The sequence below is a fragment of the Rhodospirillaceae bacterium genome (assembly GCA_018660465.1).
Classification (GTDB): Bacteria; Pseudomonadota; Alphaproteobacteria; order Rhodospirillales; family JABJKH01; genus JABJKH01.
In genome coordinates, this window is record JABJKH010000103.1 from 1 (window position 1) to 57,671 (window position 57,671).

Here is a 57,671-nt window from a genome sequence, read left to right on the forward strand (position 1 = left end):
AGGCAAATAAACCCCTCATAACCGCAATATCCGACTCACCAGTCCCCGTCAGAAAAAATCCCGCCAAAACTACTTCGAAAACAATCAACACCACAAACGCATCGTACAGAAAAAATCAGCGAGCGTTTTTACACAGCCTGGTTCTGAAGCTGAATTGCTCGAAGCCAAGCTAGAAGCTGAAACTCTGAGTCGAGTTAAAACAGATTTCTTGGCCAATATTAGTCACGAACTTCGAACGCCCTTGAACGCGATCATAGGATTTTCTGGATCGCTTAAAGAAAAAATATTCGGCGCTATGGCGAATGAGAAACAGCTTGAATATATCGGGGATATTCATCGCTCTGGTGAACATCTTCTGGATTTGATTAACGATATTATTGATGTCTCTGTCATAGAATCGGGCAAGCTAGAATTACGGATTGAGGAAGTTGAGGTTGTTCCTCTTATTGAGTCGAGCCTGCGCTTGATCCGGCCACGCGCAGACAATGGCGGCGTGAAGTTATCGGTCAACGTGGGTAACGTGCATGCTGTTCGCGCTGACGAACGTCGACTTAAGCAAATACTCGTAAACTTGTTGGCGAATGCGGTGAAATTCACTCTCCATGACGGCCAAGTTTCGGTGACTTGTCAGCTTGAAAACGATGGTGGGATCGTCTTCGAGATTGCTGATACTGGAATTGGTATGAGCAAAGACGAAATTCGAAAAGCGATGGAGCCGTTCGGCCAAGTGGAGTCGTCTCTTGCCCGAAAGTACGAGGGCACAGGCCTCGGCCTGCCGTTAACCGATAGCCTGATTAGTGCCCATGGTGGAACCCTGAATATTGAAAGCACGCCGGGCAAAGGAACCACTGTGAAGTTTCGAATGGGACCTGACCGGGTTGTCTCTCTCCGAGAAGCCTCGTGACTCAATATCAAAATTTTGACTCCTTCAATTTTGCCTTTTAAGGTCACATCCTCATTTGTCGCTAAGACGATTTAAGGAAGTAAAAGCATGACTAAATACCATCTAATCAGTTCCGTAACTTGACCTTGGGTACAGCGCGCCGTGATTGTTTTGCGTGCGAAAAATGTCGAATTTGATGTGACCTATATCAATCTTCGGGAAAAACCCGACTGGTTCTTAAAGATTTCGCCCCACGGCAAGGTGCCGGTCTTAGTAGTGGACGAGAAGCCTTTGTTCGAATCCAATGCGATTGCTGAATTCCTCGATGAAAATGCGGAACCACGATTGCATCCAGAAGACTCCATCAAACGCGCACGCAACCGGGCTTGGGTGGAGAATATCCGAGACTTTTCTGAGGAAGTACGTGGGCTATATTACGCGAACACCAAAGAGGAGTTTGATGCGGTCCTGGAGAAGACACCGGGACAGTTTCAGAAGATGGAAACAGCGATCAAGGAAGATCGTGACAATGACGGCCCGTATTTTAACGGACCAGACTTGTGCATGGTTGATGCGTCCTATGCGCCTTTTCTGAGGCGCTTCAAGCTTGTTGACCGGTCAATAGAATCGGGCTTATTAGAAAAATTTCCACTTCTAAGTGCTTGGGCGGATGCCTTGGAGAAAAACGACGCGATAAGCGGCTCCCTCCCAGCCAATTTTGAGGAAGAGTTTCTAGCGATGTTGCAGCGTAACAATCGTTATGTCTGCTCGATCTGGAAAGACGCGGCGGCTTAAGCGGAGTGGGGGGCTAGGTTTCAGCCCCCACCTCCCGCTCAATTTTGGGGTAACCCCAACCCATCGTTATAGATCGGACAATCATCAGGATCATAAACGAGGCCCAAAGCCCGTGATTACCCCAAAGCGGTATCAAGACCAGTAATCCGATTAGGTAGAACAATAGCGCAGTCGCCATGGAATTCCGCATTTCCCGGGCGCGGGTGGCACCAATGTAGATGCCATCCAATTGGAAACTCCAAAACGAGAGGAGGGGCGACACCGCCACCCAAGGGAGGTAAATCCGCGCGACCTCCTGCACTGTCTCAACATTGGTCATAAGATCGATCAATTGCCCGCCAAAGGCAAAGTAGATTACTGAATAAAGCAGCGCGAACGCCAGCGCCCAAATACTTGACGCCTTAACCGCTGCGCGAAAGCGCGCGCGGTCTCTGGCTCCAATGGCATCACCGACCAAGGCCTCAGCGGCTTGGGCGAAACCATCCAGGAAGAACGACAGCAAGAGTTGAAAATTTAATAAAATCGCGTTGGCCGCCAGCACCGTATCGCCCATCCGCGCGCCGATGGATGTAAACAGCACGAACGCCGTTTGCAGGCAGAGAGACCGTAATAGAATATTACGATTGACCGACATCATACGGCGCATTTGGATCGGATTGCGGACCTGTTCCAAATGAAGCCGCCCGGCCATGGGGGCCAAGTTCCGACGCACCAGCCAAAAACCCAACACAGCAGCACCATATTCAGCGATCAAAGTCGCATAGGCAACACCCTCCACCCCCATGTCCAACCCCATGACGAACACCAAGTCGAGGATAATATTGATCCCGTTCATAAATATTTGATGGATCAGGGTCGCTCGGGTGTTGTGGATGCCAATGAACCAGCCAACCAGGGCGTAGTTGATAAATGTCGCCGGTGCGCCCCAAATTCGAATGTCGAAATAGCTCTGGGCCAGAGGGGCGACGGTCTCGCTGGGCCCTGCGATTGTCAGCCCAAGCCACAAAATGGGGACTTGCAGGGCAACGAAGGCGATCCCGATTCCTATTCCTAAAAATACAGCGCGGGCCAGGGTTGCCCTGACTTCATCAAAGTCACCGGCCCCTTGGGCCTGGGCGGTAAGTCCGGTGGTTCCCATTCGTAAAAAATTAAAACTAAAGAAAATGATACTGAAGATGATCGTGCCGACGGCGACACCACCAATGTACTGCGGGCCCGGTAGGTGCCCAACAACAGCCGTATCCACCAGTCCAAGAAGCGGAATTGAGACATTGGCCAGCACAATCGGTCCGGCCAAATGCCAAACCTTGCGGTTCCAATTTTCGTCGATCATCTATTGAAGGCCTTATCGTTCTGGAAAAAATTGATTCTGTCCCGTATTCTCGCGGACAGTACAAATTCCATTGGGAAAAGAACAGCATGTCGTTTTGGCGAGACAAGACCCTTCACCCCTATATTCCGGAAATTGCGGACGAAATGCTGCGCGGTCGCGTTGACCGGCGCGAATTCCTGCGAACGGCAACATTGCTCGGCATGTCGGCCACGGCGGCATATGGTGTCGCTGGAAAGCTCACTGGGGGTGAGATAATCCCTTCCGCCAATGCGCAATTTTTAACTGGCGTACCAAAAGGCAATTTCGGCGGCACCTTGCGCGTTTCCATGCGGGTCCAACCGATGACCGATCCGGCGACTTTCGATTGGACCGAAATGTCCAATGTGGCGCGGCAGTTTCTGGAATACCTGGTCATCACGGGTGCTGATAATATCACCCGGCCCTTCCTCTGTCGCCGTTGGGCGGTGTCACGGGACCTGAAGACTTGGACGCTGTTCCTGCACCAGGGCTTGAAGTGGAGCAACGGCGATGAATTCAATGCCGACGACGTAATCTTCAATTTCAAGCGCTGGCTTGATCCCAGAACGGGGTCTTCCAACCAAAGCCTGTTCACGGCCATGACTACAAGTGCACCAACCGGGAAGCAGGGTCGGGACGGGAAGCCGTTGATGTCCACGACCATGGCCCCGGGCGCTGTTGAGAAAATTGATGACTACACAGTTCGTCTGCATCTCAACCGTGGCGAATTGGCGTTGCCTGAAAGCCTGTACAACTATCCGACTGCGATCGTGCATCGCCGGTTCGCTGATGAAGGCGGTGATATTTCCAAGAACCCTGTTGGCACGGGGCCTTACAAATTGACGCAGTTTAAAGTCGGTGAGAAGGCCGTACTGCAAAAACGCAAAGATTACTGGGGTGGCGAGCCTTATCTGGATCGTATTGTCTATGTTGATCATGGCGATAATCCAGGTGCCAGCTTGGCGGCACTCGCATCGAACCAAGTTGACCTGGTTTACGAAACCCCAGTTGAACAAATCGATGTGGTCGATAAAATCCCCACGGCAAAAATATTTGAGACGGTGACGGCGCAAACGGCTGTCGCCCGCATGCAGGTCGATCAAAAACCATTTACAGATAAGCGGGTTCGGACGGCGGTTCGTCTTTGCCAAGACCATGATAAACTGTTGTTGCTGGCGCATCGTGCGCGCGGTGTTGCGGCGGAGGACCATCATGTCGCCCCCGTTCATCCAGATTATGCGCCCCTGCCAGGACCGGCTCAGGACTACCGGTTGGCGAAGAAGCTGCTGGCGGATGCCGGTTTTGCTGGCGGGCTGGACCTTAGGATCGATTGCCGCAAAGACCCGCCTTGGGAAGTTTCCCTGGCGCAGGCGCTGGCGGAAATGTGCAAGCCTGTTGGCATTCGCATCAAAATCAATGTCATGCCGAACGCGCAGTTCTCAGAAATTTGGGACAAGACTCCTTTTGGTTTGACGGCGTGGACCCATCGACCCTTGGGCTTCATGGTGCCAAATCTGGCGTACCGTTCGGGCGCCCAGTGGAATGAAACCCACTACAGCAATCCTGAATACGACCGAATTCTGGATCAAGCTAGCTCCACATTGGATGTGAAAAGTCGCAAGCAGCACATGGCGAAGCTGCAATCAATTCTGCAAGAAGATGCAGTCATCGCGCAGCCCTTCTGGCGGTCGATATTCGCGGCAGGCAATAAACGGGTTCAGGGATACGAGTTGCATCCGTCGGTTTATCACCGACTCAACAAGGTCTGGCTGGCCTAGTATCAAGATATAATGGGCGTATTTATCCTCAAACGGCTTGGCTACATGGTGGTGACCATGTTCGCCGTGTCGGGGTTGGTTTTCCTGTTGCTGGAAGTTTCTCCTGGTACAGTGGCGACGAAGGTACTAGGGGCATTTTCAACTGAGGAACAGCGCCGGTTGTGGCTTGAGGCCAATGGCTATTTCGAACCTCTTTTGACTCGGTACTTTACTTGGTTGGGGAATGTTCTTACCGGCGACTTCGGCCAGTCCATTCGATTTAAAGTGCCAGTCGGGGATATCTTGTGGCCGCGGCTGTTGAATACGGCAATCTTAGGTGCGTCAGCCTTTGCCGTTATTATTCCCCTGTCTTTAGGACTCGGTGTGATTGCCGGCATGCGCGAAGGGTCCAAGAGCGACCGGGCGATTTCTATTACCAGCATCGTCACCACATCAATCCCGGAATTTGCCAGTGCCGTGTTTTTCTCAGCCGTCTTCGTGTTTTGGCTGAAGTGGCTGCCGGGAACTTCCGGGATGGCGGAAGGATTTAATTTCAAGGAATTGGTGCTGCCTGTCATGGTGCTGGTGATTTATGATTTCGGCTACGTTGCGCGCATGACTCGGTCCTCCATGGCAGAGGTCATGACCACGCCGTATATCCGCACCGCAATTTTGAAGGGCCTGCCGCGCCATCAGGTGATTATTCGTCATGCGCTCAGAAATGCCTTAATTGGCCCTTTCACGATCATCATGTTGCAGATCAATTGGCTGCTCTCCGGTGTTATCGTCGTCGAATTCTTTTTTGCCTATAAAGGTTTCGGCGCGCTGTTGCTGGAGGCGTCGCTGAACCAGGATATATTCCTGATCGAAGCCTGTGCCATGGTTGCTGTCGTCGTGGCCGTGGTGACCCAGACCATCGCAGATATCGCCTATACCCGACTTAATCCTAGAATTAGGTTTGCCTGAGGGGGGGTGCAAATGAATGAACCCAGCCTCAAAATTTTGCCCCGTCGGTCGTTGTTGGCGCGCACCTTCGGCTTGTCGATGGGGCTGCGCCATAGCACGGTTGCTATGATTGGTGTGAGCCTTGTTGGATTTTGGATTTTTGTTGCTGTGTTCGCACCGCTGTTGGCACCATTCGAGCCGAACGCGACCCATTTGCCATTTGCTAAACCAGGAACTTCATTCACCGGTGGAGCCGTGTTTTGGCTTGGCACCGACCATCTGGGGCGGGATGTACTTTCAAGGATTATCTGGGGATCACGGACTGTTCTATTTTATGCGCCATTGGCAACTTTTCTCGCGTACGTGGTCGGTATCATGGCGGGGCTGGTCGCTGGCTATAAACAACGATGGTGGGATGAAATACTGTCGCGGATCAGTGACATCGTGTTGTCGTTTCCGGTGCTGGTTCTTTACATCATCATCATCGCGACCATCGGTGCCTCCGGTGTAAACATCGTCATCGCGATTATTTTTGCCAGTGCCCCAGGGATCATGCGGATTGTGCGGGGCCTGACATTAGACCTTCGCAATCGTGATTATGTCGCGGCGGCACGGACGCGGGGTGAATCGTCGCTCTACATCATGTGGGTGGAGATTCTGCCCAATGCGCGGGGGCCGTTAATTGTCGATGCCTGCCTTCGGGTCGGTTATGTGATCATCACCATTGGCGTGTTGGGATTCCTTGGATTAGGACTGCCACCCCCAGACCCTGACTGGGGTGGCATGATCAATGAGACCCGAGCCATGGCTCTGGTGTTCCCCCACATGACGATCTTCCCATGTATTGCGATTTCATCTCTGGTGCTGGGTTTTAACTTGCTGGCCGATGGCCTGCGCGAACTGTCGATGCGGAGGTGATGGAATGACAACGCCTTTGCTCGAACTCAACGACGTTCACCTGTCCTATCTGGGTCGTGCTGGATTGCTTGAGGCTGTCTCAGGTGTTTCGTTCACCATCGCGCCAGGGGAACGGATTGGCTTAGTTGGCGAAACTGGGTGTGGCAAGACCACTGTCGCGCTGGGCATTCTCGGTTACTTAGGCGCGAACGGCTACCTGACGGGTGGCGAACTTCGCTTTAAGGGCCAAGACATGTCGGCCCTTAGCCCAGAAGACCTGAGACGCTTGCGCGGCAGCGACATCGCCATGGTCTATCAAGACCCGACGGCGGTGCTTAATCCTTCCATGCGGATTTGGAAGCAATTGGCCGAAGTGCCAATGACCCACGAAGGTCTTTCGCTGAGCGAGGCCAAGCAACGTGCGGCTACCATTCTAGAGGAAATGCACATTCTTGATCCCGAACGTGTTCTGGAGGCGTATCCTCACCAGCTCTCCGGCGGGCAATGCCAGCGTGTGGTGCTCGCCATGGCATTGTTGAGCAATCCGTCGCTGCTGATTTTGGATGAACCGACGACGGCGTTGGACTCAACAACCCAGGCCAACATCGTTCAGCTGATGACGGAAATCGGCCTGCGCTATAACACGGCGATGCTGTTTATCTCTCATGATCTGGGACTCATCGCCAACACCTGTGACCGGGTGATGGTGATGTATGCAGGTGAAGTGGTGGAAGACGGAGAAGTCGCCGACGTCTTTGCTAATGCCCGTCATCCCTATACTCAAGGCTTACTAAGGTGCATTCCCTTGCCGACGGCGGATAAGGATGTTCGGCCCGTTCTGCCCATCCCAGGGCGCATCCCCCAACCAGGCGAACGGCCCATTGGTTGTGGCTTTGGGCCGCGCTGTTTTGGATTTAGCGAAGGTGTGTGTGATCAACCAGGGCTTCCCCTGGCAGGTGTGGATGAAAGCTCGTCCCAACGGGTGCGCTGTGCGCGTTGGTCAGATGTTGCCAAAACCAGTCCTGATGTTCCGGCAGCTCAGCCGCCTTCAGAAGTTGGCGAAGAATCTTTCCGAGTTGAAGGCCTGCAAAAGTACTATCCCATAGCTGATGGCTCCCTTGGTGCACTTCTGGGTCGGACTGAACCGCGGCAGGTCCGCGCGAATGAGGCGATATATTTCTCTGCCCGTCGGCGCGAAACGGTTGCCATTGTCGGTGAATCTGGCTGCGGTAAATCCACCTTTGCCAAAGTCCTGGCCGGTTTGGAAACTGCGACTGGAGGCGAAGTCAGGATCGCTGGAACCGATGTCGGACAGACACCGGTGGAAGATCGAACACCTGAACAAGTCGCTTCCGTCCAGATGGTGTTTCAAAATCCTGATGAAACCTTGAACCCGAGCCTCAGCATCGGGCGTCAAATTGGTCGGGTGCTGACAAAGTTCGGCAAGGAAACCGACAAGGATCGTATTCGCCAGCGGGTGGCCGAATTGATGGATCGGGTGAAACTGTCCCGTGATCTTATTGATGAACGCCCGCACAGACTCTCAGGCGGACAGAAACAACGGGTCGCTATTGCCCGTGCCTTCGCGGGTGAGCCTGCACTTGTGGTCGCCGATGAACCTTTGTCGGCATTGGACGTGTCGGTCCAAGCTGCCGTCGGGCGCATGTTGATGGACATTCAGCGCCAACACGATACCACCTTGTTGTTGATCAGCCATGACCTAGGGCAGGTCCGTTATCTGGCCGAACGGGTGGTGGTGATGTACTTGGGGCAAGTTATGGAATCAGGCCGTACCGAAGACGTGTTTGCACCGCCGTATCATCCCTATACGGAAGCCCTAATCGCGGCGGTACCCGTCGCCCATCATGGTGTAACCAAACGCCACATCTTTCTGGAAGGCGCACATCCTGATCCGAGCGAGCCACCCGTCGGCTGCCCCTTCCATTCCCGATGTCCGCGAATGGTTGGCACAATTTGCGAAACCGAGCCACCGCCCCTGCAACGCGATGGAGAGACTCATTTCATCAGCTGTCATATCTCCGTCGAAGACCTGCGTAAGGTCGATCCGGTGCTGAGTGTAAAACCTTAGCCATGCGTCCCTGACAAGTCAGAGGTGATGGCTGAGGGGTTGATTCTGACCCCCTTATCATTATATAAACTATTATATGCAAAATTGCATATTTTAGAGTGATCGGGTGGGACCCTGAAGTTATGAGACGATCTTTCATTATATCGGGCATTCTTGCGGTGGCGGTGATTGTTTGGATTGGCTCCGGGCAGGTCGGCGGAAAGCCGTCTCCGTCGGGCGACACTCCACAGCAAAATAAAGTTTCCGAAGAAATTATCCCAGAAGTCAGAGTTAAGACGTTTCGTTCTGCTGAGCGGGTGCGTGAACTCTCATTGTTCGGTCGGACGGAAGCGGTTCGAATGGTGCAATTGCGCGCCGAGACAAAGGGCCGAATTATTGAGCGCGCGGTTAAAAAGGGCAGCACGGTCAAGAAAGGCGACGTGATCGTCAGGCTGGCGATGGATGACCGCAGCGCCCGATTGGATGGGGCGCAAGCGCTCGTCGAACAATACCGCGTTGCTTATGTGGCCGCGCAACAGCTCTCCAAGAAACAATTCAGATCTAAGGTGCGGTTGGCCGAAGCCAAGGCGCAACTGGAAACGGCGAAGACTCAATTGGCGGCGGTGAAGCTTGATATCCGCCGCACCGTCATTCATGCGCCGTTCGGCGGCGTGATCAATAAGCTTCCGGTCAATGTGGGTGATTACGTGGAGGCCAAAGGGGAACTCGCAGAGCTAATCGACCTGGACCCAATCTTGGTCGTCGGACAAGTCACAGAGCGCGATATGGGGGCATTAAAGCTTGGTGCGAGGGCAAATATTCGAGTGGCTGATGGGCGCGAACGGAGTGGCATTATTGGTTTCATTTCCAAGGTTGGTTCCGCAACAACGAGAACTTTTAGGGTAGAGGTTCGGGTCGCTAATCCGAAGGGCGATATTTCGGAAGGTTTAACAACAGAACTGCGCCTGCCGGTTCAGACCGTGCGCGCGCACCTGATGTCGCCCTCTGTGCTGACGCTTTCCAAAACCGGAGCCATTGGCGTGAAGTCCCTTAACTCGGACAATAAAGTTGTCTTTAACGCGGTCGGCATGGTTGCGGATACGCCGGAAGGTATTTGGCTTTCCGGGTTGCCCGATGAGGTGATCGTGATCACGGTGGGGCAGGAATTCGTCCAAATTGGGCAGAAGGTCCGACCGCTTACAGAGATTCCAAAATGACCAACATCATCGATGCGGCGCTTTCCCATGCCCGGACTGTCATTTCGGCGTTGGTGCTGATTCTAATCGCGGGCACCATCGCCTACGTGGAGATTCCCAAGGAAGCAGACCCCGACATTAATATCCCGATTATTTATGTGAAAATGTCCCATGAAGGCATTTCGCCGGAGGATGCCGAGCGCCTGCTGATCCGGCCCATGGAGTTGGAACTTCGCGGCATAGAAGGTGTGAAGGAAATGCGCGCCAAAGGATACGAAGGTGGTGCCAGTGTTACTTTGGAATTCGAGGCTGGATTTGATGCGGACGTTGCCATAGATGATGTCCGCGCCAAGGTGGATTTGGCTAAATCAGAACTGCCTGACGAAACCGATGAGCCGACTGTTCACGAAGTTAATTTTAGTTTGTTCCCGGTGGTCATCGTTACATTGTCCGGCAACCTGCCGGAGCGCGCGCTTTTAAAAGTCGCACGGGACTTACAAGATTCAATCGAGGGAATTTCCTCTGTCTTACAAGCGGAAATCGCTGGCGACCGTGAAGAAATGCTCGAGGTTCTCATCGATCCTGTGAAAGTCGAAAGCTATGGCTTGACCATCGAACAAGCGATTGAGTCGGTGCGACGCAGCAATCTGCTGGTGGCGGCCGGGGCGCAGGACACGGGCAAAGGGCGCTTCTCGCTGAAGGTGCCGGGATTATTGGAAACTCGCAAAGACATCATGGACCTGCCGGTGAGCACGGACGCGGATGCGGTGGTCAGGCTTGGGCACATTGGTGAAATTCGGCGCACGTTTAAGGACCCAGAAGGCTTCGCACGGGTGAATGGCCGTTCTGCGTTGGCGCTGGAAGTCTCAAAACGAACCGGCGAAAATATTATTGAGACCATCGCACAGGTTCGCGCTGTGGTCGAAGCCGAGCGCAAGAGTTGGCCCAAAACCCTGCGACAAGTTCTTCACGTGGCCTATTCCCAGGATAAGTCCGATCAGGTTCGCACCATGCTGACGGATCTACAGAACAACGTGATCAGTGCGGTTCTTTTGGTGATGATCGTCGTTGTTGCGGCCCTAGGGCTTCGCACCGCGGGCTTAGTTGGTGTTGCCATACCGGGGTCGTTCCTGACCGGCATCTTGGTTCTGGCCGCCTTGGGGCTGACCATTAACATTGTGGTCTTGTTCTCCCTCATCCTCGCGGTTGGCATGTTGGTCGACGGTGCCATTGTGGTGACCGAGTATGCAGATCGGAAAATGACAGAGGGGGAGCCAAAGGAGCGGGCTTACGGTCTGGCCGCCAAGCGAATGTCCTGGCCAATAATTGCGTCCACCATGACGACGCTAGCAGCCTTTCTGCCATTGATGTTTTGGCCAGGAATTGTCGGCGAATTTATGAAGTTCCTGCCCTTGACCTTGATCGCGACATTATCGGCATCGCTGATGATGGCGCTGATATTCGTGCCCACACTCGGTGCCCTCTTCGGCAAGCCAGGGGGGGGTGGCGGAGACGCGGAACATATGCAGATGATTGCCGGGGGAATTGGCGGCGGTAAGGGGGGGAATCTTACGGACATACCTGGATTTACCGGTTCTTACTTGAAGGTCTTGGGCATTGCGCTCAATCACCCTGCGAAAGTTTTGATGGCAGCGGTCATGCTGCTGGTCGGGGTGCAGGTGGTTTACGCCAATTTTGGCCGAGGGGTAGAATTCTTCCCCGATGTAGAACCTGATTTCGCCAAGCTTGAAGTTCGTGCCCGGGGAAATTTATCGATCAACGAAAAAGACGCCCTGATGAAGGAAGTCGAAAGTAGAATTCTGGGGATGAAGGAACTCGAAACCATTTACGCCCGAACCGGCCAAGAAAAGAATTCTGAGGAAGCAGAAGACATCATCGGCAATGTCTCGTTGGAATTTGTTGATTGGAAGCAGCGCCGAAAAGCCAAGCAAATACTTGGTGAAATTACCAAGCGAACCAAAGATTTAGCTGGAATTTTTGTTGATCCGCGAGAGCAAGAATCAGGGCCCCCTGTGGGCAAGGCCATCCAACTGCATCTCACGTCCAGGTATTATGAACTGCTGGCACCTGCTGTGGAAAAAATCTTAGCAGGCCTGCCTCAAATTGGCGGCATGATTAATGTCGTCGACAGCCGCCCGTTGCCAGGCATTGATTGGCAGATCAAGGTCGATCGAGCGCAGGCGGCGAAGTTCAACGCCGATGTCAGTCTCATTGGAAAATCAGTTCAGCTGGTGAGTACGGGACTTAAGCTTGGCGAGTACCGTCCAGATGATACCGACGAAGAAGTTGATATCCGCATTCGATATCCACGCCAATACAGGACCCTGGCTGAACTGGATAACATCCGTATCACCACCGAACAGGGCCGGGTGCCGATCAGCAACTTTATTGAGCGTAAGGCCGAGCCCCGGGTCGGGACAGTCAGCCGAACCGACAGCCGCCGTGAAATGACGATCAAGGCCGATGTGGAAGAGGGTGTCCTGGTTGATGCAAAAGTTCAGGAAGTTCAGGCATGGCTGGAAGGGGCCGGCATTGATCCCAGAGTAAAGATCGCCTTCAAGGGCGAGAACGAGGAACAGAACAAAGCCCAGGCGTTCCTGGTCAGGGCCTTTGCCGTCGCGTTGTTCATTATGGCGATTATTCTCGTGACCCAGTTCAACAGCTTTTATTCGGCCTTCCTGATCCTGACCGCCGTCATCATGTCGACCATTGGCGTCTTCATTGGACTTCTGCTGACCGAACAGCCCTTCGGCATTGTTATGGGAGGGATTGGCGTGATCGCGCTTGCCGGTATTGTAGTTAACAACAATATCGTGCTGATTGATACCTATGATCGGTTGGTCCAAGAAACCAAGGCGGCGGGATCCGCGCGCGATGCGATCCTTCGAACGGGGGCTCAGCGCTTGCGTCCGGTCCTGCTAACATCGGTTACGACGATCTTGGGGCTTTTGCCCATGGTCCTCGGTATGAATATCGATTTCTTTACCCGAGAAGTGAGCCTTGGCGCTCCTTCGACCCAGTGGTGGCGACAGTTGTCTACGGCGATTGTCTTCGGATTGGGATTCGCGACGGTCTTAACCTTGGTCGTCACTCCATCGGCGTTGATGGTTCGTGCGAATGTAAAAGCGTGGCTTCAGCGGCGGAAGGCTGCCGGTACTGCTTAAATTAGTTGGTCTCAGGCCGATTTATCGTCTTTTTCTTCCGTCTTCTCCGTTCCTTTATCATCATCACCGGCAGTAGGAACCCCTTGAATACTGGCGGCCTGTTTTTTCAGGCTACTGTAGGCGCGAATTGAAAAGGGGATGGTGCCGATATATAGGAACAGAACGGCAGATAGCGTTGTCCAGGGCGCACTTACCGATGCTGCAAATAGCAACAACACGATCAACATCGTCGGCAAAACCCAGCGTTGAGAGATATGGAACTTCTTAAAGGAGAAGGTTGGGATGTTGCTGATCAGGAGAGCTGAGACGACGACCAGGAATCCAGCAACGACTTCCGGTCGACGAACCAACTCATCACCGATCAAAAACGACAGGATCATTGGCGTCAGGACCAAGCCCGCGCCTGCTGGGGCCGGGACGCCACTGAAATAATTATAAGCCCAAGGCGGCATCGCGCTTTCCAGTGCTGTATTAAAACGCGCCAAGCGAAGGGCGCAGCAGACACCGAACAGCAGCGCCACAACCCAGCCCGGCTTGCCGAGATCATGGGTCGACCACATAAATAGCATCAGGGCAGGGGCCACGCCGAAGCCGATAAAATCTGAAAGCGAATCTAATTCAGCGCCGAATTTGCTGGACCCTTTAAGCAAGCGTGCAACGCGGCCATCCAAGGTATCCAAGATCGCGGCGGCAAGGATGGAATAGACGGCGGCTTCCCAGTTCTCGCGCAACGAATACTGAATGGCGGTCATGCCGGCACACAACGCCAATAGTGTCAGGATATTCGGGATCATTTTGTTGAACGGCAAGCGTTTCAACCGTGGGGGGCGCGGCAATCGGGCTCTTTTTGGTGTGCGCATTTGCGGTCCTAACGTATTTCCCCAATCCGGGCCGGATCGTTCCGCATCAAATCAGCAAGAACAGTTTCTCCAGCGACGGCCTTTTGTCCCAGGGCAACCATTGGCGCAACGCCATCCGGCAGGTAGACATCGACCCGGCTGCCAAACCGGATCATACCGAATCGTTCTCCCGCGCGCACGGATTGTTCTTCCTTGACCCAGCAGATGATCCGCCGCGCGACAAGCCCGGCAATCTGGACGCAGGCAATTTCCCGTCCGTCTTCCATCTTGATCCGAAGGCTCTGGCGTTCATTTAATTCGCTAGCTTTATCTAACGACGCATTTAGGAACTGCCCCGGCCAATACGCCATGGTCGTGATTGTTCCGTCGCAGGGCGCACGGTTCACGTGGACATTAAAAACGTTCATGAAGATGCAAACTCTGAGCCGGGGCTCACTCCCCATATTCAGCTCAGGCGGTGGCGGCGCACTGTCTATGAGCTGCACAACACCGTCAGCAGGGGCGATGACCAAGCCTTCCCGGTTCGGCGTGAACCTATCTGGGTCGCGAAAGAAACAGATGCACCAGACAGTTAAGACCGAAGCTAGCATACCAATCGGTATTGCGATGTACGCGAGTGCCACATTGACCACGGCAAAGGCGATAATAAACGGCCAGCCCTCACGATTGATGGGAACAAAAATAACCTTCAGCACACCGAATCCTATATTCTTTTCAGAACGTTACCATATTTCTGCGATAGGGGTACCCGGCTATTGAGCGTTTGGCAAGGCAAACACTTGCCCGGGATGGATCAGATTTGGATCGGCGATTTGTTCCTGATTGGCTTCAAAGATCACCGTGTAGGCAAAGCCGGAACCGTAGGTGCGCCGTGCTAAACGCCAGAGACTATTTCCCGGCTGAACAATGATAAACGTACCCTCTTTTAAATCGGTAATGGGTTTCGCGCGTTCAAAGGGGAATTCGACCCGGGCCAACACCTTGCCATCGGTCTGAACCCGGTCAGCGCGAAGCCGGTACAGGCCAGGCTCAATGGGTTCTGTAGGGCTAATCTGCCAGACGCCTTTTTTATCGGTAATGGTTCGGCCCAGAAACTTATTACTGAGGTAGACGTTGACCGGCGCCCCAGGTTCCGCGTGACCACTGATGCTGAGCTGCCCCGAATCGTCATAGTCAACGGCATCAACCACGATCCAGTTTTTACCAGTGCCGCCGGAGGGTGCTTTCGGATCAGCTTCCTCCGCTGGGGTTTGAAGAACCGTGACCGGCCCGCGGCCTTTGCTTGGAACTTTGAAAGCGAGGGTGCCGGATTTTTTCTTGGTTGTCTCACCAGCGATATTTTTATTCGGCGCAGGGACGACGACCACCACGTTGGAAGCAGAGAACATCGGTTTGGAATCTTTGATTTCCATGCGCAGTTTCAACTGGTGAGGGCCAGGTTTTAGACGCTTATCGGGAACAAACACCCATTCACCCCGCCGGTCGGCGGTAACGTGGCCGAGTTCCTTGTTGCCGTCCATGATAACGACGCGGCTGTCGGGTTCGGCGCGACCGGCTATGACAGCTTCGCCTTGCGGATTTACCCGGGCGACATCGAAGCTGGGAGGGCGCGGTCCAACTGGCTCGGGTGCTAGCACTGGTGCTTTAACTGCTGGCAGCTTAGGTGTTGGTTCAGGAGCTTTTACCGAGGGCGTAGATACACTTTGTTCAGGCAAATCCTCGGGTTTATCAGGTTGAGCGGGGGCAGGAGTCGGTTTTGCCGGTTTTGCCGGTTCCGCCGTTGTAACGGGCTCTGGCGGGCCGACATCATCATGCCAAAGCTGAAAATTCAGGATGAACGCAAACCCGACGATCAGGACGCCAGCGATGGCTATGACCATGGGGCGTGTCATGCGAGGTTTCCTTGTCGGTTCATGGCAGCCTCGGCAGTTTCTCTGGGAGGAGCGTTCTGACCGATACAATAATACGGCCCTCGCCCAGGTGCAATAACCGGGCAGGAAATGTCATGAGGAAAAAGCCTGTTAAGGTGCCTTTTTTTCTTCGTTAAGCTCGTGAAAAATAGGGGGCAGGGATTTGAGGTAGGTGATAATGGCGGCAATGTCACCCGGTGCTAATTTTTCGGTCGAATTTTCCACCACCTCAGCCATTGTATCCCCGACAAAGTCGCCGTCCGGTAGGCCGCCAGTGGAGAGGAGGTCAACAATCTCATCGTCGCTCCACTGGCCAAGGCCGGTTTCTTTATCCGGTGTGATATTCGGAATGATGCCACCTTCGGGACCGTCTGCGGTTCCTGCCATCTCGCGGCTTTTATCAATCCCGCCAAGCGCATTTCGCGGGCTATGACATTCGCCGCAATGGGTGAGATGGCGGACTAAATAGGCTCCCCGGTTCCACTCAATGCTTTGGCTTTGGTCAGCTTGGAAGGGGCCGCTTTTAAAGAACAACATCTTCCAGAAATACACACTGAACCGCCAGCCAAAGGGGAATTTAATGTCATGGTCGCGGTTGGCCTTGGCGACCGGCGGCACCGAAAATAAATAGGACTTTAAATTTAGGATATCACGGTCGGTCATGCCGCTGTAGGACGGGTAGGGGAAGACCGGGAAGTAATGGCCGCCCTGGGGGCTCAAGCCGTCGCGAAGTGCGCGGGCAAAATCAGTGTCAGACCAAGCGCCGATCCCGTGGGTTTTGTCAGGTGTAATATTGGGGCTGTAATAAATTCCGAAGGGGGTCTTGAAGGCTCGTCCACCGGCTAAGATTTTGCCCTTGTTTTTAACATCCGTGTGACAGCCTTGGCAGCCAGCCGCCGCAAACAGGGTTTTGCCGTGAATTGGGTCAGGCTTTGGCTTGTTAACAAATGAATTGGGGCCGACGGTTGGCGTCGGCCCCAGCACATAAACAGCCCCAAGACCAAGTGCGCCGACAGCGACGAGAACCGTCAAGAATTTGCGCATTGGTGGGGATATTCGCTTTATCTACATCTTTTTCTTTTTCTTTTTCTTGGCCCGGAAATTCTTATGGCAACCGCCGCAAGATTTACCGAGGCCTTTCATGGCCGCACCGATAGCCCCTTTGTCGCCACCTTTGGCTGCGGTTAAAAATGCAGCAGAGGCAGAGGCGAAGGCATCAACCGCTGTCTTGAATTCAGCCGGCTTAGACCAAATCGCAGGAAGGGCACGGGTTTTGATCGTGCCCATTTCTGAGCCTTTTGGGTAATAGCCACCATTAATCCGGCCCATCGCAGCCATGCCTTCAGCATGGCCAACCAATGCACCGCGGCCGCCCTTACCTTTTAAGGCGAGCTTGATGCCGCCCATGTGGCCACCGATAGCCTTCATGGTTGCTTTGCGGGCCTTGATATCTGCAGTGCCGTCGGCTTTTGCGATCTCGACGCTGCCTGTGGTTAAGAAGAGCCCGGCGATCAATGCCAGGGAAATTGTACGGAATGTATTCATCATGGGTTTAACCCCCCTTATCAGAGCTGATCCCATGTTGGGTATCAGCGGGTTAGCCTAAAAACTATACTTAATGTAAAAATCATAAGCCCATTACCACCCTAGGATAAAGGGGCACGTTCTCACAACTTGTTGATCGTATTAAAGCAGACTGACAAATGTAAGATAAAATTGCTTTGTGATCCTCTGTGCGCCATGGCATAGAAATTGGAGTCATAAGCGAGTTTAGGCAATTATTTATGAGCAAGATTTCTTCAGTAGCGGTATTTTGTGGCTCCAAGGCCGGTGATGACCCGGAGGATGCGAAAGAAGCCCAACGTCTCGGCGAAATCCTTGTTGAACGCAATATTCGCCTTGTCTACGGCGGCGGGGGGATTGGCCTTATGGGCATCATCGCCAGAACTGTCATCGATGGCGGCGGAAAAGTCACCGGCGTGATCCCAGATTTCCTGATGAAGCTTGAAGTCGGCAACCCGGATGTCGATGAACTGATCATCACCGAAAGTATGCATGAGCGCAAACGCACCATGTTTGAGCGCGCCGACGGGTTCGTAATCCTTCCGGGCGGTCTCGGCACTCTGGACGAAACCTTCGAAATCATGACCTGGAAGCAACTCCGCCAACACGACAAGCCCATCGTTGTGGTCAACGTCAATGGTTACTGGGACCCTTTCCGCGCCCTCATTGAAAACAGCATCAAAGGCGGTTTCGCGCATCCGGCGATCCTTGAACTTGTTACGGTTGTAGACTCAACCGACCAAATAATGGAAGCCCTGGAAAACGCACCAGAGCCTCAAGAAGTAGTGCTGACAAGCCATTTGTAGAGACATCTTCTCCTAAGCTTTAAACTATGTTACCATGGTCATGTCTATGGTCATATATAGGAGGGATATACCGTGAAAACCATGAAAGCCGGGGAATTCAAGGCGAAATGCTTGAAGGTGATGGATCAAGTCTCGGACTCTGGAGACCCAGTGGTCATTACCAAGCATGGCAAGGCTGTCGCACAGTTGGTGCCGATGACGCAAAAGCCCAAGACGTTGTTTGGGGCGATGGCAGGTGAGATCGAAATATCCGGCGACATCATTTCGCCAATTGAAGGTGAGTGGGATGCAGTACGGGGTGATGAGCGTTGAATCTGGTATTGGCAGACACCCATGTTTTGATCTGGTTGCTTGATGGCCGGACCGCATTAGGACGGGGCACGCGTGACCTGATTGACGAGGCCTTGGGTGACGACCGCTTTTGTGTCTCTGCAATCACATTCTGGGAAGTCACGATGTTAGCCGGAAAAGGGCGAATACAACTGCAGCGGTCTCCGGAGTCTTGGCGACGTGCCGTTCTTGACCTAGGCGTCACTGAGATTCCACTCACGGGTAATGTTGTGGTGTCTGCCGCCATTCTTAGAAATTTCCACGGCGACCTGATAGACCGTTTCGTTACCGCAACGGCGATATCAAGCGACGCGGCATTGATTACTGCGGATCGACAAATTTTGGGGTGGCAGGGAGAGGCTACGACGTGGGATGCGGGAAGATAAGATGTGAACGCCACGTCCTCGGGATATGACTCTAGAGTCCCAATTCTAATCTTTGTGCTATATTTTCAGCACATAACAAATTTAGAAATGGGGAGTCTGTCTATGCCGAATGAAATTTATACACCCACCAAAGAAGAAATAGAGGCCAGGGTTAGTCGATTTTCGGAGTTGAAGCCGATGTCGGTTGCTGATGAATTGGACTGGGTCGGTCAGGATGCGATGGATTTATTTTATGCTCGCAAGTTAATGCCGGTTATTTTGGATGATGAAAATAGTGCTTTTGGCAAAGCCGCTCCTATTATCGGTGCCGCTGGATCAACCATGTTTGTTTCAATCATGCCGCCGGGCCAAGGTCCTTGTCTGCATTCGCACAATGGAACGTTTGAGACGTTTATGGTGCTGGAAGGGACAATTGAATATCACATTGGTGAGCCTGTTGCTCACACAGTGGTTCTCAATAAATGGGATGTATTGTCCTGTCCGCCTAAGGTTTACCGGGGGTTTAAAAATATTGGTGACAAGGATGCGGTTCAGCTCACGGTAATTACCGGGATTGGTGAGGATAGCGACGACGTTTCGGTCCCAGATTCCATCGCCCAGCAGGCCGAGCGGGACTTTGGCAAGAAAATCGCCGAAGGTTTCCGGTCATTCTTCCACTTTGATCCGCCGCAAGCTGGGGCTTGATTTTAAAATTGGGGCCGAGGACTTTAAGCCTCGGCCCCAAAATTGTATTAGCCAATAATTCCATTCAACGTTGCACTCGCGCGCATCGCAGCATCGACTTTTTCTTGCGGGGCATGGTAGTAGCCGCCGAGTTCAACCGCAGCACCTTGAGCAGCGATGAGTTCATCGACAATTTTGCCTTCGTTGGCTGCCAGTTGTTCGGCAATGGGGGCGAAGTGGGCTTTTAAATCCGCATCGTCGTCTTGTGCTGCCAAAGCTTCGGCCCAGTATTTGGCGATGTAGAAGTGACTCCCTCGGTTATCAATCTCGCCAACTTTGCGGCTGGGGGATTGATTGTTATCCAAAACGCCTTCCACAGCCGTATCGAGCGCCTTTGCTAAAATCAGGGCTTTAGCATTGCCTTTTGATTCACTGAGAAATTCCAAGGAGGCACCAAGGGCACAGAACTCGCCGAGTGAATCCCAGCGCAAGTGGCCTTCTTCGACAAGCTGTTGCACGTGCTTAGGAGCAGACCCCCCCGCACCTGTTTCAAACAATCCGCCACCATTTAGCAATGGTACGATGGAAAGCATTTTTGCGCTGGTGCCGACTTCTAGGATTGGGAACAAATCTGTGAGGTAATCCCGCAGCACGTTGCCGGTGACCGATACAGTATCTTGGCCGTTCTTTACGCGCTCTAAGGAGAACCGGGTGGCATCCACCGGGGTCATAATTCTGATATCAAGACCGTTGGTGTCGTGCTCAGGTAGGTACTGATCGATTTTCTTGATCAGTTCGGCGTCGTGGGCGCGGTCTTTGTTGAGCCAGATAATCGCGGGGACGCCAGTAGCACGGGCGCGGCTAACGCCGAGTTTGATCCAGTTCTGGATCGGCGCATCTTTGGTTTGGCAGGCCCGCCAGATGTCATTTTCTTCGACGTCGTGTTCGATAAGTGTCGTCCCAGCGGCATCGACAAAGCGAATTTTGCCGTTTCCCGGAGCCTTAAACGTCTGCGGGTGAGAGCCATATTCCTCGGCTTTCTTGGCCATCAAGCCAACGTTGGAAACGCTGCCCATTTCGGAGGGGTTAAACGCACCTCGCTCTTTACAGAAATCGATGGTTTCTGCGTAGATGCCAGCGTAGCTGCTATCTGGGATCACGCACTTGGTGTCGTTTTCCTTACCATCTGGCCCCCAGGCCTTGCCGCCGGCACGAATGAGGGCCGGCAGGGAGGCATCAATAATCACATCGCTGGAGACGTGAAGATTGGAAATACCCCGATCAGAATTCACCATGTAAAGATCAGGCTGTGCTTCCATGCAGGCGTCGATGTCTGCTTCGATGGCGGCCTTTTGATCGGCAGGCAATGTATCAATCTTCAGGAGAAGGTCACCAATCCCAAAATCAGGATCGACACCGAGTTCGGTAAATGTGTCCGCGTACTTCTCAAACACGTCTTTCAAGTAGGCAGCAACCGCATGACCAAAGATGATAGGGTCGGAAATTTTCATCATTGTCGCTTTGACGTGCAGGGAGAACAGCACACCTTGATCCTTGGCGTCTTTGATTTCATCTTCAAGAAACGACCGAAGTGCTTTGGCACTCATCTTCGTGCTATCGATGACATCACCGTCTTCAAGAGGATGGTCAGCCTTCAGGACTGTTACGCTGCCGTCCGCCGCGACGAATTCAATCCGGCCGTTGCCGACAGAAGCTTCCGTGAGGGTCACGGATTTTTCATTGGAACAGAAATCGCCGCTGCTCATGGTCGAGACGTGGGTTTTGGAGTCTGCTGACCAGGCACCCATGCTGTGCGGGTTCTTCTTGGCGAATTCTTTAACAGCCTTTGGTGCGCGGCGGTCCGAGTTGCCTTCACGCAGAACCGGGTTCACGGCGCTGCCCAGGACCTTACCATAGTTTGCCTGGATGGCTTTCTCCGCATCGTTTGTAGGACTTTCAGGATAGTTAGGAACATCGTAGCTTTGGCTCTGCAATTCAGCGATGGCACCGTTCAACTGGGAAATAGATGCGCTGATGTTCGGCAGCTTGATAACGTTGGCGTCCGGCTGATTTACCAGATCGCCTAAAATGGCCAGATCATCGCTTTGCTTTTGTGCGTCGGTTAGGTTTTCAGGAAAGTTTGCAATGATCCGTCCCGCGAGTGAAATATCCCTGGTACCAAAGGTAATCCCTGCTGGTTTGGCGAAAGCACGAATGATCGGTAAGAACGATCCGCTGGCGAGTTCTGGTGCTTCATCGACTTTGGTGTAAATGATATCCGGCTGGTCAGTCATTATCGTCACAACTCCTAAATAAGTCTGTCATCCAGTAAAAGCGATGTTTCAGATAGAACTGAATTCGCTCATTCGCTGGCTGAGTTTTACAAAAATTGCGCGCCACACCACCACCCCAAAGACTGCAGGGGGCCAAAATTTAAGCTGTATCCGCGTTGATCCTGGACACTTTTTATTCATACTTATATGGGGACGCAACCTTGTTCCCTGCCAATCGGTCAAAATTTTTTCTAAACAGAGAGCCTTATTTGGCGTTGAAGTGTATTTTTTAAACATCGGAGACCATGAATGGCTTCCACGGAAAGGAGAATAAAGGTACGGTTACTGGTAATTTTGCATTTAAAAATCAAAATTTAATCTATTGAATACCTAAAAAATTAAAATCAAAATTAATTGGTGTAGACGCTCATTTGTAACCAGGATTAAAGAGGATTCCGTGAAACCTGGAGTCGATGCCCACGTGGACGCTTCCTTAGAGCTTTTTAACGCCGCTTTCGAGCAGGACGCGATGGGCATGGCACTGCGGGCCGTTGACCCGCAACACTCGCTTTGGCTACGCGTAAACCAGAAGCTTTGCGATATGCTCGGCTACACACGTGAGGAAATGTTAAAGCTAACATCTCTTGAAGTTTCCGTGCCCGAAGATCGGCCAACTGTCATAGAGTTTAATGAAAGGCTTCGGAACGGAGAACTGGAAAGCTATTCGCGTGAAAAACAATATGTGCGAAAAGATGGCACCACAATATGGACAAATATCTGTTTAACGGCGGTCCATGATGCGGACGGGAAACCGACACAAATTATTGCAATAATTCAGGATATCTCTGAACGCAAAGCGGCGGAGGATGCATTAAAAATATCGGAAGAGACACTTAGGGCTGCGCTTGAAAGTATTCCTCAGGGAGTTGCTCTCTACGACGCGGATGACAAGCTCGTAGTGGTGAACGAAAATTACTTCAAAGCCCGCCCCGACCTGCGCAAATTTGCCAAACCTGGAATTACCTTTAAAGAGCTTCTGTATAAATCGGACGAAAGTGGTGAACGTAATGCTGCTCAAGGTGAGAGCAAACTATCCGTTGAAGAAAGGCTTGCGTGGCACAAAAACCCTCATGGGCCAATGTATGTGAAGCAGCCTGACGGGAGAACGTATCAGGTTGATGAAGTCAAAACATCAGCGGGCGGTATCGCTTTTATTCGTACAGATATTACCGAGTTAAAGAAATCGGAAAGCCTACTCAGGACCGCAGTTGAAAGCATCCCTGACGGATTTGCCCTATTTGATTCCGATGACAGGCTTACGCTTGTAAATGAAAATTTTTTTAAGGGTCGGTCTGAACTAAAAGAAAAATTGAAATTGGGGATGACTTTTGAGGAGATGGTCATTCTTAGAGAGGAGTTTCGACTTAGTGAAAAGGAATTGGGGACTGGTCTTTTAGAAAAAGAAGAACGAATCAGGCGCCATAAAAGCCCTCAGGGGCCTTATCAATCGCCCCGATCTGATGGCCGGACGTTGCAAATTAATGAAGTTAAAACACCAGATGGCGGGATCGCAATTATCCGTACGGATGTTTCAGACCTGAAACGAGCAGAAGACTCATTAGCGCAAAGTGAAGAACTTTACCGGACTCTTGTCGATTCCTCTCCCAACGCGATCTATTTCCATAAAGATGAAAAAATTATTTATGCCAATCCGGCCATGGCAACATTATTGGGGGTTAAGTCTGCCGATGAATTAGTCGGTCGGTCAGCATTGCAGCATGTTCCAAAAGACATTCAAGAAACCATCAAGAATCGATGGCATTCCATGCTTGAGACCGGCAAAACAGCGGGCATGCTGGATCAGAAATTTATCAAAGATGATGGCAGTGTCATAGACGTGGCGGCGCAGGGAACTCGGATCAGCTACATGAGTGAACCTGCCATTATGATCATTGCTCTTGATATTACAGAGCGAAAATTGGCCGAGGAAGCTAGAGACCGGCTTTCCCAAGCTGTTGAAGCGTTGCCAGTCGGCGTTGCGCTATTTGACAGCGACGATAGGTTGTCATTTTTCAATGCTTGCTATCGCGAACAAATGGCGGTTATGGCCGATATTCTTAGGCCCGGGGTAAGCTATGAAGAAATGATACGAACGATAGTCGCTCGTCGACCTGTCAAGAATGCGCGCGGTCGAGAAGAGGAATTCATTCAAGAAAGGGTAAAACATCACCGTAATCCAACAAAGCCCGTTGATATTATGCGTGATCACAGGTGGTTGCAGGCTAATGAGACTCGTCTTGATGATGGCAGTATATTTACAATTGTTAGCGATATCACAGAGTTAAAAAATACGCAGGTAGCCTTACAAAATGCCAATGATGAATTGGAAGAGAGAATTGCTGAACGGACGGCCCACCTGGAATCTGAAATTAATGAACGAAAACGTACGGAATTAGAACTCCGTACAAGTGAGGAACGATTCCGAACTCTTCTCGATACGGCCAACTATGGCATTCTCGTTCACCGCAATCGTGTGCCGCTTTATGCTAATAATGCTCTGGCCAAACTGTACGGATACAATTCTCCGGATGAAGTTTTGGCCTTGGACTCAACAAAGGATCTAACCCATCCAGATTTTGAAGAGGGCACCCACGAAGCGCGTCTTGGCAATGAACGTGTGATTGCCGACAAAGAAACCAAAGGTGTGAAGCGGAACGGAGCTACATTCTGGGAGGACCGTCGCTCGTTTGTGATTGACTGGGACGGAGAAAAGGCCATTTGCTCCATTCGTTCAGACATCGACGAACGCAAAAGAACGCAGAACGCGCTGCTGGAAGCAAAATTAGAGGCTGAGACCTTAAGCCAGGTGAAAACCGATTTCTTGGCCAATATGAGCCACGAACTGCGCACCCCGCTAAATGCGGTTATTGGCTTTTCCGAGGCTATTTTGGGACAAACGTTCGGCCCCATTGCCAATGAGAAGCAAGAGGAATACATCCAAGATATCAATAATTCCGGCATCCATTTATTGAAGTTGATCAACGACATACTCGACGTGACGGCCATCGAAGAAGGCAAGCTGGATTTACAAGATAATCAAGTGGAAATCCGTCCATTGGTCAAAGAAATTTCTAAAATGGTGCAGCCGAGGGCCAAGGCTGGAAACGTGACGGTATCCAGTGAGGTCGGAGAAAACTTATTTGCCCTACGTGGAGACGAGCGTCGTTTTAAACAAATCTTATTAAACTTACTTACCAACGGGATCAAATTTACCCCCGGTGGCGGGGAAGTCACACTTAAGTGCCACTTGGACGGGCAAGGCCAAATGATCTTCGTTGTGACAGACAATGGCATCGGTATGAATGAAGCTGGTATCCAGATCGCCCTTGAACCCTTTGGGCAGGTTGATGAGGCGTTGGACCGGAAATACGAAGGAACGGGGCTTGGCCTACCCTTAACGAAACAATTGGTGGAGTCCCATGAGGGGCATTTAGAAGTTTATAGCGAACTTGGAACTGGCACGACGGTTACTGTTGCGTTTCCAAAAGAAAGGGTAATTCATTAGTCCTTGAAGGTTGCACATCAGGCGGCGTTTGCTTAAAGCACGGTGATTCAATTCCCGTCTTTTATTTTTCGGAAAAATACCCGATGGCAAAAATTAAAGTTCAAAATCCTGTCGTTGAACTCGATGGTGACGAGATGACTCGAATCATCTGGCAATTCATCAAGGACAAACTTGTCCTGCCCTATTTGGATATTGATTTGAGATATTATGATCTCAATGTTCAAAATCGGGACGAGACCGATGATCAAATCACCGTTGATGCAGCCAACGCGATCAAAGAACATGGGGTCGGCGTTAAGTGCGCGACCATCACGCCGACGGCGGCTCGGGTCGAGGAATTTGGCTTGAAAAAAATGTGGCGTTCGCCGAATGGAACGCTTAGGAACATCATCGGTGGCACGATCTTCCGTGAGCCAATCGTTTGTAAAAATGTCCCCCGTTTGGTGCCGGGCTGGACCAGCCCGTATGTCATCGGTCGTCATGCTTTCGGAGATCAATACGCAGCGACAGATATTGTCGTTCCCGGTAACGGCAAGCTGACCATGAAGTTTGAAGGCGAAGACGGCCAGGTCATTGAGCGTGAGGTCTATAATTTTCAGGATGGCGGCGGCGTAGCGCTTTGCATGTATAACGTCGATGAGAGCATCCGAGGATTCGCCCGATCCAGCTTTAATTACGGCCTTGATCGCGGTTGGCCTGTCTTTTTGTCGCACAAGGATACGATCCTTAAACAATATGACGGGCGCTTCCGCGATTTGTTCCAAGAAGTATTTGAGCAAGAATTCGAAGATGCTTTTAAAGCCAAGGACATCTTCTACGAACATCGTTTGATCGATGATATGGTTGCGTCTGCCCTAAAATGGTCGGGTGAGTTCGTTTGGGCGGCGAAGAACTATGACGGCGACGTTCAGTCTGATACAGCAGCCCAAGGGTTCGGGTCGCTCGGCATGATGTCATCGGTACTTATGACGCCAGATGGTAAGACGATTGAAGCGGAAGCAGCGCACGGCACCGTTACCCGCCATTACCGCCTGCATCAAGAAGGCAAAGAAACTTCGACCAACCCTATTGCTTCCATTTTTGCTTGGACGCGGGCTTTGTATTACCGCGGCAAGTTTGACGAGACCCCTGAGGTTATGAACTTCGCCGAGACCCTTGAAAAAGTCTGTATTAACACCGTTGAGTCAGGCGACATGACGAAAGATTTGGCAATTCTTATCGGCCCTGACCAAGGTTGGCTGACAACCCAGAAGTTTCTTGCCAAGCTGGATGAGGGTCTGCAAGCGGCCATGGACTAAATGCAGGCTAAATATCAGCTTTGGTGCTTGACGTCAGGGGCCGCGTAGCCTAAAACCCGGCCTTCGAATTAAGAGGACAAGATCAATGGCAAGACGTTGTGATATCACCGGCAAGGGCGTTCTATCGGGCAATAATGTGAGCCATGCTCATAATAAAACTCGGCGGCGCTATTTGCCTAACATTCAGACCATTTCGGTTCTGAGCGAAGCGCTTGATAGCTCGGTGCGCTTGCGCCTGAGCACATCGGCCATTCGTTCCATTGAGCACAGTGGTGGATTAGATGCCTACCTTTTGGATGCCGCCGATAAAAATTTGGCGCCTGAGGGTTTGCGTTTGAAAAAGCGGATCAAGAAGGCATTGGCTTCGAAAGCCGCCTAACGGACCTGATCTTTAAATAAACGTAATTTTAAAACCCGCCTATCCGGCGGGTTTTTTCGTGGTTGCTATTGTAAACCAATTATCTGCAAAATAAATTAACGATGTAAATTTTAGGGGAAATTAAATGACCGACGAAACTGTACAAAAAATTAGTACGACAGGGCCGGGAGAGGGAAATTTTTACCCTGCCGGATTTAACGAAGTTTACGTGAAGGTTCGGGCCGAAGATTCCGGTGGGACTTTTGAGCTTATTGAGGAAGTTTGTAAACCGGGTTTTGTTTCCCGCCTGCATCGACATGATACTCGATCACAGACGTTTTATATCGTCGAAGGCAGCGCCGAATTTATTGTCGATGGGAAATCTTTTGCCGCCAAAGCGGGATCCAGCATTCATGTGCCCCCCGGTGTGCCTCATAAGATCACTTCAGACGATGGCATGAAAATGCTGATGATCTATTGCAAGGCCGGTTTGGAAAATTTATTTGCCGCGGTTCATGCCCTAACACCTGAGGAAGCCAAGGACCCGGAATTTACCGCAGCCCTATCCCGTACTCACGACACCATCATGATGGATGATGCGAGCCAAGGGACTGTGCTGGGCTAGCGCCCTCGGCCTATTTAGATTTTTCTTCCAGCAATCGCCGAACGATGGCAAGTTCCTGGCGCACCGCGGTTAATTCCTGACGGATCGCTTCTGTGTCTTCGTGTACGCTGTCGACTTCTCGATGGATGACCTCTTCTTCTTCCATATGTTGGGTCTGCATAGCGTCGACGATGATGCCGATGAACAAATTTAGAATGGCAAAGCTGGTAATCAGGATAAACGGCACAAAGAATACCCAAGCCGAGGGGTGGACCTCCATCACAGGACGAACAATTCCCATCGACCAGCTTTCCAAGGTCATGATCTGAAACAGCGAATACATGCTTTCGCCAATGGTGCCGAACCATTGCGGGTGCGAAGTGCCGTATAAATTCGTTGTAAGAACCGCACCGATATAGAATACCAGCAAAATGATAGCCCCAACACTCAGCATCCCGGGGATGGCGGTGATGAGAGCCTGAACGACCCGACGCATTTGCGGCACGACTGAAATAAGGCGAAGGGTTCTAAGGATTCGGAGGGCGCGCAGGACCGAAAGCCCGCTTGTTGATGGCAATAAAGCAATGCTGACAATCACGAAGTCGAAAACATTCCAGCCGTTTTTGAAAAAACCTATTCCGCGGTACTGAAGTTTCGCCAGGATTTCGATGGTAAACATCGTCAATACGAAAACGTCGAATTTGTGCAGCAGGGCACCATAGGGGTTCGTTACGTCGGGCACCGTTTCAAGACCCAGGGTAATCGCGTTTAAAACGATAAGGGCGGTAATAAACCGTTGAAAGATGTCCCCTTCAACCAGGTTGCAGATGCGCTCGCGAATTTTCATGTAAATACAATATAGCTGTTATTGATCGGTTGTCCCGCCTGAGAAGATAGTGAAAATTTTCTTCAGAGCAATACACCGACAGAGAATTTTTCATGAAATCTAGGTCTGCCTTACATCTCCATACCGGCTGATCGCGCTGCCACATTCTCCCAGTGCTCACCGGCAGCAATTAAACAGGTCGTACCGGAAGGCTGAGTTGCGACGATAGACCAAGATCCTTTGGATGACTTAAAAACTTCAATCATCGAGCCTGAATTTGTAAGCCCCATAGAAACCGGCTGCTCCTGATACATTTTTTCCAATGCAGCGATAACCTTAACGCGTTCATCACAAAAAGTCTGGGGAGGCTGCGCAGATTTTGCCGAATTAGAAACCGTGGCGACCAATAACGCGCCGACGAATATTGATTTTAAGAACTTCATAGCTGTCTCCTTTCTGGACACTTTTCCCCTCATTTCTTGAGGGTCTCTCTACGTCTTTATCCTAAAACACGAAGCGTTAAATTTTCCATAATAATTGTTCAAATGTTGAAAATTGCAAAACATTGAGCCGCAATTTAGGGTGGGTTTAACCGAGTCTCATTGGAAATATAAATATCATGACAACCACCGCATTTTTAGAAGGCCTGGAGCAGCGTACCCAAGACATCTTTGATCGTTGTACCCGCTGCGGAAAATGCGTTGACGTTTGTCCTATGACGGAAGCGGCTGATGTGGATGTTACGGATTCGAAGGCAGTGATAAAAGCCACATTGGATATTCTTGGTGGGGGCAAGGGCAGTGTAGCGGCGGAACGCTGGGCCACCAAGTGTTCGCTAAGTGGGGCTTGTATTCGGGCCTGCGAAGACGGCGTTAATCCACGCTTTATGTTATCGTTGGTGCGCGCACAGATTGGTAAGCGGGCAGGCGACGAAGCATCGCGTCGGTCTAGTGTTAAAGCCTTCCAAGATATGAGTCAGGGCGTAAAGGTTCTATCACGCCTTCAATTACCGCCAGACCTTCTCCTGCAGTTGGGGCAGCTTCCTGATGCTGACGACGGGCAAGAGACGCCTGATGTCGTGTTCTATACCGGCTGTAACGTTCTCAGGACCCCACATATCGCTCTGTTGGCCTTGGACATCATGGACGCGTTAGGCGTGAGCTATCGGGTCATGGGAGGACCGTCACATTGCTGTGGCGTCATTCAGCTTCGGACCGGCGATACGGCGAATTCTGGCCGTATGGGAGAGAGTACGCTGAGCAAATTTTCCGCCACCAAGACTGGCAAGGTATTATCCTGGTGCCCGTCATGCATGATCCAGATGGACGAATTCGCGATGCCGAGTGCCGACCCGTCGAATACCGGGTTTGATCTGACCATGTTTGTCAGTTTTCTGGAAAGCCGTATTGATGATCTTAAGGCGCTCATGACCAGGCCGGTTAATAAGCGCGTGGGCTTGCACGAACATTCAAGCGTGGAAGAGGTAAATAAGACTGCGATAAAGCTATTAGAGGCAGTTCCCGGGGTTGAATACGTGAATTTGGAACAACCCATCATTGGCTATTCTTGTACGGGCCTGAAGGCGATGCCAGACTACAAGAAAGAATTACACGCAGGACAATTACAGGCTGCGGCGGATTTAGGTGTTACAACGCTGGCAGGTGTATACCACGTCTGTCATCGGGAACTCTGTTCGCATGAGAATGACTGGCCGTTTGAGGTCGTTAATTTTCTCGAGATAATCGGCGAAAGCATGGGGATTCACCGGCCGGATATCTTTAAACGCTATCGCATGAGCCAGGACGCAGATGTAGTAATTGCTGAAACCCAGGACCTTGCGGATGCAAATGGCTTGGCCCCGGACGAAGTCCGGGACGTTATCGAAAATCAGTGGATATTGGGACGCTAAGCCCTCGTTAGGTCGCGCGACTGTTCAGCATGGCAATCAAGCCCTTGATGCCGCCTTTATGGCGCAGAACAGCACTGAATTCTTGGCGCAATGTCATGGACATACTGACACCTTCGATGAAGAGGTCGAGAATTTTGTATGCACCCTTGCGCTCTCGTACCCGCCAGTCGGCAAAAACCGCGCCCGCCTTGGGTCGGGATATCTGGGTCCTAACGAGAATATCACGCTTGCCCACAGGCCTTACGCTGGTCACCTTAAATTGGCTTAAATCGGCACCACCTAAACGATTTGAGTACGTGCGGATCACATAACCCTTGAAGGCCCGCAAGTAGGTTATCCGTTGGTTGCGGCTTGCTTTCCGCCAATATCGGCCGAGGACGAACCTGCCGATAACCGGGATGTCTAAGTCACGGGCAAGGAGGCCACCAAAATGGGCTGTGCGCTGGTCTTTCGAAATAGACGGATCAGCCATAACAGCCAAAACTTCCTGGCCGAGTTTATGAATGCGCTGAGCCGCAGGATTGTCAGCCATAACCGTTCCGGTCATGCCGACAAAAACAAATAAGCTCAGAAAAAATACTGTAACGGGTCTCATTTAATTATCGCCTTTTGTAGAACTTCTTCTTATTCATCCACGAGAAAAGCACACCAACCGAAAATCAATCCAGACTTCGGAGTGCAATCCAAAGGTACCAAATTTCAAATATTCTTGATGTGACCGGAGTCACAGGGCCGGGCAAAAAAAACGCCCCGTATAGGGACGCGATATAGGGTGCGATTAAAACAAAATCAAGCGTTTCGTTTTTTTAGCATGTTAATCAGTGTGGTAAGGCCACCCTTTCGTTTGAGGATGGCACTAAACTCCTGGCGAAGGGTTAAGGCCATACTGATTCCTTCGACAGAAAGATCAAGAATTAGGTAGGCACCGTTACGCCGACGCAGCCGCCAATTAGCCCGTACCGGCTTTTTACGTGCCTTAGAAACATTGGAAATGACTAAAATGTCTTTCTTTCCAATGACTTTCGAATTGACGACCTCGAACTTATCAACCTCGGCACCGCCTAAGCGGACGGAATAAGTATGAATGACGTAATTCCGAAAAACCTTCATGTAGCTTTGGCGTTGTTTCCGATTGGCGCGCCGCCAGTGCCTGCCCATAACAAATCGCCCAATTAAGGGGATGTCGAGATCACGAGCCAACAGCTTACTGAAATGGGCCTCTTTTTGATCTTTAGAGATCGAGGGATTTGAAAGGATGGCGATAACTTCGCGGCTGAGCTGTTCGATTCGCTGCGCCGCCGGGTGTATTTGCTCGGGACCGGACGCAGTTTCAAAATTGATCAGATCATTAAGGGTGTTTTCTGGTGGGGGAAGGTAAGATTGAGGTCTTACTTCCGATGGCCGCATACAACCGCTCAGGATAAATCCCGCCAGTACCAGCGTAATGCTCAGAATTGAATTGAAGCGCATACCGGCCTCCAATTTCTGTGAGCCGCATTAAAAAAAACGACGAGGCTTACGTATTCTCTTGCAAGCGCTGAACAATTTCCCGAAGCACGCCGTCAGCCTTATCTGGCGCAATTTGGCAGGTTCCAGCCGACGCATGGCCGCCACCCCCAAATTCCAGCATCAACATGCCAATATTGACATCAGATGTCCTATTTAAAATTGATTTACCGACCGCAAGGACAATTTTAGAGCCGTCTTGGTTCGGTAGGACTTGGATCGAAACGTTACATTCTGGGAACAGTGCATAGACCGTGAAGCGGTTGCAGCAAAAAATGGGGTCTTCATTGCGAAGGTCAAGTACCGCGACCTTGCCTTCCATTTTGGTACAGCTGCGAAGTTGCTGTTCCGACGATTCTTCATGTTCCAGATAAAGATGCAGGCGCTCTTCTACATCTGGAATTTCCAAGATTTCATCTACCGGATGATGACGGCAATAGACCATCATATCTTTCATCAACTGTTCATTGGATATGACAAAGTTACCAAATCTGCTCAGCCCCGTGCGCGGATCAAGCATGAAGTTAACAAGGGTCCATGGATCAGGCGCCAGAATATCTTCTTCGGTGTATTGTGCAGAATCGGCTTTATCGACCGCGTCCATCAAATCGAGTGAAATACCCGGGAATTTTTTCTGACCGCCAAAATGTTCATAGACCACACGGGCTGCCGAAGGTGCATCGCCGATAATGATATGATTCTCCCGGTCGCCGACCCTTTTTGTCTCACTGATATGGTGGTCAAAACAAAGATGAACCCCGTCAACGTAAGGTAAATTAGTCGTGATATCGTTCGATGTAATTTCGACCTTGCCGTCCTGCATATCCTTGGGTTCGGCGAACAAGATGTCGTCGATCATATCCATTTCAATTAGCAGGCCACCAGCAACAACACCGTCAAAATCGGCTCGCGTGACCAGTCTGTATTTTTTATCAGCCATCTATATATCTTAGCCTTAAATGCGACGCTCTCAAAGAGTAACCCTTTGGCACCCTCGGAATAAAGCCCTATTGAGAGTTTAAATTCAACTTATAAAAATTAACGGCCTCCAGCCCTTCCGGATCGCCGTGATGAATTGTTGTAATCTTCATCGAATAAGTCCGCAAGGTTCTGCATCATTGTACCGCCAAGTTCCTCAGCATCCGTTATCGTGACGGCGCGGCGATAGTAACGGGTGACGTCGTGGCCAATCCCGATCGCGGTTAACTCAACGTTTGAGCGGGTTTCGATCCACTCGATGACCTGACGCAGGTGTCTTTCAAGATAATTGCCCGGGTTTGTCGAAAGTGTCGCATCGTCAACTGGCGCGCCATCGGAGATTACCATTAATATGCGGCGTTCTTCTGGGCGTGCCAGTAAGCGGTTGTGCGCCCAAAGCAGAGCTTCGCCATCGATATTCTCTTTCAACAGGCCTTCGCGTAGCATCAGCCCCAGATTCTTGCGCGACCGACGCCACGGACTGTCTGCCGCCTTATATATGATATGGCGAATATCGTTGAGTCGGCCTGGATTTTCAGATTTTCCGTGATCGACCCATTGTTCGCGGGAGGCGCCGCCTTTCCAGGCCTTCGTCGTGAAGCCTAGAACTTCGACCTTCACGCCGCATCTTTCCAAGGTGCGCGCCAAAATTTCCGCACTAATCGCGGCGACCGTGATAGGACGCCCCCGCATGGAACCAGAATTATCGATTAACAGGGATACGACTGTATCCCTGAAATTGGTTTCGGTTTCAATTTTGAAGGATAGCGGGTGCTGGGGATCTGTAACCACCCGAGACAATCGACCCGCATCAAGAACGCCTTCTTCCAGATCAAATTCCCAGGACCGGGTTTGTTTCGCCATGAGCCGTCGTTGCAGGCGGTTGGCCAGCCGGGTTACAACACCTTGCAATTGGGATAATTGTTGGTCCAACTGTTTACGGAGTCGCTCCAACTCGTCGGGCTCACAAAGGGTGTCGGCATCGACAATTTCATCGAACGCGGTGGAATAGACTCGGTATCCGGACCCAATAAGATCATTTTCTGACCAATTGGACTGAGGCATCGTCGGCCCCGCTGGCTCTTCGCCTTCGTCCATCAACATATCTTCCAGGCCCATGGACATCTCATCCGTGTCGCCGTCTTGATCGCCTTCGCCATCCATGCCGGATTGGGACTCTTCGTCATCCATGGATTGTTGTTGCTCGTCAGCTTTGTTTTCTTCGTCCGGGTCTTCTGTTTGATCGTCTTGAGACGTTTCATCCTGGTCGTCTTCTGCGTTGGGGACCACGTCCAAGGTGTCTATCAGGTCGACAAGCCTGTCAGAGAATGCCTGTTGATCGTTTATGACGTCCGCAAGCCCTTCGAATTTTTGACCCGCAACGTCATCTAAGTGCTCGCGCCAAAGGTCGACCAGGCGTTTGGCCGACGATGGCAGGGGGTTCCCCGTTAATATCTCACGAACTCGAAGGGAAATAACATCGGCCAAGGGCGCGTCTTCCGGCTCGGCGATGGCCATATAGCTTTGGCTTTTTTCCAGCAACAAAGCCGTTAGGTTGTCTTCGACACCGACCATTCGGTTTGCACCGATGGATTCGACCCGGGCCTGTTCTACTTGGTTGTAAACTTCTCGGGCAATCTGGCCTTGGGGCATGTTTTTTGCGTGGAGCGCGTCGTCGTGGTGGCGTTGCTTGAGAGCAAGCGCGTCGGATGCACCTCTCAGGCGCATCATCTCTCCCAGCGAGAACTGGCGCGATGGCATTGGCAGATGAATGATCTCTCCGGTTACACCGGCGGGGCCATTGCTGAAGGTAACGGACTCTTCACGCGTCCCGGATACAGCGCGATAGGCCGCAGCCGTGACCCGCTTGACCAGGTCGTGAGTTGTTTCGCTACTGTCCGAGGACATTTGACTTGGTTACGCCAAAACCGGCTTGGCGGCCGATTCAGGGAGTTCATCACCAAAGCAGCGTTGATAGTATTCAGCAACCACAGGGCGCTCCATCTCATCACACTTGTTCAGGAATGTCAGCCGGAACGCGACACCTAAATCACCGAAGATTTTGGCGTTTTCTGCCCAGGTAATGACTGTACGGGGCGACATGACGGTTGAGATATCACCGTTCATGAAGCCATCCCTGGTGAGGTCAGCCAATTCAACCATGGATCCAACAAGTTCTTGGTCCTGTTTGCTGGCGTAGTCAGGCACCTTGGAAAGCACGATTTCTTGCTCTGCATCATGGGGTAGGTAGTTCAGCGTGGAAACAATGTTCCAACGGTCCATTTGACCTTGGTTGATTTGCTGTGTGCCGTGGTAAAGCCCAGTCGTATCGCCCAAGCCCACCGTGTTGGTAGTGGAAAATAGGCGAAAATATGGGTGTGGTGTCATGACTCTGTTTTGATCGAGAAGGGTAAGCTTGCCATCGACTTCCAGAACCCGCTGAATAACAAACATGACATCCGGCCGTCCGGCGTCATATTCATCAAAAACAATGGCGGTAGGGTGCTGTAATGCCCAAGGCAGGATGCCTTCGCGGAACTCAGTAACTTGCTTGCCATCCTTCAGCGCGATGGCATCCTTACCAACCAAATCGATCCGGCTGATATGGCTGTCCAAGTTGATCCGAATGCACGGCCAGTTGAGACGCGCCGCGACTTGTTCGATGTGTGTTGATTTGCCAGTGCCATGATAACCCTGGATCATAACCCGTCGATTGTGCGCAAATCCGGCAAGAATTGCGAGAGTCGTGTCGTGGTCGAACCGGTACGTCTTGTCAATTTCAGGGACGTGGTCTTCGCCCACACTAAAGGCGGGGACGTCCAAGTCGCTATCGATCCCAAATGTTTCGCGGACGGAAACGGTGATATCCGGAGCATTGAGGGGAAATGTCGTCTCCGATTCTTTTGTGGCAAGTGCAGTCATAGGTCGTGTTTCCAGTGATCTCTAGGTTTCAGGCTAAAGGGCGTCTCGTCTATTTAAAGGTCTCTTGAGGCCTTAAAAACGACAAAGCCGCTCCCGTCAAGGGGCAAGAACAGTCATGATGGTCTGATAGGCTTGGCTAATTTGCTTAAATTTCTCTTCTGATGCTTTATCGCCATCATTAGCATCCGGGTGATGACGTTTTACAAGTTCCTTATATCTGGCTCTAACTATTTCTGTCGTGAGCGGCGGCTGCAAGTCTAAAATTTGCAAAGCCTTGCCTTCAGGGGTGGTTGCACGAAACGCAGGTTTCTGATGATGCGGGTCAGGTGTATCATCATCGTCAAACACCCCAAATGCGTCGTTGAACTGTCGCTTGGAATATCCAAAGGCTGCGCCATTGGCACCCAGCGGCCAAGAAGGACGATGCCAAACTGTATCGTGTCGGCGATCTGTCTCGACTTCATTATCGTCCATGTTTGTATAATAATTCCAGGACTTGTTGTACTCACGCACATGATCCAGACAAAACCAGCGGTAGCTTTTCAGGTTCTGAGGTGACTTCGGGGCTTTGAAAACGCCGCCTTCCTGGTCGTCACACCCGGGCCAGTCGCAAGCGCGAGGCTCTACGTCCTGCTCTCCGCCTAGCTTCCTCGCCCTTTTGGTGTTGGTATGAAACATGGTTGTAACTATGGCGATTGAGGCCGCTTTTTGCAAGCTAGGTGCCTATCTAACCGCGTCCTTATACCAGTCAATAATCTGATCTCCGGTCCAAAAAACCACGTCCTGCTTCTTCGTTAGTTCTTCGTAGATCTTGCGGAAATATTTGATCCTGTGCGGCACACCGGAAAGATAGGGGTGCGAGCACACAGACAACACGCGGGGCTGTTCTTCGCCTTCTTCATAAAAGCATTCAAACTGGTCCATGATGCGATCGTAAATTTCCGACGATGGCTGGGTCTGTATGGCACTCATCACCACATCATTGGTTTCGACCGAATAGGGAATCGAATACAGCGTACCGTTCTTGGTTTCGATGGGGCAGGGTTGATCGTCGATCACCCAATCCGTCGTGTAATCCATGCCGGCTTCAGTCAAATAATCTGGCGTGTCGTCAGTTTCGGTGAGGCCCGGCCCCATCCAACCGCGAAGTTTCTTGCCGGTTCTTTCTTGGATGATTTTTGCCGTATCAAAGATAGCTTGGCGTTCGTCGTCCATCATATGCATGGGCTTTTGGACGATGTTGTGTCCCATGAACTCCCAGTCTGATTCGATGGCAGCGTCAATAATTTGGGGGTAGTGGTCACAGACCGAGCCATTGATACACAGGGTTGCCTTGATGTTGAATTCGTCCAAAATCCGTTTCATCCGCCAAAACGCGACCCGAGCCCCGTATTCAGACCAGCACCAGTTCGGCACATCCGGCTGCCAGCGTTGGCCGCCCGGTGCAGAAAGCACCTGACGCGGCAATGGACCTGACGGGTCCCATACTTCTACCGTAACCACTGTCCAAACGGCCACTCGGGCACCGCCGGGCAATTTAAGCTTTTTGCGATGCTCAATCGGATCGTAGGTGATGCGGTCTTTTAGGTTAGTCGACATTCTTACGGACTCCAGAATTTATAATTCAAATTTTGTCATAGGGTACTTTTCTATTGTCGAACGTCAATGCTTCTAATTAGGGCTTCTCGTTACCGAATTTTCCTTTCACTCTCGCTGTAAAGCCGCAATAAATAGGCGATTGTGAAATTTGAATTCTAGGTGGTACTCAAATCATGCGGGAAGTAGTCATTATCGATGGCGTGCGGACGCCCATTGGCAAGTTTGGTGGCGGGCTCTCAGGTGTCAGACCAGACGATCTGTTGGCGGTTGCTCTCAAAGGCTTAGTAGATAAAACAGGCATCGATCCGGCGTTAGTGGAAGATGTCTATGCCGGTTGTGGCAATCAGGGCGGCGAGGATAACAGAGATGTCGCACGGATGGCGTCGTTGCTGGCAGGGTTTCCTGTCGAGGTCTCTGGCGTCACTCTCAACCGCAACTGCGCTTCTGCACTGGAGGCTGTAAACCAGGCCGCCAAATCAATTATCGCTGAGGAAGGTGATGTTTTCATCGCCAGTGGTGTGGAATCCATGAGCCGCGCCCCCTGGAGCGTGCCAAAGCCGACCCGTGTGCCGACCACAATGCCCCCGGTAATGCACGACACCACCGTTGGCTGGCGCTACAACAATCCTAAGATGGATGAGATGTATCCCATTGTTAGCCTTGGCGAGTCAGCGGAGATCATTGCCGATCAGATGCAAATCACGCGCGGTGAACAGGATGAGTTTGCGATAGAGAGTCAGCGCCGGACCGTGGCAGCCATAAACGCCGGTCACTTCAAAGATGAGATCGTTCCGGTAACGACGCAGGGACGCCGAGGAGCGGAGATTGTTATAGATACGGACGAGCATCCACGCTATCGCCAGGTCGATGGAGAGTTTGAAGTCGACACCGATCTGGAGGGTCTAGGCAAGCTCCCAGCGGCATTTCGAAAAGGCGGCACGGTGACAGCGGGTAATTCCAGCGGCATCAATGATGGTGCGGCTGCCCTATTAGTGATGAGTGCTGAAAAGGCCAATGAGCTTGGGCTTAAACCCATGGCGCGTTGGATAGGTTCTGCCGTCGCCGGGGTTGATCCCGGAGTTATGGGTTATGGCCCCGTACCCTCTACGGAGAAGCTTCTCAAGCGCCTAGGGCTTTCGCTTTCTGATATTGGCCTTATAGAATTGAACGAAGCCTTTGCAGCGCAGAGTCTGGCGTGTATTCGAAAGCTGGGCCTCAAACATGAAATCACCAACGTGAATGGCGGCGCGATTGCGCTTGGTCACCCAACAGGGTGCTCAGGGGCCAGGATACTCGTTACGCTTCTGCATGAAATGAAACGCCGGGCGAAGGAACAGCAGGAACCTTATTACGGTCTCGCAACGCTTTGCGTTGGCGTTGGTATGGGGGTTTCTACTGTCGTTGAGTGGATTGGCGAATGAGCGCTGACCGTCCTCTATCCGGTGTCCGCGTCCTGGCTAATGAAGTCTTTATGGCTGGACCATATTGCACCTTGATGCTGGCCGATGCCGGTGCGGAAGTCATTAAAGTCGAACGCCCTGTTATTGGTGATCCGAGACGCGGCATGCCACCGTATGCGGAAAAGGATGGTGTTAAAAAGGCCGCTGGTTTCATGGCCTATAACCGCAACAAGAAAAGCATTGTGCTGGACCTTAGTGGCGAAGAAGGCCGCGGAATCTTTAAGGAACTGGCAGCCAAATCTGACGTCGTGTTGGAGAACGTACGCCCCGGCGGCATGGATCGGATGGGACTTGGCTACGAGGACTTGAAGGTAATCAACCCGCGTTTGATCTATGCCTCTATTTCCGGCTTTGGCCGATTGGAAGGCTATCAGGGTCCCTTCAGCGACCGACCTGCGTTCGATATTGTCGCCGAAGCGATGAGCGGCTTGATGCACGGAATCGGTTTTGAGGACAAGCCGCCGTCAACAACCGTGCACGGTATGGCCGATATCATTTCTGGTATGACCGCTGCATGGGGCATCACTCAAGCACTTTATATGCGCGAGCGAACCGGCGAGGGCCAATACGTAGACACCGCCATGTATGATAGCTTACTGGCAATGAATGCAGGCATGGTGAAGCTGTTTTCTGTCGCCGGTCAATCTGTTCACCGGGGACGCCAGCTCAATATTTATCCTAAGGGAGCCTATATGGCCAAGGACGGCTACATTGCTTTGACCGTTCCCAACGAGGCTATGTGGGAGCGATTATGCCAGGCGTTGAACAGGCCTGACCTGCTTGACGATGAGCGCACGAAAAATGTTCATGCTCGCTTTGAAAATAGAGACTTTGTTGATGCCGTGATTAATGATTCTTTGGCTGAATTTACGCGCGATGAAGCTGTGACCATGCTCAATGCAGCGGGACTGGCTGCCGCACCTGTTCAGACCGCCGAAGATTTATTTGAATGCCCGCAGCTTGAAGCCAGGGGCGCCTTGGTGGAAATCAATGACCCTGATGTTGGGGACTATAAATTCGCCCGCACCGCACCGCATCTGTCAGCGGCACCTGACATTCCCACAGAGCCTGCGCCAGCCCTCGGCGGGCATACTCGAGAAATTCTGCTTGAAACGCTTGGGTATGCAGACGCTCAAATTAATCAATTGATCGGCACGGGAACTGTTCAAGAATAAGCCTGAGATTTTCTCCCGTGTACTTGTGATTCTAAATCTGGCTTTGTTTCAGCATTTTAGAAGTTCTTCATAAGACAATCACGCATGTGTTGTAATACAATTTACGGTAATACAGTATTCCGTTGACACGCGACGTGAGATATGTAATTCTGCGTGTGCGTTGGCACGTTAGTTCTGGGAGCCACCTCAGTGGGGAGTAAACCATGATGCAAGGTCTGATCAGTCGAAACGTGACTATTAACGGTCGCCGGACAAGCTTAAGGCTTGAGAATGAGATTTGGGAAGCGGTGGGCGAAATTTGCGGTCATGAAAACCTCACGGTTCACGAGCTTTGCACGCTGATTGACGGCCGTCGCGGACGTTCTAGTCGGACCTCGGCCATTCGGGCCTTTATTGTCGCCTACTTCAGAAATGCTTCCACTGATGAGGGGCATTTTAAGGCGGGACATGGAAAGCTTGCGTCTGAGATTGGCACGAAGCCAAGAAAAAAGCGCGCAATTTCGTTGTCAAAACTGAGTAAAGCAGCCTAGTTCGCGACAATTATTTTTTAAGATTAGTTGAATCACTCTCGACCATCTTCATGAAAATCAGGCCAGGCGCGCTTTACGACCGGGCTGTTGGCCGCGTAGGTGTGGCAGGTGTTTAACATCGGCGGTTTATTGTCGGCTCCGCTTTCCACTTGATATCTTTTCCGACGAGCTGCTGAAACCGTATGAAACGCAGCTACAGCAAGCGGACCCAATAACATATCGCTCAAATGCGTACATCCTTTGGTTCCGCTTAGGCGTTCACGCACGGCGCGTCGCCAACCCGGTTTAATACTCAGCCCTTCCAGACACGAATAAGCCGGCGTGATATCGGGGCACATGTTGTAAGGGGATTGATCTGTACATGCTTCCGCACGATGAATTTTCAGGTCCTCATCAACAGTCAGCCTGATCTTCATATCGTGGAGAGGCTCACCGGCGCTAATATAGTCGCGGTCGGTGTTTTTAAACGGATAGGTTCGGGAATCAACAAGTGTTCCCTCAATGTCCCACATTCCGTCCTCGCGTTCATATCCTCGACAATAAATTTCACGGGTGTGCTGAAGGGAGCGGCGGACGGGTTTCGATAATGGCATGGTAATCCTCGTTAAGTTTCAAAAAGACGCAGACAACCAACCACGCCCAAAAAGTAATCAAGCGTACCCAACAGTCACGTAATCAGGTTGTGCCCCACTAACAACTCGACGCCGTTTTATGCGCCGTAGCGGTCACCGAAGACAAAGGCTTCGGTTTCCCGAACATTCTCTTCTAGTTCTGCTTTTGCAGCATCGTAAAGGTCTCGAATTGAGACCATTCCAACAACCTTACCGTTTTCAGCCACAGGCAGATGGCGAAACTTACGCTCACGCATGAGTTCCAAAGCATCCATGGCCGAATCGTCTGGCGATACTGTCAATGGGTTTGCAGTCATAATATCACCCAATTTTAGTTCATCAGCATGTATATTTGTCACCAGAACACGGTGGACCATGTCGCGCTCCGTCACAATTCCTTCCAAATTTCCATTATCGTCAGTTATGACAATCGCTGAAATATGGCTATCGACCATTACTTGGGCTGCTTCACGGGCAGTGTTTTGCGCGCTCATGCTCTTTATCGTCTGATTATTCACGACGCCGGGAATGATACGAGGATGCATTTCTACTTCCTTTTCAACCAGCAATTACGAAAACGATTATTAATCGAAGATTCAGTTTAGCTGTCTCGGAAGCATATGTGAAGAGTCATATCTCTTTTACTTTTAGAACGAATTCAAGTGCCCGAGAGTTCTGAAGAGGCCCCAGGAATGGATCCAACAGAGGATGACGGGGGTGTCACCCGCACGGAGGTTATTTGGTGCCCCTTGCGGCGCAAAATCTCGAACCGGAAATCATGGAAATTAAAGGCTTGGCCAACATCTGGAATACGCCGGGATTCGTGCAACACCAAGCCAGCTAGGGTTGCTGCCTCTTCATCAGGCAACAACCAGCCGAACTGGCGGTTCAAATCTCTGATCGTAACGTCGCCTCGAATCACAAAACTTCCATCGGGTTGCGTATGTACGCCGGTAACGGAAATATCATGTTCGTCACTGATATCGCCGACGATTTCTTCTAAAATATCCTCCAGCGTAACCACGCCCATGAAGCTGCCGTACTCGTCCACCACCATGGCAATGTGTTCGCGGCGATCCCGGAAAGCTTGAAGTTGATCCAACAGGGTCGTCGTTTCCGGAATGAACCATGGATCCGTGGCAATGTCCTTAATATTCAACTGATCAACCGCGACCGTTGGTGACCAAACTTCGCGCAGCAGGGCCTTCGCATGCAACACGCCGATAATGTTCTCGGGTTGGTCCTGCCAAATTGGCAGCCGGGTGTAAGGGCTCTCTAAGGCTTCGGTGACAATCGATCCTGGGTTTTTAGCGAGGTCGATCATTGCGACATCCCTGCGGTGGATCATAATCTCACCGACCTCAACCTCGGCCAAATCGAGCACGCTTGAAAGCATCGCCCGTTCGTGGGCAACGATTTCTTCCTCGCCCTCATGCAAGGCAATGGCTCCGCGCAAAAGTTGGGCGGTTGACCCTAGGGCTTCATCCGTATTGAGGTCTGCACCGAACGCTTTAAATATTCCTCTCAAGATAAAATTAATGCTGCGTGTGATCGGGGAGAGAACAAAAACGAGCGCATTAATAATGGGCGCAATCAGCAGTGCGGATCGGTTGGCGGCATTGAAGGCATAGGTCTTCGGGAGTATTTCCGCAAATATCAAAACCACGAACGTCATCGCGATGGTCGCGTAAACCACACCGACTTCGCCGAATATTGTAAAGAAAAGGCTGGTGGCGAGGGCGGTAGCCAGAATATTTACCAGATTGTTACCTAGTAAAATGCTACCGATCAGCCGTTCTTTCTTTGTCAGCAGACGATTAACCAAGCTCGCACGTTTGTTGCCGCCCTGTTCAAGCTGATGCATGAGCGGCTGAGAGGCCGCCGTTAGGGCCGTCTCGGAGCCGCTGAAGAAGGCGGATAGAATAATCAAGAGAACGATAATGCTGATTGTCGTTACCATGGCATTAGCTCACACGATGTTATGATTAAGAGGAATTTCTAAGGGCGTCTTTTAAAACGTCCCGAACAGAACCTGGATCAACGTTGTTTGTCACGAACGTATCCCCGATGGCGTGGGCCAGTATAAAGGTCAATTTGCCGTCTTGGACTTTCTTGTCGGTCTGCATGTGTGCAATAAGCGCATCTGCGGTCCAGGTATCATCGGCAAGATTATCCAGGTCCAAGTTCAAACCCACGGCTTGAAGATGGCGGCGGGCGCGGTCTCTGTCTTGACCAGAACACAGACCCATGCGAACCGAAAGCTCGAACGCCATGTCCATGCCGATGGCCACCGCTTCGCCGTGCAGAAGCTCACCGCCGTAGCCAATTTGCGCTTCCAGGGAGTGACCAAAAGTGTGTCCCAGGTTCAGCAGCGCGCGTCTGCCAAATTCACGTTCGTCTTCGGCGACGACACGGGCCTTATCCTGGCAACTGGTCAAGACGGCGTGGCGGATCGAATCCGGGTCGCCGTCGCAAACTTTTCCACCGTTTTCTTCCAGCCAGGAAAAAAATTCAAAATTTCCCAATAGCCCATACTTCGCCACTTCCGCGTAGCCGGCAAGAAATTCCCGTCGGGGAAGGCTTGTAAGGGTCGATATGTCGGCCAGCACCAAACGCGGTTGATGAAATGCGCCGACCAAGTTCTTGCCTTGGGGCGTGTTGATCCCTGTCTTCCCCCCAACCGAACTATCGACTTGGGAAAGCAAGGTCGTAGGAATCTGTACAAAATCCATACCGCGCAGGGTTATCGCCGCAGCAAATCCCGTGATGTCTCCGATGACCCCGCCCCCCAGCGCAATCAGCATGGTTTTGCGTTCGACTGGTGTAGAGAGCAATTGGCTCGTGAGTTGTTCCAAATGAGCGAAGCTTTTGGTTGCTTCGCCTGCCGGCAGAACAATCGCACTGTGGGAAATTCCCACCGCATCTAATGAGGCCTGAAGCCTTGTCAGGTAAAGCGGGCCGACATTGCTGTCTGTTATAATAACAGCATTTTTGAGGCTTAGGAGCGGGGCCATGAAATCACCGGCCCGATCCAGCAAGTCTTCGCCAATAAAGATATCGTAGCTTCGATCCGCTAAATCGACGTTTAAGGTGCTGTGGTTTGTATCTGATATATCGGTCACGATGTGCTTCTCGCTGCGTTTAAATCTAAAGCCTTCAAGGCTTCCACAACCTCGTTCGCTGTATAATCGGATGATTCTGGGCCCGTATCTACAATGATATCGGCCTCGCCGTAAACCGGGTAGCGTTCATCCATCAATTTTTGCAATGTTTCCCTCGGGTTGCCGGTCAGCAAGAGAGGACGATGTTTACGGTGTGAAGTCCGATCAACCAAGATATCCAGACTGGCGCGCAGCCAAACCGAAATTCCCTTTTCCTTTATCTTTTCGCGAATTACAGGATCCATGAAAGCGCCGCCGCCGGTGGCGATGACCTGTGATTCACCTTCCAATAAGCGGAGGATGACCCTGCGTTCCCCTTCGCGGAATTCTTGTTCCCCGTAACGTTCAAAAATATCTGCGATGGAACACCCGGCCGCCTTAACGATTTCGTCGTCAGAATCGATGAAGGGTTGATCAAAGTATTGCGCCAATCTGCGCCCGACACTGGTCTTGCCAGCCCCCATGAGACCAACCAAAATAATTAAACCGGAATTGGAATTATGTTTTTCCGCCATTACCTAATTCTCATGACTTAGTTGTTTAACGACCGTATTCGAGGGCGTCCATGGTAAATCTAAATAATTTACTGAAGCTATTGCCGTTGAAAGGAAACTTTCTTATCGGTACACTGCCGAAAATTCGCCATAGTTGAACCCTAGCATATGTTCTACGGGCGAAGAGTCTAAGGGGCTGTAACCCTGTGAATCCGGAATGTGGGGGCGAGAGAATTAAAATTCGCCAATTTAATTTTCTCAGCCGTGTTGGCAGTAAGTAATTGGTTTAAATGAAAAAAATTCCGTTTATTGTTCTTTTAACTGTTGTTGCTCTAGCCGTTGGGGGAGCCGTATTCTTGGCGACGTGGGATATCCCCGCGCCAATTGCGAAGGTCGAAAAAGTTATACCGAATGATAAGTTCCAGCGCTAATTCAGTCGTTTCGAAATATTTTCTAGGGGTTGCGATTATTTTCGCGGCGACATTATCTGTTGGTGCGCTTAGCAATGTTGCCGCGCAAACCGGCAGCGGGCCGATCTCACTAACCCCACCACAAGAATTAGCACCACCGCCTCCGGCGCCACTTAAGGCCCCGGCGCCAGTGTTGCGTAATCCCCAACTAAACAATCCCCAGCAGGCGACACCAAATCGGGAAGTGCCAAATACCGGGACTGCTAGTGTTCGTGGTGCCAGTGGTCGTGGCGTGGGGGTTGAAGTGGATACACTCAAGTCCATCGATCCGGACGCCGTTGGTGTTCTAGAGCCGGATCAAGGTGGATTCGGTGAGAACATGTGGGCCGGGATGAGCAGGGCCACGGTGGACCGGCTGCTGCCGCATTTCCCCGTCAACACCGCGTCTTGGGCGATGCGCGATTTAATGCGTCGGCTTTTGCTGTCGGTGGCAACTGTTCCGGAGGGGGAAAGTAAGGGTAAAGGTCTGGTTGTGATTCGAATTGGTTTGTTGAAGGCGATGGGGGACCTGGGCGGGGTTGCTGAGCTACTCAAGGTGACCCCCAATCGGGATAAGGTCGCTGCCCTCGCACACTTGGAAGCGGATTCCCGATTGCTGAGCAACGACAACGCACGCGCATGCCAATTGACCGCCAACCAGATGGGGAAGGATGATGATTCTTATTGGCAGAAGGTTTTCGTCTTTTGCCAAGCCTTGGCGGGAGAAAGAGGGAAAGCGTCCTTAGGTGCGGAATTGTTGAGAGAGACAGATGACACGGACAAAATTTTCTTCGCTCTGGTTGAAGGCTTAATTGCAGCAGCACCTGTCATGATTGAGAGCCTGCCCCGACCGACGGCCCTGCAACTGGCCATGGCGCGTGTCGCGAAAGCAAAATTACCGGCCGACGTTATTTCATCGAACGAACCTTCCATCCTTCGCACCATTGCCACCAGCCCAAACGCCGGTGTCGCTTTGCGTTTGGAAGCTGCAGAACGGGCGGAGACTGCGGGGGCGCTGTCCATGGAAACCCTGCGTCAGCTTTATACCAGCGTCTCCTTTTCGCAGGAAGATTTGGCCAATCCCTTGTCCAAGGCAGAAGCCGAAAGCGGTCCTTTAAGCCGTGCTCTGCTGTATCGAACTGCATTGGTTCAAACTGTTCCAACGGCCCAGGCCGAAGCCGCTGCCAAGGCGTTTTCCTTGGCACGGGAAGGTGGCCGCTATGCTTCTACCGTTCGGGTGTTTCTGCCCGTCTTAAAACGAATTCCAGCGACTGAGGATTTATTGTGGTTCGCGCCGGAAGCCGCACGTGCATTTTTGATCAGTCGTGAAACTGAATTCGCAAAGGCTTGGTTCGACTTAATGCGTGCCAGTGCCATGTTTAATGCGGAGGCGAAAGAGAAGTTAACCGTGCTTTTGCCGATCGCGCGGATTGCCGGTTCGTCAGAGGCCGATACATGGTCGCCTGAAATCTTAAAGGTTTGGCGGAGTAGTGTCAGTGGCAACGAAGATGCCAAAGAAAAAGCGGCATTGCTCTATTCGTTGCTGGATGTTCTCGGTGATCCCATTCCTGAGGAAGATTGGGAAAATTTGATTTCTGGGCCAGAGCGCGCAACCGTGGCCATGCCGAGACCTGCAATCTGGTATCGCCTGGCCTCAGCGGCCGGTCAGCAGCAAATCGGCGCGACCGTATTATTATCTTTGTTGGCATTGGGGGAAGGCGGACCGGCAGGAGCCGACCCTGTTGTGTTACGCTATGTGCTCTCTAGCCTCCGTACGGCGGGCTTAGAAAAAGAAGCCCGTGCCATGGCTTTGGAAGCCGCATTGGCCGCCGGTTTGTAATGGGACGGCGGCGCGCCCAGACAGACGCAATACCGCCGTCACCGCAATTAGAATTATTCCTGGAAATGCTGTTGGCCGAACGAGGGGCAGCACAGAACACGCTTGAATCCTACCGCCGTGATTTAGAAAACTTTGCTGTCTTTGCAGCAAAGACGAGTGTTCTGTTGGAAGATGCAGATGAAAATCTAATCCGCAAATTCATGGCCAATCTTTCCAGCCAAGGTATGGCACCAAGCACAAGCGCCCGGCGACTATCAGCCCTCAGACAGTTCTTTGGATTTCTTCATGGTGAGGGCTACCGCGACGACAACCCCTGCACGACCGTCGACAGTCCCCGGCAAGGCAAGTCCCTACCAAAGTACCTCAGCGAGGAAGAAGTGGACGCGCTGTTATCGGCTGCCCACACACGTCTCGGTCCTGGCGGGCAGCGCCTTGTTGCCCTGTTGGAAGTTCTCTACGCGACAGGCTTGCGGGTTTCTGAGCTGGTTGGGTTGCCGCTGGGGGCGCTGGGTCGGGATGGCCAGATGATGATTGTTCGCGGTAAGGGTGGCAAGGAACGCATGGTGCCGCTCAGTGATCCTGCAATGGAAGCGATAACGGTTTATCTGAAAGTTCGGGAAGGATTTCTCAGGGGAGCGCCACCGAAGGCGGAGGCATGGCTGTTTCCATCGCGCGGTAGTGAAGGGCATTTGACGCGTGCCAGATTTGGTCAACTCCTAAAAGAACTGGCGGTAGAGGCAGGGCTAGACCCGCGCCGCGTTTCGCCCCATGTTCTGCGCCATTCGTTTGCCAGTCATCTGTTGGCGCATGGTGCTGATCTACGATCCCTGCAGCAAATGCTGGGTCATGCTGATATTGCGACGACGCAAATCTATACTCATGTTTTGGATGAACGCCTCAAGCGGCTTGTCGAACAAGCGCATCCCTTGGCAACGGGGAAACTTTCTTAGTTCAGATTAGTCTTCGGAATTGCGGACGACTTCTTCGATAAGCCATCGGGCTGTCCTAAATAGTCGTGCATCATCACCACGTGTGCTGATGAGTTGGACACCTAATGGCATTCCATTCTCGCCTCGCAATAAAGGAATTGTTACCGCAGGAACCCCTAAATAAGTCCAAATTGTTGAAAAAATAGGATCACCAGTTGCATCTAAACCCAATGGGGCCTCACCAATGGCTGCTGGCGTTATGATGGCATCATAATCATTGCAGATGTCTTGAATGGCGAAATGCAAGTTATCGCGTTTGTCGACGCTTATATTGTAGTCAACGGCGTTAACCTGTCTGCCTTCCTTAATCATATCCTTCAGGACGTTACTGATTTTCTCGTCCCCTCTTTCGGCATAAGAGTTTAAATTCTTCGCGAGATCCGCATACATGATATTGCGGAGATATCCGACCGCATTATCAAATTCACCAGCAAGGGGAATCTCTTCACAATTAGGACCTAAAAAATCAACGAGTTCTTCAAAAGCGGCTTGTGTTGAAGGATCAGCTTCGTCCCAAACGGGAGATTTAACGAAGGCAAAATTTGGTTCAAGGGGCGGGTCTTGTAGAGTAATTTCCCGCATTCGAGGGGCTGCCACGGGCTTTGTATCTGGATCTTTTGAATCAAACCCGATCAAGCAGTCCGAAATAAGAGCTGCATCTTCCAGCGTCCGAGCAAAAATGCCAACATGATCCAACTGACGTGAGAGGGCTAAAACTCCGTCCCGTGAAATTCGGCCATGTGTAGGTTTAAAACCAACAACACCGCAAAAAGATGCTGGACGGATAACAGAACCGTTGGTTTGTGAACCAATCGCCAAGGGCACCATTCCACATGCAACGGCAGCAGCAGAGCCACTGGAGGAACCACCAGGAGTCCGGTTGATATCATGTGGGTTGGCTGTCTTTCCTGGAGAATAAACGGCCATTTCCGTTGTCACGGTTTTACCCATGATGACGCATCCAGCCGCTTTTAGTCGACTAACAGCGGCGCAATCATCCATCGGCTCACGGCCCGCATCAAGGACAGTTCCATTTTCGGTGGGAAAGTCTTTGGTGTCGAAAATATCTTTTATGCCAACAGGGATTCCGTGCAAAGGACCAAGGGGCATTCCCGTTGACCGGATCACATCGCATCTTTCAGCCTGTGCGCGAGCGAATTCCGGATCGAAATGAGTCCAGGCGTTGACCTCGGCTTCGCGCTCTTCGATGCGCGCAATACACGCATTAATCACGTCTAAAGATGTGATCTCACCATCGCGAATTTGACGCGCCAATTCGGCGGCACTTAAATCTGCTAATTCCATTCTTATCTTCTTTATGTCGGTTGCGTTACTGCCAGATGCTATTTTTTACGAAGACAGGTATCCCAGTAGTCATAGATAGCCAGCCCTATGATTGGGACGCTGACACACCAAAACGGCAATCCTCCCCAGAACCCGGCAGCGCCCTTAGAGATACTGTAAGCGATTCCCAGCACAAAGACAGTAACCATGGTGACGCCAATGAACCCGCCAATTTTATCTGCTAAATTTATCTTCATTCTAATTCTCCAAGATTATGGCACATAGACGCCAAACAGATAGTCAGGTAGCCACAAAGCAAGGTTAGGGTACTGATACATCAAAACCATACACAGAATAACAATCGACAGGTACGGCATTAGGCCCTTGAAAATTTGCACCAGTTCGATGGCGCTGCCCAGCACACCCTTTAGATAGTACGCTGACATGGCCATAGGCGGCGTCAGGAACGACGTCTGCAAGTTCAACGCAACCAGCATTGCAAAAAAGTATGGGTTCACCCCAAAATTATCCAACATAGGCAAAAAGATCGGAACGAAGATGATCAAAATTTCTGACCATTCCAGGGGCCAGCCCAGGATGAAAATGATCAATTGAACCAGGATCAAAAATTGCCAAGGGGCTAAATTAAAGGACAAAATGAAATGCTCAATGACTTCGTGTCCGCCAAGGTATGAAAAGACCGAGGCAAAGGTCCACGAGCCAACAAACAGCCAACAGACCATCGCCGTTGTCTTCGCCGTTAAATAGACCGATTGCTTGAGCATTATCCAGTCCAACGACCTATAAACGGCGGATAAAACAATCGCGCCCAACGCGCCCATTGCGGCCGCCTCCCCTGGTGTCGCTAGGCCACCAAGAATAGAGCCCAACACCAGCATAATCAGCATGGTCAAGGGAACGAACGAGGTGAGCAATTGCCAATAAATTTGGGAGGTTGGCGGAATGTCTTCTTCACGCGGTTTTGGCGCGATCGACGGGCTAATGATTACCCGGCCGACAACATAAACCATGTACATTCCCGCCAGCATAAAGCCGGGAATAACGGCAGCGGCGTAGAGTCGCAATGGTGATAATTCAGCAATTGCCGCGTAGACAATCAGCATGATTGAAGGTGGGATCAAGATACCCAAGGTGCCGCCAGCACAGATCACGCCAGATGCAAATTGCTTATCGTAACCCGCCTTCATCATGGCCGGGAAAGCCAAAAGCCCCATCAAGGTCACAACGGCACCAACGATCCCGCTGGCGGTTGAAAAGACGGCGCAGGTAATCAAGGCCGCGACGGCCATGGAGCCCGGTAAGTTTCTTGCAGCTAATTGGACGGAAAAGAACAGACGGTTGACGATGTTCGCGCGCTCAACCACATATCCCATAAAAAGGAACAGAGGAATTGCGACCAGCGTGTCGTTTTCCATAACTGAATAGGTGTTTTGGTTCAGCAGATAAAATATCTTGTTGTCAAAAATATCGGCGAAAACTTCGATATTTTCCGCTTCAAAATAAGCGTAGTAGCCAAAGCCGACGCCCATAGCGAGCAACGTAAATGCAACGGGAAATCCTAGCAGCACAATCACGATGAACGAGGATAACATTAAAATTGCGACTTCTGGGTTCGTCATCCTGTTATGGACTCCACGATAATGTTAGGGGGTATGAGGCGCACAGAGGCCTATTTCAGTTCCGAGTGTTGGGCTTGCTCAACTACCAGATCTCTTTTTTCTTTGATGATCATATCTTCAGTTTCTCTGGCATCTTCCATGCGTTCTGGCCATTCGCCAGTTTTCATAGCTTTGATGCATCTCATGCATTCGGAAATGCCCTGTACGATCAACATCGTGCCTGCAATTGGGATTAACGTTTTGAAGAAATAAATTTGAATTCGTGCCGGGCTGTTCCAGCTGACTTCTTTATAACGCCAGGAATCAGACGCGATCTCTGCGCCGTAATAAACCAACGCAAGCATGCCGGGGAAAAAGAATATAAAATATAAAACAAAATCAATACGGGCCTGCCACTTCACCGGGATAAGGCGGTAAAGGACGTCTGCGCGGACATGAGTGTCTTGAGCCAAGGCGTAGGCTCCAGCCATCAGGAACAACGCACCATACATCTGGATCATCATATCAAAGGCCCAAACGGTCGGCGCATTCAGCACATAACGAACGAAAACCTCATAAGCGACGGACAAGGTTAAAATCAAAATACACCAGCCGAAAGCCCGCCCAATCCATATGTTGAGGCTCTCAATGGCGTGTATGATTGATAACATTACTTTTTCTCTCCCCCAATAATGAGGCTACTTTAGACATAGGAGGGGCAGCCAACAAGGCTGCCCCTCCATACGTCGTCTAAGAATCAATCAGATCGGATTAACCGAAGTGATGCTTATAAGCCAAGCCATAATCAGGCTGGTTCAGAAGCAGATAATTCATGACTTTCTTCGCATAGTCTTTTTGTGATTTTACGACTTTCGCAAAGAAAGGATCTTCTTTGGAAATCCGATCAACAACAACATCCCAAGCCTTAAGCTGTGCGGACATAACAGAATCAGGTGTCCGGTAGACGTTGACGCCGCTCTTTTCTTTCAAGCTGACCAAGTCGTCTGCATAGCGAAGGGTGTTGTGCCAATAGAAGTTTGAGTTTTCAGCTTCTGAAGCGTATTTCAGAATGCTTTGATGCTCTTTCGGCAGTCTGTTGTACATCTTCTTGTTGAAGGTGATTTCAAACGCTTCTTGTGACTGGTGGAAGCTGGCAAGATGATAGTGCTTGGAGACATCTTGCATGCCGAAGTCTTTATCAGAAGTCGGGTTGTTGAATTCAGCAGCATCAATCAAACCAGATTTCATAGCTGGCTGAATTTCACCACCTGGCAATTGAACAACAGACATTCCCATAACTGCAAGAACGTCAGCAGCCAGACCAACAGTCCGGTACTTAAGACCCTTCAATTGGGAAGCATCTTTGATTTCTTCTTTGAACCAGCCCATTGGTTGTGCAGGCATTGGGCTATTGAAGAAGCTGACCAAGTTAAGGCCAAGGCCGCCCATCAATTCGTTGAACAGTTCCATGCCGCCGCCGTAGTGGATCCAGCCCAACAGCTCTTGAGCAGACCAACCAAAGCAAGGGCCGGTACCGAACAAGGAAGCCGCTTTTGATTTTGAATACCAATAAGCAGGCACGTAGTGTGCACCATCCAAAACACCGCGGTGAACGGCATCTTGCATTTGGCTGGTTTTAACGACTGAGTTAACGGACAACAGATCGATCCGTAGATCTTTACCGGCCATCGCGTGAACGCGGTCGACGTAGCTTTTGGCATTTTCCAAGAAAATACCGCCGCCCCAAGCAGCCTGAACTTTAAGAACCTTAGGCTTAGCTAAAGCAAGGTTAGGAGCCGCTAATGTTGTTGTTGCTACGACACCGGCGGCAACAGCACCGCCCTTGAGCAACTTACGACGTGAGATTGGTGATTTCTTTGCTGTCATTTTAGTCCTCCCTATCGCGATTTAAATTGTCGGATAACGTCTCGCTCGCGCGTACGGGACGCATCAATTTTATTACTGTTTTGACTCCGTCAGGGTTCCCCCCAATGGCCCCAAAACAAAACCGATTTTTGCCAGCTGTCCAGCAATTCATTCAATTGAAGCCCAGACAGCCAATTCCGAAAGATAACTGTTGAGCATTCCAGGTTTTAGATCAAGAAGTTTGTGGTCCTAATGACAATTTCTTGACCAACACACAACCTGTACACCCCGCACACTTTCTCAACCGTGCGCAAGGAACCTTGGTGTACCGCATAACGGCACGCAACATGTTTTTTAAGAAAACCATAAAATTGTGGATATTTTGAAACAAACTTTCGTCAGGCGACCCGAGTTGGCGGTTCTTTGCCTCTAAAGAAGGCATCCAGGTTATCCAAAGCCAGAAAACCCATCGCATCGCGAGTCTCGAACGTTGAACTGCCGATGTGCGGCATCAAGAAGGTATTGGTGAGTTCAGCGATTTTCGGATTGACCCCAGGTTCGCCTTTGTAGACGTCCAACCCTGCAGCAGCGAGCTTGCCCGAATTTAGCGCATCAATCAGCGCATCTTCATCGACGACCGCCCCCCGCGATGTGTTGACCAGGATCGCGCCGTCGGGCAGCAGCGCCAATCGCTCCGCATTCATCAGGTCAATCGTGTCGGGTGTGGCGGGGCAATTCAGCGACAAGAAATCGCAGTGGGGCAGCATGTCCTCGACGGTCTCATGAAAGATCGCGCCGTCTTCCAACTCAGGGGAAAGCTGGCTCCTGTTCGAATAGCGAATGTTCATATCGAAACCATATTTGGCGCGTTTGGCGACAATCCGTCCAACCCGGCCCATGCCGACGACGCCCAGGGTCTTGCCGGTCACTTGCGTGCCGACCATGAAGGCTGGGCTCCACCAGTCCCATTCCGCCGCGCGCACCATGCGTTCGCCTTCGCTCGCCCGCCGAGCTGCCCCCAGCATGCAAAGGATCGCGACCTCCGCCGTCGCATCGTTCAATACATCAGGTGTGTTGGTGACGACGACATTGTTGTCTTTGGCCGCGTCAAGATCGATCCAATCAATGCCAACAGAATACGCAGCCAGAATTTTTACTGAGTCAGGCAGCCTCTCAAACTGCGCCCGATCAAAGTGCTCAGAATGACAAGCAATAATCCCATCACAGCCTTGGGCGAGCTCAATTACCTGCTCCTGAGTATAAAGCGTATCATCCGCATTAAACCGAACCTCAAAATCCTGTGCCAAACGCGCTTCGACGTTTTGGGGGAGTTTACGGGTGACGAGAATGGTGGGCTTGTCGGACATGATGGGGGCTTTCTATTGTGGGCCAATTGATGCTGTGTCTCGGTACTGTGTCCAAGAATGCCGGACACTTCCAGAGAAAAGTCGCGTTAACCTCCCAGCAACAAACAAGATTTATCCTTGAACCTCCTGGGGGCAACTGTGTAGATATCGCGAATGGCCAGTTATTTAGATTTTGAGAAACCCATAGCCGAGCTTGAGGGTAAGGTTGAAGAGCTTCGTCGCCTGGTTGACGAGGGCGATGTCAACATTGCTGAGGAAGTGACTAAGCTTCAGAGCAAAGCCGACCGCTTGCTTGAGACGACCTATGCCAAGCTAACCGCGTGGCAGAAGTCTCAGGTTGCGCGTCATGCGAACCGGCCGCATACGCTGAATTACATTGATCAGTTGGTCGAAGAGTTTACGCCGCTGGCCGGTGACCGGACATTTGCCGAAGATGCGGCCATTATTGGTGGGCTCGGACGGTTCAGAGGCCAATCAGTCATGATCATGGGCAATGAAAAAGGTAACGATACCGACTCCCGGGTTAAACATAATTTTGGCATGGCGCGACCGGAAGGTTACCGCAAAGCCCAACGCCTGATGCAGATGGCCGATAAGTTTGGCTTGCCGATCATCACGCTAGTGGATACGGCGGGGGCTTATCCCGGCATAGATGCGGAAGCGCGTGGTCAGGCAGAGGCGATTGCGCGCAGTATTGAAGTCTGCCTGTCCGTCAAGGTGCCGCTGATTAGCGTTGTCATTGGTGAGGGCGGATCCGGCGGGGCGATTGCCTTGGCGACGGCGAACCGGGTTTTGATGCTAGAGCACGCGATTTATTCGGTGATTTCGCCGGAAGGCTGTGCGTCTATTCTCTGGCGCGACGGTGAACAGGCGAAGGATGCGGCGGAAGCCCTAAAACTGACGGCGCAAGACATGGACGAACTCGGTATCATTGACGAGATCATCGCCGAACCCATGGGCGGCGCCCACCGCGGGACTGAAAAAACCATCTCAAGCGTTGGTGACGCCATTGAAAAGCATCTCAAGGAACTGACAAAACTCGACCGCGGCGTGCTCAAAACCCGCCGTAAGGAAAAGTTCCTGGAAATGGGCGAGAAGGAATTGGGGTAGGACGCAGAAGAAAGCGCCAGACTGGTTATGAGATACCTCATCTTCACCACCCCCCGCACCGCGTCACAGTACGTCGAACAGTTATTGTTTCCGGCAGTGCAGGAAGCCTACGGCTACGCAGGCTGGCTCTCTGAAGCGTTCAGCCCGAGCCGGTGTTTGGTCGACGCTGACGGGGCGCTTTGTTCTGTATCCCTGAATGAGGAGAAGCGGGAGAAGGGGAGCCCGGTTGATCTGGCGCAGGTACCTGAGGACCAGCGTATTATTTCGGTCCCTGATCGGATCAAGCGGATAGAAGACGATTTTGATGCTGGAAAAACCTATCTCTTTCGCGTCATGGCCTCTCATATCACGGAAGAAAGCTTAGATTACCTCGCAGACACCTACACGTTCATCTGTCTCGAACGCCGGGACAAACTGAGCCAAGGACTGTCCCAGGCCATTGCTAAGGAATCAAAACGCTGGGGCAGGGCAACGCATGATTTCGCGCCGGGGTCCGTGACCTATCGCAGAGAATCCTTCGATGCGTTTATGGAAGATCTGACCCAGTACCGCGAAATCATGGCGCGGGCGAAGAATAAGATCACGGTGTTTAGCGAGGAAATAACAGCGGCACCCGAAAGTCTTTTTGAGACGTTGGGCCTGAAGACGCCGCCTCAACCAGCCGCGAAAGATTTCAAGAATTCCTACTCCATCGAGCCTCTAGACATGATCGCCAATAGAGAAGAGGTGTTGGGGTGGTTCAAGAAAGTTTAGTCTACCCCCAAACCCGAATCGTCTTAAATTCATGCTGGCACGGAGGCCCCAAGGCGATGTGCATTTCGGATTGGTCTAGGTCCATGATGATTGAGGCGCCGGTTTGTGAACGGTCCAACTCGGCTACAGCTTCGTCAGGGTGGCGGCAGATGGCGGCGGGGTAGCTGAAGTGGTCGGTCAGCACGCGCTTAAAGCTATCGACGGAAATTTTGCCAAGGTCTTCGGCCAGCAAGCGCCTGGCGCGGTCGTGGCGAATCAAGGTCATTGAGGACCGGCTTTTGCCTGTATCCCTGGTTTTCATCTCAGGTGCCAAGAAGTGGTTCGAATGCGTCATGATGCCGTTTTCGGGCAACTGGGTGCCAAAATCTGTCGGCGTGGTTTCCAAGGTGATGGCTTCACCGTCACGCGACGCGATCATGAACATCCCCGATGCGCCGCGTGCAGGCGCAGTTACTGCTTTGATCGCATGGTGCATATTATCTGCCATCATGACTTTGCGGAGTTGCACATGCCAGGGGATGCCGGTCTGAAGTTTGTCGTCACTAGATGTTAGTCGATTGGCGCAAACAGCAATGCCAGAAGCGTTGAGGCCAATCTTCCCGACCAGCCCAGCCTCGGCAAACATCACGGTGCGTGGCTGATCCGGGACCGCAATCGCGATTACGGCAGTGCGATGGCAGACCATGGAATTCCAGTCCCAATTCTGACCAATCAACACGTGTCCCGTTTCCGTCGCGCTACCGAGGGCGGTCATTGAGGTGCATTCGCCGATGTCGGTGTCAGAGATCGCGGGGGCCGACATCAACTCCGTCCGCGCATTCAGCATCACGATGTCATTTAGGTGGAGATCGGCGCCCTTGGCCATGCCCAGCATTTCTTCCATCAATTCGGGCGCATAGTCCTCAATGGCGGGAATAATCCGCAGGACATAGTCCTTGGCGGCGTCGAGACCGATGCCGGTTTCGTGCTCAATGATTGCCGGGTAGTCGCCGAGGTTCTCATGAATCTGCTCGCGCAACGCCTTGCCAATGGCGACGCCGCATTCGTAGTTGGAACCAGAGACTTCGATAACAGGGACGTATTCCATAGACTTCACCGACCTAAAATTTAAAGTCTAATATAGCACATATTAAATTGATGGCTCGCGCGGATTAAATATTCTCGGTGTGAACGGCAGTGCTTTTTGGGGCGGCTTGGGCGGCGGGACCACATCAACATTGAGATCGCCAAATTCCTCAAACGATTTCTTGAAGAACGGTTTGCTGACGATGAGGGCCGAGTTGGATTTCACGGCCGCTTCCATATGGTCTTCCAGTTTCTCCGCCAACTTTTGCCGCCAGGGCAGGACGTAGTAGCGAGGTTGGACCGAGCCATCGAGTCGGAGCCACATATAAATTGCTTCGCCTTCGTGCAGGCTAACGCCCAGGACTTCCGCCTTTTTTACCTGAGCCTCCCACCATTCGTAGGCCATTGGCTTGGGCTTGCTGAGAAGCCCCATCAGTTCGATATAAATCAACGGGACAAACAGCA

54 protein-coding genes (1 of these 54 running past the window's edge) are annotated in these 57,671 nt (G+C 51.5%); 25 read left to right on the plus strand and 29 right to left on the minus strand.

Annotated features, from left to right (window positions below; genetic code table 11):
• Positions 1–154: 154 nt before the first annotated feature.
• Entirely contained in the window at positions 155–904 is a 750-nt protein-coding gene (locus HOM51_17620) for a hypothetical protein (GenBank protein MBT5036335.1), read from the plus strand.
• A 141-nt stretch (positions 905–1,045) separates the two neighbouring features.
• The gene (locus tag HOM51_17625; protein MBT5036336.1) at positions 1,046–1,678 is read left to right on the plus strand and encodes a glutathione S-transferase family protein; all 633 of its coding nucleotides are present in this window, start codon (positions 1,046–1,048) and stop codon (positions 1,676–1,678) included.
• 13 nt (positions 1,679–1,691) lie between these two features.
• Here HOM51_17625 and HOM51_17630 read toward each other — a convergent pair whose 3' ends face one another.
• On the minus strand, positions 1,692–3,011 hold the full coding sequence (locus HOM51_17630) for an MATE family efflux transporter (protein MBT5036337.1): 1,320 nt from the start codon (positions 3,009–3,011) through the stop codon (positions 1,692–1,694).
• A gap of 86 nt (positions 3,012–3,097) precedes the next feature.
• Between HOM51_17630 and HOM51_17635 the strand changes: the two genes are divergently transcribed.
• From HOM51_17635 to HOM51_17660, 6 genes are all read left to right on the plus strand, one after another.
• A complete protein-coding gene (locus HOM51_17635; protein MBT5036338.1) occupies positions 3,098–4,807 on the plus strand; it encodes an ABC transporter substrate-binding protein in 1,710 nt (569 codons plus the stop codon).
• A 12-nt stretch (positions 4,808–4,819) separates the two neighbouring features.
• Complete coding sequence (locus HOM51_17640) at positions 4,820–5,752, plus strand: ABC transporter permease (protein ID MBT5036339.1); 933 nt, start codon at positions 4,820–4,822, stop codon at positions 5,750–5,752.
• Between the two features lie 78 nt (positions 5,753–5,830).
• Entirely contained in the window at positions 5,831–6,649 is an 819-nt protein-coding gene (locus tag HOM51_17645; GenBank protein ID MBT5036340.1) for an ABC transporter permease, read from the plus strand.
• Between the two features lie 4 nt (positions 6,650–6,653).
• On the plus strand, positions 6,654–8,717 hold the full coding sequence (locus HOM51_17650) for an ABC transporter ATP-binding protein (protein ID MBT5036341.1): 2,064 nt from the start codon (positions 6,654–6,656) through the stop codon (positions 8,715–8,717).
• A gap of 122 nt (positions 8,718–8,839) precedes the next feature.
• Positions 8,840–9,913: an efflux RND transporter periplasmic adaptor subunit gene (locus HOM51_17655; protein ID MBT5036342.1), complete on the plus strand. Its 1,074-nt coding sequence runs from the start codon at positions 8,840–8,842 to the stop codon at positions 9,911–9,913.
• Positions 9,910–13,077 carry an efflux RND transporter permease subunit gene (locus tag HOM51_17660; protein ID MBT5036343.1) on the plus strand — a complete coding sequence of 1,056 codons (3,168 nt, stop codon included), beginning with the start codon at positions 9,910–9,912 and terminating at the stop codon, positions 13,075–13,077. Before HOM51_17655 ends, HOM51_17660 begins: the two co-directional genes overlap by 4 nt.
• Positions 13,078–13,088: 11 nt before the next feature.
• Here HOM51_17660 and pssA read toward each other — a convergent pair whose 3' ends face one another.
• The 5 genes from pssA to HOM51_17685 all read right to left on the minus strand — a co-directional run bounded on the left by pssA (position 13,089) and on the right by HOM51_17685 (position 17,395).
• On the minus strand, positions 13,089–13,937 hold the full coding sequence (gene pssA / locus HOM51_17665) for a CDP-diacylglycerol--serine O-phosphatidyltransferase (GenBank protein MBT5036344.1): 849 nt from the start codon (positions 13,935–13,937) through the stop codon (positions 13,089–13,091).
• A gap of 8 nt (positions 13,938–13,945) precedes the next feature.
• Positions 13,946–14,632: a phosphatidylserine decarboxylase gene (locus tag HOM51_17670; protein MBT5036345.1), complete on the minus strand. Its 687-nt coding sequence runs from the start codon at positions 14,630–14,632 to the stop codon at positions 13,946–13,948.
• Between the two features lie 57 nt (positions 14,633–14,689).
• The gene (locus HOM51_17675) at positions 14,690–15,829 is read right to left on the minus strand and encodes a LysM peptidoglycan-binding domain-containing protein (protein ID MBT5036346.1); all 1,140 of its coding nucleotides are present in this window, start codon (positions 15,827–15,829) and stop codon (positions 14,690–14,692) included.
• A gap of 129 nt (positions 15,830–15,958) precedes the next feature.
• Positions 15,959–16,891 carry a cytochrome c gene (locus HOM51_17680; GenBank protein MBT5036347.1) on the minus strand — a complete coding sequence of 311 codons (933 nt, stop codon included), beginning with the start codon at positions 16,889–16,891 and terminating at the stop codon, positions 15,959–15,961.
• 21 nt (positions 16,892–16,912) lie between these two features.
• Complete coding sequence (locus HOM51_17685; protein ID MBT5036348.1) at positions 16,913–17,395, minus strand: cytochrome c; 483 nt, start codon at positions 17,393–17,395, stop codon at positions 16,913–16,915.
• A 236-nt stretch (positions 17,396–17,631) separates the two neighbouring features.
• Between HOM51_17685 and HOM51_17690 the strand changes: the two genes are divergently transcribed.
• The 4 genes from HOM51_17690 (at position 17,632) to HOM51_17705 (ending at position 19,616) form a co-directional block, all read left to right on the plus strand.
• Positions 17,632–18,216, plus strand: coding sequence for a TIGR00730 family Rossman fold protein (locus tag HOM51_17690; GenBank protein MBT5036349.1), 585 nt, complete (start codon positions 17,632–17,634; stop codon positions 18,214–18,216).
• A gap of 81 nt (positions 18,217–18,297) precedes the next feature.
• Entirely contained in the window at positions 18,298–18,528 is a 231-nt protein-coding gene (locus HOM51_17695; protein ID MBT5036350.1) for a type II toxin-antitoxin system Phd/YefM family antitoxin, read from the plus strand.
• Entirely contained in the window at positions 18,525–18,932 is a 408-nt protein-coding gene (locus HOM51_17700; protein ID MBT5036351.1) for a type II toxin-antitoxin system VapC family toxin, read from the plus strand. The genes HOM51_17695 and HOM51_17700 overlap by 4 nt, the downstream gene beginning before the upstream one ends.
• Positions 18,933–19,034: 102 nt before the next feature.
• Positions 19,035–19,616 (plus strand): cupin domain-containing protein, encoded by a 582-nt coding sequence (locus tag HOM51_17705; GenBank protein MBT5036352.1) that lies wholly within the window; start codon positions 19,035–19,037, stop codon positions 19,614–19,616.
• Between the two features lie 47 nt (positions 19,617–19,663).
• Here HOM51_17705 and HOM51_17710 read toward each other — a convergent pair whose 3' ends face one another.
• Positions 19,664–21,889 carry an NADP-dependent isocitrate dehydrogenase gene (locus tag HOM51_17710; GenBank protein ID MBT5036353.1) on the minus strand — a complete coding sequence of 742 codons (2,226 nt, stop codon included), beginning with the start codon at positions 21,887–21,889 and terminating at the stop codon, positions 19,664–19,666.
• Positions 21,890–22,325: 436 nt separating this feature from the next.
• On the opposite strand from HOM51_17710, the gene HOM51_17715 reads away from it, so the two are divergent.
• From HOM51_17715 to HOM51_17730, 4 genes are all read left to right on the plus strand, one after another.
• Positions 22,326–25,433, plus strand: coding sequence for a PAS domain S-box protein (locus tag HOM51_17715; GenBank protein MBT5036354.1), 3,108 nt, complete (start codon positions 22,326–22,328; stop codon positions 25,431–25,433).
• Positions 25,434–25,516: 83 nt separating this feature from the next.
• Positions 25,517–26,731 (plus strand): NADP-dependent isocitrate dehydrogenase, encoded by a 1,215-nt coding sequence (locus tag HOM51_17720; GenBank protein ID MBT5036355.1) that lies wholly within the window; start codon positions 25,517–25,519, stop codon positions 26,729–26,731.
• 85 nt (positions 26,732–26,816) lie between these two features.
• Entirely contained in the window at positions 26,817–27,110 is a 294-nt protein-coding gene (gene rpmB, locus HOM51_17725; GenBank protein MBT5036356.1) for a 50S ribosomal protein L28, read from the plus strand.
• A 124-nt stretch (positions 27,111–27,234) separates the two neighbouring features.
• Entirely contained in the window at positions 27,235–27,714 is a 480-nt protein-coding gene (locus tag HOM51_17730) for a cupin domain-containing protein (protein ID MBT5036357.1), read from the plus strand.
• Positions 27,715–27,724: 10 nt separating this feature from the next.
• Here HOM51_17730 and HOM51_17735 read toward each other — a convergent pair whose 3' ends face one another.
• Both HOM51_17735 and HOM51_17740 read right to left on the minus strand, forming a co-directional pair.
• Complete coding sequence (locus tag HOM51_17735) at positions 27,725–28,540, minus strand: ion transporter (protein ID MBT5036358.1); 816 nt, start codon at positions 28,538–28,540, stop codon at positions 27,725–27,727.
• Positions 28,541–28,650: 110 nt separating this feature from the next.
• Positions 28,651–28,962 (minus strand): hypothetical protein, encoded by a 312-nt coding sequence (locus HOM51_17740; protein MBT5036359.1) that lies wholly within the window; start codon positions 28,960–28,962, stop codon positions 28,651–28,653.
• A gap of 176 nt (positions 28,963–29,138) precedes the next feature.
• Here HOM51_17740 and HOM51_17745 point away from each other — a divergent pair, with 176 nt between their 5' ends.
• Complete coding sequence (locus tag HOM51_17745; GenBank protein MBT5036360.1) at positions 29,139–30,428, plus strand: (Fe-S)-binding protein; 1,290 nt, start codon at positions 29,139–29,141, stop codon at positions 30,426–30,428.
• Positions 30,429–30,435: 7 nt separating this feature from the next.
• On the opposite strand, the gene HOM51_17750 is transcribed toward HOM51_17745, so the two are convergent.
• The 7 genes from HOM51_17750 to HOM51_17780 all read right to left on the minus strand — a co-directional run bounded on the left by HOM51_17750 (position 30,436) and on the right by HOM51_17780 (position 37,448).
• Positions 30,436–31,023 (minus strand): ABC transporter substrate-binding protein, encoded by a 588-nt coding sequence (locus tag HOM51_17750; GenBank protein ID MBT5036361.1) that lies wholly within the window; start codon positions 31,021–31,023, stop codon positions 30,436–30,438.
• A 194-nt stretch (positions 31,024–31,217) separates the two neighbouring features.
• Entirely contained in the window at positions 31,218–31,898 is a 681-nt protein-coding gene (locus tag HOM51_17755) for an ABC transporter substrate-binding protein (GenBank protein ID MBT5036362.1), read from the minus strand.
• A 46-nt stretch (positions 31,899–31,944) separates the two neighbouring features.
• Positions 31,945–32,874 (minus strand): exopolyphosphatase, encoded by a 930-nt coding sequence (locus HOM51_17760; protein MBT5036363.1) that lies wholly within the window; start codon positions 32,872–32,874, stop codon positions 31,945–31,947.
• Positions 32,875–32,972: 98 nt separating this feature from the next.
• The gene (gene cobT, locus HOM51_17765) at positions 32,973–34,820 is read right to left on the minus strand and encodes a cobaltochelatase subunit CobT (GenBank protein MBT5036364.1); all 1,848 of its coding nucleotides are present in this window, start codon (positions 34,818–34,820) and stop codon (positions 32,973–32,975) included.
• Positions 34,821–34,829: 9 nt separating this feature from the next.
• Positions 34,830–35,834, minus strand: a complete 1,005-nt coding sequence (gene cobS, locus HOM51_17770; GenBank protein MBT5036365.1) for a cobaltochelatase subunit CobS — start codon at positions 35,832–35,834, stop codon at positions 34,830–34,832.
• A gap of 96 nt (positions 35,835–35,930) precedes the next feature.
• Entirely contained in the window at positions 35,931–36,512 is a 582-nt protein-coding gene (locus HOM51_17775; GenBank protein ID MBT5036366.1) for a J domain-containing protein, read from the minus strand.
• 45 nt (positions 36,513–36,557) lie between these two features.
• Complete coding sequence (locus HOM51_17780) at positions 36,558–37,448, minus strand: polysaccharide deacetylase family protein (protein MBT5036367.1); 891 nt, start codon at positions 37,446–37,448, stop codon at positions 36,558–36,560.
• Between the two features lie 158 nt (positions 37,449–37,606).
• Between HOM51_17780 and HOM51_17785 the strand changes: the two genes are divergently transcribed.
• From HOM51_17785 to HOM51_17795, 3 genes are all read left to right on the plus strand, one after another.
• Entirely contained in the window at positions 37,607–38,854 is a 1,248-nt protein-coding gene (locus HOM51_17785; protein ID MBT5036368.1) for a thiolase family protein, read from the plus strand.
• The gene (locus HOM51_17790) at positions 38,851–40,068 is read left to right on the plus strand and encodes a CoA transferase (protein ID MBT5036369.1); all 1,218 of its coding nucleotides are present in this window, start codon (positions 38,851–38,853) and stop codon (positions 40,066–40,068) included. The genes HOM51_17785 and HOM51_17790 overlap by 4 nt, the downstream gene beginning before the upstream one ends.
• 206 nt (positions 40,069–40,274) lie before the next feature.
• The gene (locus HOM51_17795; protein ID MBT5036370.1) at positions 40,275–40,598 is read left to right on the plus strand and encodes a ribbon-helix-helix domain-containing protein; all 324 of its coding nucleotides are present in this window, start codon (positions 40,275–40,277) and stop codon (positions 40,596–40,598) included.
• 32 nt (positions 40,599–40,630) lie between these two features.
• Here HOM51_17795 and HOM51_17800 read toward each other — a convergent pair whose 3' ends face one another.
• From HOM51_17800 to HOM51_17820, 5 genes are all read right to left on the minus strand, one after another.
• Positions 40,631–41,191: a DUF2889 domain-containing protein gene (locus tag HOM51_17800; protein ID MBT5036371.1), complete on the minus strand. Its 561-nt coding sequence runs from the start codon at positions 41,189–41,191 to the stop codon at positions 40,631–40,633.
• A gap of 116 nt (positions 41,192–41,307) precedes the next feature.
• A complete protein-coding gene (locus tag HOM51_17805) occupies positions 41,308–41,754 on the minus strand; it encodes a CBS domain-containing protein (protein ID MBT5036372.1) in 447 nt (148 codons plus the stop codon).
• A gap of 113 nt (positions 41,755–41,867) precedes the next feature.
• Positions 41,868–43,169, minus strand: a complete 1,302-nt coding sequence (locus HOM51_17810; protein MBT5036373.1) for an HlyC/CorC family transporter — start codon at positions 43,167–43,169, stop codon at positions 41,868–41,870.
• Between the two features lie 25 nt (positions 43,170–43,194).
• Positions 43,195–44,322, minus strand: coding sequence for a 3-dehydroquinate synthase (locus tag HOM51_17815; GenBank protein MBT5036374.1), 1,128 nt, complete (start codon positions 44,320–44,322; stop codon positions 43,195–43,197).
• Positions 44,323–44,327: 5 nt separating this feature from the next.
• Positions 44,328–44,885, minus strand: a complete 558-nt coding sequence (locus tag HOM51_17820; GenBank protein MBT5036375.1) for a shikimate kinase — start codon at positions 44,883–44,885, stop codon at positions 44,328–44,330.
• A gap of 269 nt (positions 44,886–45,154) precedes the next feature.
• On the opposite strand from HOM51_17820, the gene HOM51_17825 reads away from it, so the two are divergent.
• The 3 genes from HOM51_17825 to xerD are packed head-to-tail and all read left to right on the plus strand — an operon-like array spanning position 45,155 to position 48,103.
• A complete protein-coding gene (locus HOM51_17825; GenBank protein ID MBT5036376.1) occupies positions 45,155–45,295 on the plus strand; it encodes a hypothetical protein in 141 nt (46 codons plus the stop codon).
• Positions 45,276–47,153 carry a hypothetical protein gene (locus tag HOM51_17830; protein ID MBT5036377.1) on the plus strand — a complete coding sequence of 626 codons (1,878 nt, stop codon included), beginning with the start codon at positions 45,276–45,278 and terminating at the stop codon, positions 47,151–47,153. Before HOM51_17825 ends, HOM51_17830 begins: the two co-directional genes overlap by 20 nt.
• Entirely contained in the window at positions 47,153–48,103 is a 951-nt protein-coding gene (xerD, locus tag HOM51_17835; GenBank protein ID MBT5036378.1) for a site-specific tyrosine recombinase XerD, read from the plus strand. Before HOM51_17830 ends, xerD begins: the two co-directional genes overlap by 1 nt.
• Before the next feature lie 6 nt (positions 48,104–48,109).
• Here xerD and HOM51_17840 read toward each other — a convergent pair whose 3' ends face one another.
• From HOM51_17840 to HOM51_17865, 6 genes are all read right to left on the minus strand, one after another.
• Positions 48,110–49,447, minus strand: coding sequence for an amidase (locus HOM51_17840; GenBank protein ID MBT5036379.1), 1,338 nt, complete (start codon positions 49,445–49,447; stop codon positions 48,110–48,112).
• Between the two features lie 38 nt (positions 49,448–49,485).
• The gene (locus HOM51_17845) at positions 49,486–49,683 is read right to left on the minus strand and encodes a hypothetical protein (GenBank protein ID MBT5036380.1); all 198 of its coding nucleotides are present in this window, start codon (positions 49,681–49,683) and stop codon (positions 49,486–49,488) included.
• A gap of 15 nt (positions 49,684–49,698) precedes the next feature.
• On the minus strand, positions 49,699–51,066 hold the full coding sequence (locus HOM51_17850) for a TRAP transporter large permease subunit (GenBank protein MBT5036381.1): 1,368 nt from the start codon (positions 51,064–51,066) through the stop codon (positions 49,699–49,701).
• 50 nt (positions 51,067–51,116) lie between these two features.
• Positions 51,117–51,716, minus strand: coding sequence for a TRAP transporter small permease subunit (locus tag HOM51_17855; GenBank protein ID MBT5036382.1), 600 nt, complete (start codon positions 51,714–51,716; stop codon positions 51,117–51,119).
• Between the two features lie 100 nt (positions 51,717–51,816).
• On the minus strand, positions 51,817–52,932 hold the full coding sequence (locus HOM51_17860; protein ID MBT5036383.1) for a TRAP transporter substrate-binding protein: 1,116 nt from the start codon (positions 52,930–52,932) through the stop codon (positions 51,817–51,819).
• A 377-nt stretch (positions 52,933–53,309) separates the two neighbouring features.
• Positions 53,310–54,278, minus strand: a complete 969-nt coding sequence (locus tag HOM51_17865; protein ID MBT5036384.1) for a D-glycerate dehydrogenase — start codon at positions 54,276–54,278, stop codon at positions 53,310–53,312.
• 153 nt (positions 54,279–54,431) lie between these two features.
• Between HOM51_17865 and HOM51_17870 the strand changes: the two genes are divergently transcribed.
• A complete protein-coding gene (locus HOM51_17870; GenBank protein MBT5036385.1) occupies positions 54,432–55,388 on the plus strand; it encodes an acetyl-CoA carboxylase carboxyltransferase subunit alpha in 957 nt (318 codons plus the stop codon).
• 27 nt (positions 55,389–55,415) lie between these two features.
• On the plus strand, positions 55,416–56,141 hold the full coding sequence (locus tag HOM51_17875; protein MBT5036386.1) for a hypothetical protein: 726 nt from the start codon (positions 55,416–55,418) through the stop codon (positions 56,139–56,141).
• Between the two features lies 1 nt (position 56,142).
• On the opposite strand, the gene HOM51_17880 is transcribed toward HOM51_17875, so the two are convergent.
• On the minus strand, positions 56,143–57,228 hold the full coding sequence (locus tag HOM51_17880) for a hypothetical protein (protein MBT5036387.1): 1,086 nt from the start codon (positions 57,226–57,228) through the stop codon (positions 56,143–56,145).
• Positions 57,229–57,270: 42 nt separating this feature from the next.
• A protein-coding gene (locus HOM51_17885; protein MBT5036388.1) for a hypothetical protein crosses the window boundary here: on the minus strand, positions 57,271–57,671 show its 3' portion. Its footprint extends 118 nt past the window's final position; only the last 401 of its 519 coding nucleotides appear in the window; its start codon lies off the right edge, out of view — the gene reads right to left on this strand; it ends in the stop codon at positions 57,271–57,273.

Coding starts and splice junctions, on each gene's coding strand:
- HOM51_17750 (MBT5036361.1), bottom strand. CDS start 31,023: ATGAGACCCGTTACAGTATTTTTTCTGAGCTTATTTGTTTTTGTCGGC.
- HOM51_17730 (MBT5036357.1), top strand. CDS start 27,235: ATGACCGACGAAACTGTACAAAAAATTAGTACGACAGGGCCGGGAGAG.
- HOM51_17825 (MBT5036376.1), top strand. CDS start 45,155: ATGAAAAAAATTCCGTTTATTGTTCTTTTAACTGTTGTTGCTCTAGCC.
- HOM51_17635 (MBT5036338.1), top strand. CDS start 3,098: ATGTCGTTTTGGCGAGACAAGACCCTTCACCCCTATATTCCGGAAATT.
- HOM51_17785 (MBT5036368.1), top strand. CDS start 37,607: ATGCGGGAAGTAGTCATTATCGATGGCGTGCGGACGCCCATTGGCAAG.
- HOM51_17710 (MBT5036353.1), bottom strand. CDS start 21,889: ATGACTGACCAGCCGGATATCATTTACACCAAAGTCGATGAAGCACCA.
- HOM51_17790 (MBT5036369.1), top strand. CDS start 38,851: ATGAGCGCTGACCGTCCTCTATCCGGTGTCCGCGTCCTGGCTAATGAA.
- HOM51_17720 (MBT5036355.1), top strand. CDS start 25,517: ATGGCAAAAATTAAAGTTCAAAATCCTGTCGTTGAACTCGATGGTGAC.
- HOM51_17800 (MBT5036371.1), bottom strand. CDS start 41,191: ATGCCATTATCGAAACCCGTCCGCCGCTCCCTTCAGCACACCCGTGAA.
- HOM51_17680 (MBT5036347.1), bottom strand. CDS start 16,891: ATGCGCAAATTCTTGACGGTTCTCGTCGCTGTCGGCGCACTTGGTCTT.
- cobS (MBT5036365.1), bottom strand. CDS start 35,834: ATGACTGCACTTGCCACAAAAGAATCGGAGACGACATTTCCCCTCAAT.
- HOM51_17850 (MBT5036381.1), bottom strand. CDS start 51,066: ATGACGAACCCAGAAGTCGCAATTTTAATGTTATCCTCGTTCATCGTG.
- HOM51_17775 (MBT5036366.1), bottom strand. CDS start 36,512: ATGTTTCATACCAACACCAAAAGGGCGAGGAAGCTAGGCGGAGAGCAG.
- HOM51_17695 (MBT5036350.1), top strand. CDS start 18,298: ATGAAAGCCGGGGAATTCAAGGCGAAATGCTTGAAGGTGATGGATCAA.
- HOM51_17865 (MBT5036384.1), bottom strand. CDS start 54,278: ATGTCCGACAAGCCCACCATTCTCGTCACCCGTAAACTCCCCCAAAAC.
- HOM51_17630 (MBT5036337.1), bottom strand. CDS start 3,011: ATGATCGACGAAAATTGGAACCGCAAGGTTTGGCATTTGGCCGGACCG.
- HOM51_17870 (MBT5036385.1), top strand. CDS start 54,432: ATGGCCAGTTATTTAGATTTTGAGAAACCCATAGCCGAGCTTGAGGGT.
- HOM51_17650 (MBT5036341.1), top strand. CDS start 6,654: ATGACAACGCCTTTGCTCGAACTCAACGACGTTCACCTGTCCTATCTG.
- HOM51_17840 (MBT5036379.1), bottom strand. CDS start 49,447: ATGGAATTAGCAGATTTAAGTGCCGCCGAATTGGCGCGTCAAATTCGC.
- HOM51_17855 (MBT5036382.1), bottom strand. CDS start 51,716: ATGTTATCAATCATACACGCCATTGAGAGCCTCAACATATGGATTGGG.
- HOM51_17845 (MBT5036380.1), bottom strand. CDS start 49,683: ATGAAGATAAATTTAGCAGATAAAATTGGCGGGTTCATTGGCGTCACC.
- HOM51_17755 (MBT5036362.1), bottom strand. CDS start 31,898: ATGCGCTTCAATTCAATTCTGAGCATTACGCTGGTACTGGCGGGATTT.
- xerD (MBT5036378.1), top strand. CDS start 47,153: ATGGGACGGCGGCGCGCCCAGACAGACGCAATACCGCCGTCACCGCAA.
- HOM51_17640 (MBT5036339.1), top strand. CDS start 4,820: ATGGGCGTATTTATCCTCAAACGGCTTGGCTACATGGTGGTGACCATG.
- HOM51_17660 (MBT5036343.1), top strand. CDS start 9,910: ATGACCAACATCATCGATGCGGCGCTTTCCCATGCCCGGACTGTCATT.
- HOM51_17860 (MBT5036383.1), bottom strand. CDS start 52,932: ATGACAGCAAAGAAATCACCAATCTCACGTCGTAAGTTGCTCAAGGGC.
- HOM51_17745 (MBT5036360.1), top strand. CDS start 29,139: ATGACAACCACCGCATTTTTAGAAGGCCTGGAGCAGCGTACCCAAGAC.
- HOM51_17655 (MBT5036342.1), top strand. CDS start 8,840: ATGAGACGATCTTTCATTATATCGGGCATTCTTGCGGTGGCGGTGATT.
- HOM51_17820 (MBT5036375.1), bottom strand. CDS start 44,885: ATGGCGGAAAAACATAATTCCAATTCCGGTTTAATTATTTTGGTTGGT.
- HOM51_17690 (MBT5036349.1), top strand. CDS start 17,632: ATGAGCAAGATTTCTTCAGTAGCGGTATTTTGTGGCTCCAAGGCCGGT.
- HOM51_17735 (MBT5036358.1), bottom strand. CDS start 28,540: ATGAAAATTCGCGAGCGCATCTGCAACCTGGTTGAAGGGGACATCTTT.
- HOM51_17675 (MBT5036346.1), bottom strand. CDS start 15,829: ATGACACGCCCCATGGTCATAGCCATCGCTGGCGTCCTGATCGTCGGG.
- HOM51_17805 (MBT5036372.1), bottom strand. CDS start 41,754: ATGCATCCTCGTATCATTCCCGGCGTCGTGAATAATCAGACGATAAAG.
- rpmB (MBT5036356.1), top strand. CDS start 26,817: ATGGCAAGACGTTGTGATATCACCGGCAAGGGCGTTCTATCGGGCAAT.
- HOM51_17795 (MBT5036370.1), top strand. CDS start 40,275: ATGCAAGGTCTGATCAGTCGAAACGTGACTATTAACGGTCGCCGGACA.
- HOM51_17740 (MBT5036359.1), bottom strand. CDS start 28,962: ATGAAGTTCTTAAAATCAATATTCGTCGGCGCGTTATTGGTCGCCACG.
- HOM51_17705 (MBT5036352.1), top strand. CDS start 19,035: ATGCCGAATGAAATTTATACACCCACCAAAGAAGAAATAGAGGCCAGG.
- HOM51_17810 (MBT5036373.1), bottom strand. CDS start 43,169: ATGGTAACGACAATCAGCATTATCGTTCTCTTGATTATTCTATCCGCC.
- HOM51_17880 (MBT5036387.1), bottom strand. CDS start 57,228: ATGGAATACGTCCCTGTTATCGAAGTCTCTGGTTCCAACTACGAATGC.
- cobT (MBT5036364.1), bottom strand. CDS start 34,820: ATGTCCTCGGACAGTAGCGAAACAACTCACGACCTGGTCAAGCGGGTC.
- HOM51_17685 (MBT5036348.1), bottom strand. CDS start 17,395: ATGATGAATACATTCCGTACAATTTCCCTGGCATTGATCGCCGGGCTC.
- HOM51_17760 (MBT5036363.1), bottom strand. CDS start 32,874: ATGGCTGATAAAAAATACAGACTGGTCACGCGAGCCGATTTTGACGGT.
- HOM51_17645 (MBT5036340.1), top strand. CDS start 5,831: ATGGGGCTGCGCCATAGCACGGTTGCTATGATTGGTGTGAGCCTTGTT.
- HOM51_17875 (MBT5036386.1), top strand. CDS start 55,416: ATGAGATACCTCATCTTCACCACCCCCCGCACCGCGTCACAGTACGTC.
- pssA (MBT5036344.1), bottom strand. CDS start 13,937: ATGCGCACACCAAAAAGAGCCCGATTGCCGCGCCCCCCACGGTTGAAA.
- HOM51_17830 (MBT5036377.1), top strand. CDS start 45,276: ATGATAAGTTCCAGCGCTAATTCAGTCGTTTCGAAATATTTTCTAGGG.